The organism is Novosphingobium guangzhouense (assembly GCF_002896965.1).
GTDB classification, from domain to species: Bacteria; Pseudomonadota; Alphaproteobacteria; order Sphingomonadales; family Sphingomonadaceae; genus Novosphingobium; species Novosphingobium guangzhouense.
In genome coordinates this window covers 55,787-109,287 of record NZ_LYMM01000028.1, presented here as the reverse complement: position 1 = coordinate 109,287, position 53,501 = coordinate 55,787, and the positions used below count along the sequence as shown (strand labels likewise).

General features: G+C 62.5%; 43 protein-coding genes and 1 pseudogene (1 of these 44 cut by a window edge). 19 read left to right on the top strand and 25 right to left on the bottom strand.

Translation table 11 applies throughout. The annotated features are described in order from the left end of the window. A pseudogene (locus A8V01_RS09205) lies at positions 1–91 on the top strand (IS5/IS1182 family transposase); the annotation flags it as partial. 132 nt (positions 92–223) lie between these two features. On the opposite strand, the gene A8V01_RS09200 reads toward A8V01_RS09205, so the two are convergent. The 11 genes from A8V01_RS09200 to A8V01_RS09150 all read right to left on the bottom strand — a co-directional run bounded on the left by A8V01_RS09200 (position 224) and on the right by A8V01_RS09150 (position 14,917). Beyond that, complete coding sequence (locus tag A8V01_RS09200; protein WP_025290620.1) at positions 224–1,168, bottom strand: sensor domain-containing diguanylate cyclase; 945 nt, start codon at positions 1,166–1,168, stop codon at positions 224–226. Between the two features lie 236 nt (positions 1,169–1,404). Then, positions 1,405–2,811, bottom strand: coding sequence for an efflux transporter outer membrane subunit (locus A8V01_RS09195; protein WP_039996367.1), 1,407 nt, complete (start codon positions 2,809–2,811; stop codon positions 1,405–1,407). Between the two features lie 33 nt (positions 2,812–2,844). After that, positions 2,845–3,972: an ABC transporter permease gene (locus tag A8V01_RS09190; protein ID WP_025290622.1), complete on the bottom strand. Its 1,128-nt coding sequence runs from the start codon at positions 3,970–3,972 to the stop codon at positions 2,845–2,847. Next, positions 3,969–6,758, bottom strand: a complete 2,790-nt coding sequence (rbbA, locus tag A8V01_RS09185; RefSeq protein WP_103095555.1) for a ribosome-associated ATPase/putative transporter RbbA — start codon at positions 6,756–6,758, stop codon at positions 3,969–3,971. The genes A8V01_RS09190 and rbbA overlap by 4 nt, the downstream gene beginning before the upstream one ends. Next, positions 6,755–7,732 (bottom strand): HlyD family secretion protein, encoded by a 978-nt coding sequence (locus tag A8V01_RS09180; RefSeq protein WP_025290624.1) that lies wholly within the window; start codon positions 7,730–7,732, stop codon positions 6,755–6,757. Before A8V01_RS09180 ends, rbbA begins: the two co-directional genes overlap by 4 nt. A gap of 19 nt (positions 7,733–7,751) precedes the next feature. After that, positions 7,752–8,987 (bottom strand): phospholipase A, encoded by a 1,236-nt coding sequence (locus A8V01_RS09175; protein ID WP_103095554.1) that lies wholly within the window; start codon positions 8,985–8,987, stop codon positions 7,752–7,754. Beyond that, positions 8,984–9,757: an enoyl-ACP reductase FabI gene (gene fabI / locus A8V01_RS09170; protein WP_004207059.1), complete on the bottom strand. Its 774-nt coding sequence runs from the start codon at positions 9,755–9,757 to the stop codon at positions 8,984–8,986. Before fabI ends, A8V01_RS09175 begins: the two co-directional genes overlap by 4 nt. Beyond that, complete coding sequence (locus A8V01_RS09165; RefSeq protein ID WP_103095553.1) at positions 9,754–10,947, bottom strand: acetate/propionate family kinase; 1,194 nt, start codon at positions 10,945–10,947, stop codon at positions 9,754–9,756. The genes fabI and A8V01_RS09165 overlap by 4 nt, the downstream gene beginning before the upstream one ends. After that, positions 10,944–12,368, bottom strand: a complete 1,425-nt coding sequence (locus tag A8V01_RS09160; RefSeq protein ID WP_103095552.1) for a bifunctional enoyl-CoA hydratase/phosphate acetyltransferase — start codon at positions 12,366–12,368, stop codon at positions 10,944–10,946. Before A8V01_RS09160 ends, A8V01_RS09165 begins: the two co-directional genes overlap by 4 nt. A gap of 3 nt (positions 12,369–12,371) precedes the next feature. Next, on the bottom strand, positions 12,372–14,123 hold the full coding sequence (locus tag A8V01_RS09155; RefSeq protein ID WP_103095551.1) for a PHA/PHB synthase family protein: 1,752 nt from the start codon (positions 14,121–14,123) through the stop codon (positions 12,372–12,374). 119 nt (positions 14,124–14,242) lie between these two features. After that, positions 14,243–14,917, bottom strand: a complete 675-nt coding sequence (locus tag A8V01_RS09150; RefSeq protein ID WP_017503672.1) for a TetR/AcrR family transcriptional regulator — start codon at positions 14,915–14,917, stop codon at positions 14,243–14,245. 531 nt (positions 14,918–15,448) lie between these two features. Between A8V01_RS09150 and A8V01_RS09145 the strand changes: the two genes are divergently transcribed. The 4 genes from A8V01_RS09145 (at position 15,449) to A8V01_RS09130 (ending at position 19,316) form a co-directional block, all read left to right on the top strand. Next, positions 15,449–16,015, top strand: coding sequence for a TetR/AcrR family transcriptional regulator (locus A8V01_RS09145; protein ID WP_004207065.1), 567 nt, complete (start codon positions 15,449–15,451; stop codon positions 16,013–16,015). 49 nt (positions 16,016–16,064) lie between these two features. Further along, positions 16,065–17,033, top strand: a complete 969-nt coding sequence (locus tag A8V01_RS09140) for a quinone oxidoreductase family protein (RefSeq protein WP_004207066.1) — start codon at positions 16,065–16,067, stop codon at positions 17,031–17,033. After that, positions 17,030–17,752, top strand: a complete 723-nt coding sequence (locus A8V01_RS09135; protein ID WP_232016162.1) for an SDR family oxidoreductase — start codon at positions 17,030–17,032, stop codon at positions 17,750–17,752. Before A8V01_RS09140 ends, A8V01_RS09135 begins: the two co-directional genes overlap by 4 nt. A 151-nt stretch (positions 17,753–17,903) precedes the next feature. Beyond that, a complete protein-coding gene (locus A8V01_RS09130; protein ID WP_036526763.1) occupies positions 17,904–19,316 on the top strand; it encodes a diguanylate cyclase in 1,413 nt (470 codons plus the stop codon). Positions 19,317–19,647: 331 nt separating this feature from the next. On the opposite strand, the gene A8V01_RS09125 is transcribed toward A8V01_RS09130, so the two are convergent. From A8V01_RS09125 to A8V01_RS09085, 9 genes are all read right to left on the bottom strand, one after another. Next, positions 19,648–21,654 (bottom strand): FUSC family protein, encoded by a 2,007-nt coding sequence (locus A8V01_RS09125; protein ID WP_103095550.1) that lies wholly within the window; start codon positions 21,652–21,654, stop codon positions 19,648–19,650. Between the two features lie 201 nt (positions 21,655–21,855). Continuing rightward, the gene (locus A8V01_RS29860; protein WP_107917683.1) at positions 21,856–21,921 is read right to left on the bottom strand and encodes a hypothetical protein; all 66 of its coding nucleotides are present in this window, start codon (positions 21,919–21,921) and stop codon (positions 21,856–21,858) included. 377 nt (positions 21,922–22,298) lie between these two features. Continuing rightward, complete coding sequence (locus A8V01_RS09120; RefSeq protein ID WP_036526759.1) at positions 22,299–23,240, bottom strand: L-lactate dehydrogenase; 942 nt, start codon at positions 23,238–23,240, stop codon at positions 22,299–22,301. A 234-nt stretch (positions 23,241–23,474) separates the two neighbouring features. Next, the gene (lldD, locus tag A8V01_RS09110; protein WP_017503108.1) at positions 23,475–24,608 is read right to left on the bottom strand and encodes an FMN-dependent L-lactate dehydrogenase LldD; all 1,134 of its coding nucleotides are present in this window, start codon (positions 24,606–24,608) and stop codon (positions 23,475–23,477) included. Beyond that, positions 24,605–25,429, bottom strand: coding sequence for an FCD domain-containing protein (locus A8V01_RS09105; protein ID WP_048939162.1), 825 nt, complete (start codon positions 25,427–25,429; stop codon positions 24,605–24,607). The genes lldD and A8V01_RS09105 overlap by 4 nt, the downstream gene beginning before the upstream one ends. Beyond that, positions 25,426–27,093: a lactate permease LctP family transporter gene (locus A8V01_RS09100; protein ID WP_036526799.1), complete on the bottom strand. Its 1,668-nt coding sequence runs from the start codon at positions 27,091–27,093 to the stop codon at positions 25,426–25,428. Before A8V01_RS09100 ends, A8V01_RS09105 begins: the two co-directional genes overlap by 4 nt. A 108-nt stretch (positions 27,094–27,201) precedes the next feature. Beyond that, positions 27,202–29,073, bottom strand: a complete 1,872-nt coding sequence (locus tag A8V01_RS09095) for an FUSC family protein (protein WP_017503111.1) — start codon at positions 29,071–29,073, stop codon at positions 27,202–27,204. A gap of 196 nt (positions 29,074–29,269) precedes the next feature. After that, positions 29,270–30,982 carry a carbohydrate porin gene (locus tag A8V01_RS09090; protein WP_036526757.1) on the bottom strand — a complete coding sequence of 571 codons (1,713 nt, stop codon included), beginning with the start codon at positions 30,980–30,982 and terminating at the stop codon, positions 29,270–29,272. A gap of 140 nt (positions 30,983–31,122) precedes the next feature. Then, positions 31,123–33,561 (bottom strand): membrane-bound PQQ-dependent dehydrogenase, glucose/quinate/shikimate family, encoded by a 2,439-nt coding sequence (locus A8V01_RS09085; RefSeq protein WP_036526756.1) that lies wholly within the window; start codon positions 33,559–33,561, stop codon positions 31,123–31,125. A 315-nt stretch (positions 33,562–33,876) separates the two neighbouring features. Between A8V01_RS09085 and A8V01_RS09080 the strand changes: the two genes are divergently transcribed. Beyond that, positions 33,877–34,779: a LysR family transcriptional regulator gene (locus A8V01_RS09080; protein ID WP_026109721.1), complete on the top strand. Its 903-nt coding sequence runs from the start codon at positions 33,877–33,879 to the stop codon at positions 34,777–34,779. Between the two features lie 230 nt (positions 34,780–35,009). On the opposite strand, the gene A8V01_RS09075 is transcribed toward A8V01_RS09080, so the two are convergent. From A8V01_RS09075 to A8V01_RS09060, 4 genes are all read right to left on the bottom strand, one after another. Continuing rightward, positions 35,010–37,979 carry a Tn3 family transposase gene (locus A8V01_RS09075; protein ID WP_014072601.1) on the bottom strand — a complete coding sequence of 990 codons (2,970 nt, stop codon included), beginning with the start codon at positions 37,977–37,979 and terminating at the stop codon, positions 35,010–35,012. Positions 37,980–38,070: 91 nt separating this feature from the next. Further along, the gene (gene merA, locus A8V01_RS09070; RefSeq protein WP_021222959.1) at positions 38,071–39,447 is read right to left on the bottom strand and encodes a mercury(II) reductase; all 1,377 of its coding nucleotides are present in this window, start codon (positions 39,445–39,447) and stop codon (positions 38,071–38,073) included. 79 nt (positions 39,448–39,526) lie between these two features. Continuing rightward, entirely contained in the window at positions 39,527–39,856 is a 330-nt protein-coding gene (locus A8V01_RS09065) for a heavy-metal-associated domain-containing protein (RefSeq protein ID WP_004213249.1), read from the bottom strand. A gap of 12 nt (positions 39,857–39,868) precedes the next feature. Then, complete coding sequence (locus A8V01_RS09060) at positions 39,869–40,264, bottom strand: mercuric transporter MerT family protein (protein WP_004213251.1); 396 nt, start codon at positions 40,262–40,264, stop codon at positions 39,869–39,871. A gap of 76 nt (positions 40,265–40,340) precedes the next feature. Between A8V01_RS09060 and A8V01_RS09055 the strand changes: the two genes are divergently transcribed. From A8V01_RS09055 to A8V01_RS09040, 3 genes are all read left to right on the top strand, one after another. Next, positions 40,341–40,763 carry a MerR family transcriptional regulator gene (locus A8V01_RS09055; protein WP_014072603.1) on the top strand — a complete coding sequence of 141 codons (423 nt, stop codon included), beginning with the start codon at positions 40,341–40,343 and terminating at the stop codon, positions 40,761–40,763. 170 nt (positions 40,764–40,933) lie between these two features. Beyond that, positions 40,934–41,494, top strand: a complete 561-nt coding sequence (locus A8V01_RS09050; RefSeq protein ID WP_004213255.1) for a recombinase family protein — start codon at positions 40,934–40,936, stop codon at positions 41,492–41,494. Between the two features lie 142 nt (positions 41,495–41,636). Further along, positions 41,637–42,440 carry a PDZ domain-containing protein gene (locus A8V01_RS09040; protein WP_017503485.1) on the top strand — a complete coding sequence of 268 codons (804 nt, stop codon included), beginning with the start codon at positions 41,637–41,639 and terminating at the stop codon, positions 42,438–42,440. On the opposite strand, the gene A8V01_RS09035 is transcribed toward A8V01_RS09040, so the two are convergent. Beyond that, on the bottom strand, positions 42,434–42,850 hold the full coding sequence (locus A8V01_RS09035; protein WP_004212867.1) for a MerR family transcriptional regulator: 417 nt from the start codon (positions 42,848–42,850) through the stop codon (positions 42,434–42,436). The two genes, A8V01_RS09040 and A8V01_RS09035, sit on opposite strands and share 7 nt — an antisense overlap. A 78-nt stretch (positions 42,851–42,928) precedes the next feature. Between A8V01_RS09035 and A8V01_RS09030 the strand changes: the two genes are divergently transcribed. The 10 genes from A8V01_RS09030 to A8V01_RS08985 form a co-directional block, all read left to right on the top strand. Beyond that, complete coding sequence (locus tag A8V01_RS09030) at positions 42,929–43,555, top strand: cation efflux transmembrane domain-containing protein (RefSeq protein WP_004212870.1); 627 nt, start codon at positions 42,929–42,931, stop codon at positions 43,553–43,555. Then, positions 43,555–45,522: a cytochrome c/FTR1 family iron permease gene (locus tag A8V01_RS09025; protein ID WP_103095547.1), complete on the top strand. Its 1,968-nt coding sequence runs from the start codon at positions 43,555–43,557 to the stop codon at positions 45,520–45,522. Before A8V01_RS09030 ends, A8V01_RS09025 begins: the two co-directional genes overlap by 1 nt. A gap of 73 nt (positions 45,523–45,595) precedes the next feature. After that, positions 45,596–45,892: a hypothetical protein gene (locus tag A8V01_RS09020; protein WP_007406840.1), complete on the top strand. Its 297-nt coding sequence runs from the start codon at positions 45,596–45,598 to the stop codon at positions 45,890–45,892. 60 nt (positions 45,893–45,952) lie between these two features. Then, the gene (locus tag A8V01_RS09015) at positions 45,953–47,230 is read left to right on the top strand and encodes a TolC family protein (protein WP_004212875.1); all 1,278 of its coding nucleotides are present in this window, start codon (positions 45,953–45,955) and stop codon (positions 47,228–47,230) included. Continuing rightward, on the top strand, positions 47,230–48,408 hold the full coding sequence (locus A8V01_RS09010) for an efflux RND transporter periplasmic adaptor subunit (protein ID WP_004212877.1): 1,179 nt from the start codon (positions 47,230–47,232) through the stop codon (positions 48,406–48,408). The genes A8V01_RS09015 and A8V01_RS09010 overlap by 1 nt, the downstream gene beginning before the upstream one ends. Before the next feature lie 3 nt (positions 48,409–48,411). Beyond that, positions 48,412–51,657 carry an efflux RND transporter permease subunit gene (locus tag A8V01_RS09005; protein ID WP_004212878.1) on the top strand — a complete coding sequence of 1,082 codons (3,246 nt, stop codon included), beginning with the start codon at positions 48,412–48,414 and terminating at the stop codon, positions 51,655–51,657. A gap of 53 nt (positions 51,658–51,710) precedes the next feature. Beyond that, positions 51,711–52,199, top strand: coding sequence for an SRPBCC domain-containing protein (locus A8V01_RS09000; RefSeq protein ID WP_004212879.1), 489 nt, complete (start codon positions 51,711–51,713; stop codon positions 52,197–52,199). Continuing rightward, on the top strand, positions 52,196–52,573 hold the full coding sequence (locus tag A8V01_RS08995; RefSeq protein WP_103095546.1) for a hypothetical protein: 378 nt from the start codon (positions 52,196–52,198) through the stop codon (positions 52,571–52,573). Before A8V01_RS09000 ends, A8V01_RS08995 begins: the two co-directional genes overlap by 4 nt. A gap of 47 nt (positions 52,574–52,620) precedes the next feature. Further along, a complete protein-coding gene (locus A8V01_RS08990; protein ID WP_004212881.1) occupies positions 52,621–53,034 on the top strand; it encodes a hypothetical protein in 414 nt (137 codons plus the stop codon). 3 nt (positions 53,035–53,037) lie between these two features. Then, on the top strand, positions 53,038–53,501 hold the 5' portion of the coding sequence (locus A8V01_RS08985) for a ZIP family metal transporter (protein WP_004212882.1). It continues 223 nt past the right edge of the window; the window shows 464 of its 687 coding nt (coding positions 1–464); its start codon is at positions 53,038–53,040; the stop codon falls past the right edge of the window.

The window sequence follows — 53,501 nt, the reverse complement described above, 5'->3', positions numbered from 1 at the left end:
CAAGGACTTCGAACAAACCATTGCGTCGGCAGCCGCATGGCTCTTCATCGCATCGATCCAGCTCTTTGCCCGACGCATCGCAAGATCATGAAATCCGCGACGATAATTTTGAATCAGACACTAAGGGACGCATTCTGGGACTGGTTATATCAATCGTAATTCTGAGAGCAGCGATCAATGCTCAGCCCTGTTTGTTGGGCGCCTCATATCAGATGGCGATCGTTCAGGCCGCAATCGGCGCCTGGAACCATTCCCAACCACCCATGCGCTGCGATTTTCGACGGTAAAGCGCCTCATCAGCGCGCTTCACCAGAAGTTGCAGTTCATCGCCGTCCTGGGGGTACAGGCTTGCACCGACACTGGCGCCGACCGCGGCTATGCTTCCATCGATTATGACCGGCTGGCGCAGGGCCGCGTCAATCCGCTGGCAAATTGGTTCGACGGGCCATGGGCTTCGCAGGCCGGGTAGCAGTACAGCAAATTCATCGCCTCCTATGCGGCAAACGAGATCGCCTTCCCGAACGCATTCCTTGAGCCGCTGAGCCACAGTTCTCAGCATTTCGTCGCCTGCATCATGGCCCAAACGATCATTGATCGCCTTGAAGCCGTCCAGATCGATCACAAGTACAGCCATCATATTGTCTGCGATCGCGCCCCGTGTTGCGTGCTCTGCCCATAGATCTTGCAGCACCCGACGATTGGCAAGACCGGTTAGCGGGTCCTCAAACGCAATGCGACGTAATGCGTTCTCGGCCTCACGTCTGCTCGAAATGTCATCGAATAGCGCGATGCCGATGCCCATCTCGTGAAGGAGAATTCCGCGATGCTGAGCCGTTCTGATCCTGTTGTCAGCGCATAAAATTTCGACCTCGCAAACATCTATTTCCGAAATACCATCCGACTGCGCGAGCCAAAGATCGTGCCAAAGCCGACGGGTTTCCCGGCGGTGATGCTCATGCGGATAGGCCTTATCGATCCAGTCACTGACGTTTGTGAAAGTCCCTTCGGCGTAGCCGAACGTCTTTGTAAAAGCCCGGTTGACGAACTGAATCTCTCCTTGCGGTAAGGTGGCCCAGGACAGAGGAATCGGGAGCGCATCCAGAATGACGTGCAAGTCACGGAACGACAGGGCGCCGGCATTCGCCGCGCGTTCAAGAAATTCCTTCATGGTATACCTACTTCGCTAGGCTCGCTGAGGCCTTCATGGCTCCCATGCATACGCAATAGCATGCTTAACCGTTAAATCTTAACCCCGCATCTATGATCCGGGGTCGTGATCGGAAAAATAGACAAAATCGGTCCGGGGCGGCTTCGAAATTGCCTACAGGGGCGTAGGCCTCACCTGCAATCAGATGGACAGTGCGGCCTGCCCAAAAAACGGCGGTTGGCGTTGCTGTCCAGTTTTTACCAGCCACCTCCCAACGCCCGATAGAGCTGAACGGTCGCCGTTCCTTGCGCGATGCGGGTTTGCTCCATCTTGTCCTCGTCCGAGAGGGCATCCAGTCGGGCCTGCAACACATCGCCCAATTGGGTGCGTCCGGCATCGTACAATATCGCCAGTTGGTCGGCGCGTCGGCGCGCCATGTCGGATGTACGGATAAGCCCGGCCAGGCGTTCGTCCAGCCCCGTCCGAAAGCCATAAGCGGATTCAACTTCCTCGAGCGCCGACAGCATGGCCTGGTCATAATTGGCGAGAGCAGCCTCAAGTTCGGCATCGCCCGCCTTCACTCTGGCCTGCAACCTTCCGGCATTGAAAAGCGGCATCGATGCGGAAAGGCCGACCAGACCTCCGGTTCCGCCATAACCTGGCAGGCCGCCCAGTTCGATATGCCCGTTCTGCCCAAGGAAATGGATGGCGAAACGCGGAAGCAGATCGGCCTTCAGGCTCTTGAGGCGCGCCGCGCGCGCGTTCACCAGCCAAGATCGCGCCGCGACATCAGGCCTGCGAGCAAGAATGTCGGAAGGTAGCTGCCCCGTGGGCGCGCCCGGCGTCTCAAAAGTGGCGGAGGCGATCATGGCCGGCGCCTGTTCGGGCAGGTCGCCCGCCAGCACGGCCAGTCGCCGCCGGCGCGCATCGATGAGGGATGTGAGAGCCGGGCGGGAGGCGCGCAGCGCCTCAAGGCCATTGCGAGCGCGGGTGACATCGGCCGCTGTCGCAGCGCCCGTCCGCTGTCGGGCGGCTGCATAATCGACAAGGCGGCCCGCCGTCGCCTCGCTGCGATCAAGGACGGCGAGGCGACGTCTCAGCCCCTGCAACTGCTGATAATTCTCGACGACATCGGCGGCGACCATGAGCCTGACGGCATCAGCCGTTCGTGCGGCACTTTCGGAAAGCGCGCGCGCCATTTCGGCGTCTGCGTGACTTCCACCGAACAGGTCAGCCTCCCAGGTGGCTCCAAGACCTACCAGATATCCACTGCCGCTGTTTCCGGACAGCGATGGCAGCATGGCCTGCCACTTGTCATCGAGCCCGGCATCGCTCTGACTGGCCCAGGCTGTGCCATTTGCGGCAACGGTAGGATAAAGTGCGGATTCCGCGACAGTGACCAGCGCTCGCGCGGCGGCGACATGGGCCTTTGCAGCGCGGATATCGGCGTTTACTTCGAGCGATTTCTCGATCAGCGCATCAAGAGCGGGATCGCCCCACGCCGTCCACCAGCGGTCTGTCCCGGTTATTGCCGCGTCGTTCGCCGCCGCTGCGTCGAGGCGAGCGGGCGGAGTGACGCGTGGCGCGTGAGAAGACGTGTTAGGAACGCTGGCACAGGCGGTGAGCAGCAGCGCGAGCGAGGGGGGAAGCAATCGGCTATGCATTCTGATTTTCCTGGGTGATGTCATCCATGACCTTTAGCCCTGCCTTGAGAGCATCGAACGGAAGCGGCTGACGGCCATCGCCACGAAGAACACGCCCGAGCCGCAGATGATCGCGAGTTCCGGCAGGATCGTTCGCACGCCCGCGCCGCGATAGAGGATCGCCTGGGAGAGGCTGACGAACTGGGTGGTCGGCAGACACAGTGCAATCGTGCGGATCGCCGAGGGCATGCTCTCGAGCGGCGTCGCCGCCCCCGAGAGCAGATAGGCGATGGCATAGACGGGCACCGCGAAGAGCCCGAACTGCGGCATGGATGGCGCGAGCGTCGCCATCCACATGCCGAGCGAGGTGACCGAGAAGAGATAGAGGAACATTGCCGCTGTAAAGAGCAGGAGAGATCCGGTCAGCGGCACGCCCACAGCGCCATGAACGACGAACCAGAGGGACGCGATCGAGGCCAGCAGGATGACGAGGCCGTTGGCAAGGATCTTGGCGAAGGCGATCTCGCTGGCGCGCACGGGCATCACCAGCAGATGCTCGATCGTGCCATGCTCACGCTCACGGATCACCGCCGCGCCGACGAGGATGATCGAGAGCACCGTCACATTGGTGACGATCTGCATGACCGAGGTATACCAGGCCGACTGGGCGTTGGGATTGAAATGCATCCGGCTTTCGACCTGGACCGGCAGCGCCTCCAGGAGGCCCCGGGCATGGAGGAAGTCGAGCGTTTCCTGAGCGAATATCTGCTGGAAATAGGCAGCGCCCAGACCTGCCTGCGTCATGGCAGTCGCGTCGACGAGAATCTGGACGGAGGGCGACCGGCCCGCGAGCGTATCGGCTTCGAAGCGGGGCGGGATCTCGATCACGAAGATATATTGGCCGCTGTCCATCGCAGGGCCGATCGCGGATCGCTCGATGTCCTCGGGTGGTTTGAAATAGGGCTGCTGGATGGCATCGCGCAGCCGCCGCGACAGTTCGGAATGATCCTCGTCCATGATCGCGACCGAAGCGTTCATGACCTCTGCGCGTACCCCGTTCGCAACGAGCTGGATCGCCACGGTGAAAGCGAAGAGGATAAGCGCCATCAGCGTCACATCCTTCATGACACTGCGCAGTTCCTTGCCGCTCAGAAGCGCAACGTTGAGAATCCAGCGCGTCATTTCTCCTGCTTTCCCAGCATCAGGCGTGCGCCGCCCACGAAGAGGAATGCGAGCGCCATCAGGGCCAGATAGTCCTGGCCGAAACTGGCCATGCCCAGACCCTTGGTGAATGTGCCGAGACTGACGATCTGGAACCAGGAGGAGGGGAAGGTCAGCCCGATGATATGGCTCGGGCCTGTCAGGGTGGAAACGGGGTAAAGGAGCCCGGAGAAGTTCACCGACGGAATAAGACAGATGAGGGATGTCGCGAAGATGGCGGCGACCTGCGAGCGCACAAAGGCCGAGATCATCAGCCCCAGCCCGGTGACAGACAGAATGAAGAGGAACCCGCCGATCAGAAGGGCCGGCAAGGACCCCTTGAGCGGTACTCCCAAAATGAAGACAGTCACCAGGATCAGCGTCACGAAACTGATCATCGCAAGAAGGGCATAGGGCATCTGCTTGCCGACCAGGAATGCGCCCAGGCTCGCCGGCGAAGCGTAGAGATTGGTGATCGAGCCGATTTCCTTTTCGCGCACGACCCCAAGGGCCGTCAGCATCGCGGGAATGAGGATCATGCAGAGCATCAGGACGCCCGGCGCCATGGCGTAGATGCTGCGAAACTCCTGATTGTAGATGAAGCGCGGTTCGATTGTGGACGAGAGATCAGGCACAGCGAAGGGCTGCGCGGACCGCAACTGGTCCATTGCGTAGCGAAGGAGAACAGCCTCGGCATAAGCGCGGGCGTTCGACGCGGGGAAAGGACTCGCGCCGTCGATCCGCACGTCGACCGCGGGCCGCCGCCCCGCAGCCAGGTCGCGTCCGAAGCCGGGGGGTATGTCGAGCACCATCTTGGCCGATGCCTCACGTAACGCCTGATCGGCGGCGGCGTCGCTTTGAAGTTCGGGCTCAACCCGGAAATAGCGTGACCCTTCAAAATAGCGTTGCAGGTCACGGCTGGCGGCACTGCGGTCATGATCGAGAACAGCAAGGCGGATATTCTGGACGTCGAAGGAAATGCTGTAGGCTGCAATGCACAGCAGGATGATCGGGCCGATCAGCGCGAAGGCGAGCCGGATGCGATCGCGCATGAGTTCGGTCGCTTCGCGCCGGGCAAAGGCCCAGGCGAAGCCCGGCCAGCTGCCGGCAGCGGTTGGTAATCGCGACCGGCCGGGAGCCGTCGATCGCGCACCGGCGGCAGGAGTGGACGAAGCGACCGAAGCATCGACCGGCAGATGGGCGGAAGCAGTCGGCGCTTCGTCATTATCCTTCTCGAGGACAGCGATGAACGCATCCTCGAGCCGCTCCGCATCATAACGCTGCGTGAGTTCCGCCGGCGCGCCGACGGCCAGAACCCGACCACGATGCATCAGCGATATGCGGTCGCACCGTTCCGCCTCGTTCATGAAGTGGGTCGAGACGAATATCGTCACCCCTTCGTCGCGCGAGAGCCGGATCAGGTGACGCCAGAACATGTCGCGCGCGGCCGGATCGACGCCGGATGTCGGCTCGTCCAGGATGAGGATCTCGGGTCGATGGAGGCAGGCGGCAGCGAGTTGCAGGCGTTGCCGTATGCCGAGCGGAAGCGCCGAGGGAACGGCGTCGGCATGGGCCTCGAGCTCGAACTGGGCAAGCGCGGCCGAAACCAGTTCGCCTGCCTGCGCGCGTGGCACGCGATAGAGCCGCGCATGAAGGACCAAGTTCTGGCGAACCGAAAGCTCTTCATAGAGGGAGAAGGCCTGCGACATATAGCCCACGCGCATGCGCGTCTCCATGTCTCCGGGGGCGATCGGCCGCCCAAAAAGGCTGGCCGTCCCGTCCGTTGCATCGAGCAGGCCGGTCAGCATTTTCATGGTCGTGGTCTTGCCGCAGCCGTTCGAGCCCAGAAAACCGAATATCTCGCCGCGTCCGATGCGAAAGTTCACATGATCGACCGCTACGAAATCGCCAAAGCGCCGGGTAAGGTCATGCGCCTCGATTGCCGGCGCCTCGCCCTTGTCCTGCCAGGCCGGCACGACCAGCGCGTCGCCCGACGGCCGCTTGTCTTGCGGGAGCAGGCGTACATAGGCGGCTTCCAGCGTATCCGCGCCCGCTTCACGCATGATCTCGCCTGTATCCCCTTGCGCGATCACCTTGCCATCATCCATCGCCACGAGGTGGCCGAAGCGCTCTGCTTCTTCCATGTAAGCCGTGGAGACGAGCACGGTCATGTCCGGCCGCTCCGCGCACATCGCATCCACCAGTTCCCAGAACTGCCGTCGCGACAGGGGATCGACACCCGTGGTGGGCTCATCGAGGATGAGCAGGTCGGGATCGTGGACCAGCGAGCAACACAGGCCCAGCTTCTGCTTCATGCCGCCCGAAAGCTTGCCGGCGGGCCGGTCCGGAAAGGGAGCGAGTCCCGTCGCGTCCAGCAGGCGCCGCAGATGCGCTTCCCGCTCGGCTGCGGACAGTCCGAAGAGGCGCCCGAAGAAGTCGATATTCTCGCGGACGGAAAGCGTCGGGTAGAGATTGCGACCAAGCCCCTGGGGCATGTAGGCGACGCGGGCAAGGAAATCCTCCCGCTTGCGACGCTCGGCAAGATCGAAGCCGAGAACCGAAAGACGTCCCGTCTGCAGCTTTTTCACGCCGGATATGAGGCCGAGCAGCGTCGACTTGCCGACACCGTCGGGCCCGACCAGCGCGGTGGTCTTCCCCTTGGGCAGGGAGAGCGAAACCTCGTTCAGGGCGACGATACCACCGTATCGATGCGAAAGGCTTTCGATCCGTATCGCCTCTTCGGGGAGGATCTGAGCGGGCGGGATCATTTGTCGATCTTGGTGAGGTCGGGCCAGGGCTGGTGCGTATCGGTGCGCACGAACCCGTCCGCCGTCATGCCGGCCTTCAGCCTTCCGTCCAGGCGACGGGCGAGATCGGGCGCGATCTGCAGCTTCACCCGGTAGGACAGGTTCTCGCGTTCGCTGGCCGTCTCGACGAATTTGGGCGTGAACTGCGCATCGGGCGCCACAAAGCTGACGCGCGCGGGAATGGCGTCGCCAAAACCCTGCGGAAGAATGCGTGCCTCGTCGCCGATCCTGATCTTGCCGGCGACCGAGGCGGGCAGGAAGATGGTGAGCCAGGCATCCTCGGCATTGACCAGCGACACGATCTTGCCGCCCGGCGGCAACATGGTTCCAGGCTCGACGATCCGATATTCGACGCGCCCGGGCGTCGGTGCGATGATCCGCAGGTCGGCAAGGCCGGCTCTGGTTTGCGCGATCAGGGCGTCGGCCTGGGCAATGGCCGAGCGTGCCTCGCCGACACCGCCGCCCGCCGCCTGCGCGCCACCTTGCGCAGCGCCCAATGCCAGGCGACGCTGCTCCAGCTCGACGTTCGAGACCATGTCGCGATCACGAAGCTTGGCTGTCTCGACCCAGTCGATGCGGGCGAGCTGGGCCTGGCTGTCCCGCGCGGCGAGCTCCCCTTGCGCGCGCATGAGGGCGGACACTGCCTGTTCGCGCTTGGCAAGCGCTCCGGCGAGTTGTGCCTTGAGGTCTACGTCATCCTGCCGGGCGATGACCTGACCCGCCCGGACGAGATCACCTTCATGGACGTCAAGCGACATCAGGCGGCCGGGATATTTGGCGGCGATATCGGTGCGCGTCATCTCGAGACGGCCGTTGCCGCGCACGATGGTTTCGGGGAGCTTGTCGGTGCGTCCAAACATCCACCACAGCCCGAAAGCCAGGGCGATGAGGACGACGGCCAGAATGGGAATGACGATACAGGCCCGCAGCTTCACGCTATGCCTCCTTGAGCGTTCATCGCACAAGCGCCACGCCGATCCGCAGGCGCGTCACGTGCTTGTTATAGTCGAGCAGATTTTCGCCGTAGCCGGTGAAGCCCTGGCCGAAGAGATAGAAGTCCGGGCCTCCGCCCAGGATACGCCGGAACGGGTAGGAGAGATCGGCGGTCAGAGCTCCCTTGCCGCTACCCAGGTTCAGACGGGTAGAAGCCGAGACGCGCAGCCCATCATCCTCGCCGGCCTCAATGAAAAGCCCGCTATTGCCGCGATATCGGCGAATGTCAGGATTGTCCGAAAGGTCTCCGAGATAGAGCCACAGCCGCGGCGCGATCGTCAGCCTTCGGTCCTCGCCGAGCGAGAAGACGGCCATCGGGGCCACATAGAGCATGTTGAGGCTGCGCGAGGCCGCGCCATCGCGTCCATTGGACTCATGGCGAAGGCCGATCTGGCCGCTGATCGTGGCCTTTTCTGACACGGGCAGGGCAGGCGAGAGATAGAAGAGCTCGGGTTGATAATCGATATTGCGGAAGGGCGAGGATTTCGCCGCCACGTCCCAGAACATGCGCTGGGTATAGGCGAAATAGAGGCCGTCGATCAGCGAGGGAGAGCGGTCCATCCGCGCTCGACTTCCGAACAGCTGATATTTGAAACTGATCTGGATGCGTGCGTCGGTGTTGGTGCCGGGGCCATAGACCGCATAGATCGGTTCGTAGACCGAGAGATTGGGGATGAAAGCATTGCCCCGGGTTCGGTCTGTCGGCGATGGTGTGACGGAGTCTGGCGATATCTGCGGAGAGGTCGGAGGCGTGAGCGAGGGCGCGGCAGTCAGGGCGACCGGGGCAGAGCGGTCGGCCTCAGGATCGACGCCGATCGTCAGGAGGATTTGCTGCGTTGACCAGGAGGGAATGGACAAGGCCGCGCCGTCCATGACGTCCTGAAAGTCGATCCGGTAGCGCGCCGCCGCAAAGCCATTGGCCGGGATCGTCAGAACCGCAGCCTGTTTTTCGCCTCGTTGCAGCCAGACCTTTCGATACGTGCCGTTGCTGACCAGATCGGCCGCAACCTCGTCGGGAAGGCGAACCTCCTGCGCGGCCGCCCCGGCATTGAGAACGCGCACATCGACAAGGATATGTCCGCTCTGATCGCGGTTGCCTGCGCGCTGGACGACATACTCCAGAGCAGCTTGCGCGTGCGCCTGCGACGCCAGTACGGCGCTGGCTGCGAGGGCAAGAGGGGCAGCCCGAACGATCACGCGAAAAGATGCTGCCCGTTATCGACCGGAATGATCGTGCCGGTGATCCGCTTCGCGGCATCGCTGACGAGGAAGGCGGCCAGCGCGCCGACGTCGCTTACGTCAACCAATTTTCCTGCGGGAACCTGCGCGGCAGCCCGATCGAGCAACTCGTCGAACCGGTCGATTCCGCTTGCGGCGCGGGTGGCAATCGGCCCTGGTGAAATAGCGTGTGCCCGAATGGCTTTGGCGCCCAGTTCCGCGGCGACATAGCGCGTTGCGCTTTCCAGGGCCGCCTTGACGGGACCCATCAGGTTATAGTGTTCGACCACCCGCTCCGAACCATAGAAGGTCACGCAAAGCAGGCATCCGCCCGTTGCCATCAGCGGTTCGGCGAGCTTCGCCATGCGAAGGAAACTGTGGCAGGACACGTCCATCGCCGTCGAGAAGCCTTGCGCACTGCTGTCGACCACCCGACCGTGGAGATCCTCCTTTGGCGCGAAGGCGATCGAGTGCAGCAGGAAATCGAGGCCACCCCAGCGTTCTTGCACCTGGCCGAAAAGCGCCTCGAGTTCGCCGGGGATGCGTACATCGCACGGCGCAGTCCATTCGACGCCGAGCTGGTCGACGACAGGCTGAACCCAGTCCTTTGCCTTTTCGTTGAGATAGGTGGCGGCAAGCCGGGCGCCGCACCGGGCAAATGCCTCCGCGCATCCTGCCGCGATGCTATGTTCGTTTGCGATCCCGATGACGAGGCCGCGCTTGCCGGTCAGATCTACAAGCGGTGTCATTGGGCGGTCTCCTGCAGCAGGCTGAGCGTGTGAATTGCGATCATGCGTTCCTCGTCGGTGGGGATGACGAGGGCCTTGATCCGGCTCTCGGGGGCGCTGATCAGCGTCTCACCTGCAGCATTGGCGCGATCATCGATCTCAAGGCCCAGCCATTGGAGCCGGCGACCAATAAGACTGCGCATGCCCGCGTCATTTTCGCCGATGCCAGCAGTAAAGATGATCCCGTCCACACCCTCCAGCGAAGCGGCAAGGGCGCCGGTGTCACGGGCTACCCGCCAGGCGAAGAGATCAATCGCTTCTTTCGCTTCGGGTGCGTCGCTCGCGGCAAGCGTGCGCATGTCGCTGGAAATGCCCGACACGCCCAGAAGGCCCGATTGCCTGTAAAGCATATCCTCTATCGTCTTGGCGCCCATGCCCATCTGCGTCATGAGATGCAGCACGACACCGGGGTCGAGACTGCCCGAGCGGGAGCCCATCATCAAACCGTCGAGCGCGGTGAACCCCATGGTCGTGTCGACGCTTTGCCCCGCCGCCATGGCGCAAAGGCTCGCGCCATTGCCCAGATGTGCGGCGATGACCTTGCCCGAGGCCAGCGCCGGGTCGATCGCGGCGAGGCGCCGGGCGATATATTCATAGGAAAGGCCGTGAAAACCGTAGCGACGGATGCCCTGGTCGTGAAGCGCACGGGGGATTGCGAAACGAGAGGCGAGGGCTGGCTTGTCATGATGGAAAGCGGTGTCGAAGCAGGCGACCTGAGGCAGGTCGGGATCAAGCTTGGTGATCGCCCGGACGGCAGCCAGGTTATGGGGCTGATGCAGGGGCGCCAGCGGACAAAGTGCTTCCAGCTTGTCGATCAATTCAGAATCGATGCGCCGCGGGACGGAAAATTCTGTGCCGCCATGGACGATGCGGTGTCCGATGGCGGCGATCTCATAGCCTTCAAGTGGATGCTGCATCGCCCAGGAAAAAAGATCGGCCAGCAAGTCGGCGTGGGTAAGGCCTGCGCCATCCGGCCAGGTGCGATCGAGCAGGATCGTACCGTCCGTCCTTCGGGCCTTCAGCGCTGGCGCTATCCCGATTTTCTCGATCTTTCCGCCGGCCGCGAGTTGGAGGCTGCCTCCCGGCTCCATGGCGAAGAGAGAGAATTTGATGCTCGACGAGCCGGAATTGAGGCTGACGACCGCCTTCATGCACTCTTGCCCCCGGGCAATCCAGGGGCTGCCGGCGTCACGGCGCGCGCCATCAGCACCGCCACTGCGCAGGACGCGAGACGCGTGCGCAGGCTGTCGGCACGGCTCGTCAGGATGATCGGCACGCGCGCGCCAAGCACGATACCGGCCGCGTCGGCGCCGCCCAGGAATGTGAGCTGCTTGGCCAGCATGTTCCCGGCTTCGAGGTTGGGCACGACCAGAATTTCCGCATGGCCCGCAACTTCGGAAACGATACCCTTTTCCCTGGCCGCGGCCTCGCTGACCGCATTGTCGAAGGCGAGGGGTCCATCGAGAATGCCGCCGCTGATCTGCCCGCGATCCGCCATCTTGCAGAGCGCCGCCGCATCCAGCGTCGAAGGCATTGCCGGGTTGACGGTTTCGACCGCAGCGAGGATCGCGACTTTGGGCGCCTCCATGCCGATCACATGCGCGAGATCGATGGCGTTGCGGATGATGTCGGCCTTTTCCTCGAGGGAGGGGGCGATGTTGATAGCGGCATCGGTAATGATGAGCGGTGTCGGCCGGCCAGGCACGTCCATGACATAGGCATGGCTGATCCGTCGTTCGGTGCGAAGGCCTGTAGCGGAAGAGACTACCGCGCCCATCAGTTCATCCGTGTGCAGTGATCCCTTCATGACGAGCTGCGCTTCGCCCGTGCGCACCAGTTCCACCGCCTTGGCCGCTGCGGCATGACTGTGCGCCACCGGCACGATCCGGAAACCCTCGATCGCGCGCGAGGCCGCAGTGGCTGCGGCCTTGATCTTCGCATCGGGCCCGATGAGGATCGGGGCGATCAATCCGGCTTGCGCCGCATCGAGCGCCGCAGTGATGGCGGCTTCGCTGCAAGGATGCACGATCGCCGTCGGGACCGGATCGCTACCACCGGCAAGCTCCATCAGCCGGCGATATTTGTCATGATCGTTGAGGCGAACGTCCGGCAGCTCCGCGCGCGGGCGCAGCACCTTTTCGCCGGGCGCGATCACCTGGGCCTGGCCAGTGATGACATCCTCGCCATGCTGGTTGGCGCAGCGGCAGTCGAGGATCAGGATTTTCTTCTCCGCACGCTTCTCGACGACGGTGACCGAGGCGGTGATCGTGTCGCCCGGTGCGACGGGGCGGCGGAAGCGCAACGACTGGTCCAGATAGATGGTGCCAGGACCGGGTAGTTGCGTTCCGAGGACGGCGGAGATGAGGCCGCCGCCCCACATGCCGTGGGCAATGACGTGGCGGAACATGTCGGTCGCGGCATATTGCGCGTCGAGGTGAGCCGGATTGACGTCGCCAGACACCAGGGCGAAAAGCTGAATGTCTTCCGGCTCGAGCGTTCGTGTGACCGATGCGGTGTCGCCAACTTCGATTTCATCGAAGGTGCGGTTTTCGATCATCGCTGGACCGGCCATCGCTCAACGCTCCTTCACATAGTGGCCAGGTGCCGGATAGAGCGCGGGATATCCCTTGTCGGGCGATCCCATCGGGGGAGGCGGGACGGGCTCGCTCGAATGGTCGACCAGCCATTCGCCCCAGGCGGTCCACCAGCTTCCCTCATGCGGCTCGGCGCGCGTAAGCCATTCCTCCGCGTCGAGCACGAGGCCGTCTTCCACACGATCGAGCACGCTGTAGCGACGCCCCCTGTGGCCCGGCTCCGATACAATGCCGGCATTGTGGCCGCCGCTTGTCAGCACGAAGCGGATGGAGGCCGGGGAGAGCATGTGGATCTTGTGGACCGACTTCCACGGCGCGACATGGTCGCGTTCGGTTCCTACGATGAACATCGGTTTGCGCAGCGCCGACAGGGAAATAGCCCGGCCGTCGACCTTGTATTTGCCTTCGGCCAGATCATCATCGAGAAACAGACGGCGCAGATACTGGCTGTGCATGGCATAAGGCATGCGCGTGCCGTCGGCGTTCCACGCCATGAGATCGTTCATGGGCGCACGCTCGCCCATCAGATATTCGGTGAGGATCCGCGACCAGACGAGATCGTTCGAACGCAGAATCTCGAACGCACCGCCCATCTGGCTGCTGTCGAGATAGCCCCGGCTCCACATCATGTTCTCGAGCAGATTGAGCTGGGACTCATCGATGAAAAGGCCAAGTTCTCCGGGTTCGCTGAACTCGGTCTGGGCCGCGAGCAGGGTGACGCTCGCCAGCCTGTCGTCGCCATCGCGCGCCATTGCGGCTGCGGCGATGGACAGCAATGTGCCCCCGAGACAATAACCCAGCGCGTGGATATGCGCGTCGCCGCAGATCGCGTGGATGGCATCGATCGCTGCCATCGCGCCCAGCCGTCGATAGGCGTCCATGTCGAGGTTGCGGTCGGCGCTGCCCGGATTGTGCCAGGAGATGGCGAAGACCGTGTAACCCTGGCCCACCAGCCAGCGGACCAGCGAATTGTCCGGCGAAAGATCGAGAATATAATATTTCATGATCCAGGCGGGCACGATCAGCACCGGCTCCGGATGGACCATCCCGCTCGTCGGTTCATACTGGATCAGTTCGATCAGTTCGTTGCGATAGACGACCTTTCCTGGCGTCGCGGCAACAGTCTCGCCAACCGGGAACGCCTCAACTCCCGCCGGTGATTCCCCTCGTGCAAGGCGGCTCATGTCCTCGAAAAGATGCTCGATGCCGTCGATGAGGCAGCGCCCGCCTGTTTCGACGATCCGCTTCTGGAGCACGGGATTCGCCGCGATAATGTTCGTCGGCGCGACGATGTCGAGGATTTGGCGGGCCGCGAACGCAACCATGTCTTCATGATGACGGTCCACGCCCTTTATGCCCGTCGTGGCGGCGTGCCACCATTGCTGGGTCAGCAGAAATGCCTGCACGAGAAGATCATAGGGCTGTTCCCGCCAGGCAGGGTCGTCGAAGCGGCGGTCCTGGGGCAGCGGCTCGATTGCGGGAAGGGTGTCGGGATCGCCGGCGCGCCGGGCTGCATAATCAGCCAGTCGCATATATTTGCGACCCAGCTTGGTAGCCAGTTGCAACTGCCTGCCCGGAGAGATGGCGAGATGGAGCGCCCAGTCCGACCATGCCTGAACAAGCGTTGCGGGAGACAGGCCATGCGTTGCCTGAGCCACCATGGCAGCCGCTGCGTGATCGAGCGTCTCGGCGAGGCCGTCGAGGGGGTCGGTTTGGTGTTCATCGATCGACATGCTCAATCTCCTGCGGCGGCAGAGCGGCAATGCCTGCGAGCAGGCGAGTCCCTCTGCTGTGTTTCTTTGCGCAGGCGCTCGGCAGCCTGCAGAAAGGTTAAGTACCTCCCCTTTGAGGTTCACCGCGGCGGAGCGCATGGCTCGCCGTGGAGCAAAGTCTCGACGATGGTCTCTGCGATGAGAATTCGGGCGGCGTCCTCAGGGATCTCGGGAGCAAGCGATCGCAGGACAGTAGGAAAGCTGGCGGGTTGATTGGCAGCGGCGCTCAGCAACGCGAAAAAGAGCGCAGGGTGACTGGCCCTGATTATGCCCTGAGCGATTCCGGCCTCGTAAAGCGTCCGACAACTTTCATAGGCAGGATGGATCAGTTGTTCCGTAACCAATGTCGACCGCTCAGACCTATCCGCTGCGTGCCGAACGACAAAATCCCTCACATAGGGATGGTCCGAATAAAAATAGATTATGCGCGTAATCGCGTCGCAAAGTCGGTCATGAACCGAACGGCTATCGTCTGAGGCAATCTTGGAAATTTCCGCGATTATTCCGGTCGTGCTCTGTGTTATCGCTTCCAGGCAGGCTTTCCAGAGTTGAGCTTTGCTTCCGAAATGCACGCGGATGAGGTTTTGACTGACGCCAGCGGCCGATGCGATTCCTCTCAGATCTGCGCGCTCGAACCCGTCATGCGAAAATGCGCAGATGGCAGCCGCCAGCAATTCCTGTCTGCCACCAACCATATCCTTCTGCCTGCGGCCTCGGGGCGACGGGAGAGGATGAATGGCGACCTCTGTCGGCATGTAGACTCCATGATATGTTCAATTGAACATATATTATGGGTTGCACTTGCACAATGCCTGTTCGGCCGAAAAATCGAACGATCAGCAGAGGATGGGCGAAGCGCCTCTGAAAATACGGCAGTCCCGCTGGTGAGTGATCGCGACGCCTGGCGTCGATCAGACACCTTTAACACGCAGTGCTCGCTCCCATCACAACCGGGCCGCCGGGGCGACGAGTTCATAACCGAACTGCAGCGCCTCGCGGCTCCGCATTGAGCGCGATCTCAAGAATATGGAACAGAGTGGAGAGGCTGCGGAAGCTGAAGCCCGCACGCCCCGAGCTTCGCCTCGCTCGAAGAGGTAACGCAGCGGCCGAGGTCATCGGGCTATCCGTTCATCCTCGCGGCGACCGGGCGAACCCAAGCCCAGCGAAACTAGCCGACTCTCGTCCGTCTCGGGAGGCGCCACGGTCGCTGCTTCCCGCTGAGGGTGTCGCACGGAAACCGAGTATCCATACTTGAACGATCGTTCCCGAATCGCTATACATGACCTATGGCAAGACCTCGGGAATTCGACACGGATGCTGCCCTGGACGGTGCGATCACCGTGTTCAGCGAGCATGGATATGAGGGCAGTTCGGCGCAGATGCTCGTGGACGCCATGGGCATTGGGCGGCAGAGCCTCTACGCGGCCTTCGGCGACAAGTGGCAGCTCTATTGCGCGGCGGTGCGGCGCTACGGCATGGGCGAATGCGCGGCGCATTTCGAGGCGCTTCGCAGCGGCGCGCGCGCCATTGACGGGATCGGGGCCATGCTGCGGCGCGTCGTGGAGACAGCAGCCACGCCCTGTCTCGGCGTCGGCTCGACCTGCGAGTTCGGCGCATCGCGGCCGGACCTTGTCGATATCCATGCAGCACTGGGCAGGACGTTGCACATGGCCATCGCCTCGCGCATGCGCGACGCGCAGCGTGAGGGCGATGTTGCAGCCAGCCTCGATCCCGAGGCTCTCGCGCAATTCCTGATCGCCAATATCGCCGGGATCCGCGTCGCCGGGCGTGGCGGCGCCGACCGATCAACCCTGGCTGCCCTGCAGGAGATGGTCATGCGCGCGCTGCGCTGACCCCTTTTTTGAACAATTATTGAACGATCATTCAAGATAGGAGAAAGACATGCGAGCAGTGGTGATGACCGCGACCGGTGGCCGCGAGGTGCTGGAGCAGATCGAGCGACCGGAGCCTGTCGCCGGGCCGGGCGAGGCGCTGGTCGAGATCGCGGTTGCCGGGGTCAACTTCATGGATATCGGCGTGCGTCAGGGGATTGCCTGGACTGACATGCCCAATCCCAAGATCCTGGGCGTCGAAGGCGTCGGTCGAGTTCTGGCAGTCGGCGAAGGCGTCGAGGCTGTTCAGCCCGGCCAGCGTGTCGCCTGGGTCTATGCGCCCGGCAGTTATGCTGAGCGGGTCGCGATCCCGGCAACGTCGCTGGTGCCGGTTCCCGATGCGGTCGACGATCGAACGGCGGCCTCGATCATGATGCAGGGGCTGACCGCCAGCCATTTCGCGACCGACTTCTATCCGGTCCTGCCCGGTGATATCGCCTTCGTTCACGCTGCGGCAGGAGGTCTTGGCCTGCTCCTGACCCAGATCATCAAGTTGCGCGGCGGCCAGGTGATCGGTCGGGTCTCATCTGAAGAAAAGGTCGCCACCGCCCGGGAGGCGGGCGCCGACCACGTCATTGTCGATACGGAAGGGCGATTTGCCGAAGAGGCCCTGCGCCTGACCGATGGAGAGGGCGTCCATGTCGTCTATGATGGATCGGGACCGACAACGTTTCAGGGTTCACTCGACGTCCTGCGCCGGTCGGGCACCTTCTGCTGGTATGGCCCGGTGCTGGGTGGGCCAGGGCCACTCGATATCATGAGCCTGCCCAGGAGCATCAAGATCGGCTACGCCGTCTTCTTCGACCATATCCATACCCCGGAACTGCTTCGCAAGCATGCCGCGCAGCTCTTCCAGTGGGTCGCGGACGGCAGGCTCAAGGTCCGGATCGGCGGCGAATATGCCCTTGCGGATGCGGCGAAGGCCCACGCGGATATGGAGAGCCGCAGGACCACCGGAAAGTTGGTGCTGATCCCGTGAGCGCTCGGGTCGCCATGGTGTTCGGGGGATCGCGTGGCATTGGCGCCGCCATCGCAAACCGGCTCGCCGGAGATGGTTTCGATCTGGCGCTGACCTATGTCTCGCAACCTGATCGCGCCGCTGAGGTTGTCCAAGCGATCAACGGCCTGGGACGCAGCGCCATCGCGATTCAGGCTGATAGCGCCGATGCCGATGCTATCACCGCATCAGTGGCGCATGCGGTCGATCGGTTGGGCATGCTCGACGTCGTGGTTGTCAATGCCGGCGTCCTTCGCCGCGCGACAATCGAGGCGTTCACGCTCGAGGATCTCGACCTGATGCTCGACGTCAACGTGCGCGGCGTCTTCCTCGCCATCCAGGCTTCGACCGCGCGGATGCGCGATGGCGGGCGCGTGATCACGATCGGCAGCAACACCGCTATTCGAACTGGCTCGCAGGGCAGCAGCGTCTACGCCATGACCAAGGCCGCCGTCGCGACCATGGTCAAGGGCGTCGCTCTCGACCTCGCGCCCCGGCGTATCACGGTCAACAACATCCAGCCGGGACCGATCGAAACCGATCTGACGGCTGCGATGGTTCCGCGCCTGCGCGACCTCATTCCACTTGGGCGGGTCGGCAAAGCGGAGGAGGTCGCGTCGCTCGTTTCCTATCTGATTAGCCCGGCGGCTGGTTACATGACGGGTGCCAGTCTGACGATCGATGGCGGGTATGTGCTCTAGCGATCGCCACGAAATACTGCAGTTCGGTCGATGACGACGAGAATTGCCGGGCGCCCTTCTCATGATTGACGTTCTGCGCATTCTCTCAATTCTATTGGACGTCGACTGGGTAAGGCATCGCCCTTAAAGGGGCGCGGAAGGGATCACATTGATGTTTACGGACGAAGAGCGGATCAAAGGGTCGGCGAAGCTGCCCGCCCATAGCCGGCACTCCCATGCGCCGCTCAAACTTCTCGCGGAGATGGCTGCCGAACATGGCCGTGAACTCGTCGCTTTGTTCTACGATACGCTGCTTCGTGACCAGGAGGCTGCCCAGTTCCTGAACCACGCTGTGGTGCAGGAGAGGCTCAGCTCTTCCCTCATTGAGTGGCTCACGCAGTTGTTTTCCGGACAGGACATTCGCGACTCCCCCGAAAAGCAGGCCCGCCAGAAGATCATTGGCGAAGTCCACGCTCGCATCAAGATTCCGGTCCATCTCGTAATGACAGGCGCGCTGGTGATCAAGACACGGCTCGCTGAATTGCTGCAGGGTCAGGCAGTCGATCCGTTGGTAGGCATTCGCGCGCTTCAACTTGCTGATGCGCGAATGGACACGGCCGTCATGCTCATCAGCCAGTCCTATGTAAAGGACACCACGGCAAGAGCGAGACTAGATGAAGCCTATCGGCTCTTCTCTCTGGATCAGGACGCTGCAGTCGACAAAGAGACGCAACGCGCCAGCCTGATGGAGTGGAGCCAGAACACACTGTTCGCGCTTCTGCAAGCTGGCCCTGGTGGCGGGTTGCTCCGCTTGGGCGATTCCGCCTTCGGACTTTGGCTTCGGCATCGGGCACAGTTCATGTTTGAGCAATCGGCGCAGTTCAGCACTGTGGTCCGACTTGTCGAGCGCATCGATGAGATGCTCCTGCCAGAGCTGGATGCTCCCCGTAAGCGTCAGGATGGCTCATCCGCCTTGGCGGATTTGCGCGCCGCAGTTGACGAAATTTCCTTCCTGGTCGCTGATCTCTTCCAGACATTAAGCACCATGGAAGGAGGACGCGATCCGCTGACCCGTGCCCTTAACCGCCGTTTCCTGCCTGCCATACTTGGCCGCGAGGTCACATTCGCGAAGGAGAACGGGACAGCGCTCAGCGTCATGCTGGTCGATATCGACCACTTCAAGGCGATCAATGATCGGCACGGCCATCAGGTCGGTGATGAAGTCCTCCGGCAGGTGGCACAAGTGATCGTCGGGAATGTCCGGGCGACGGACTTCGTTTTCCGGTACGGGGGCGAGGAGTTCCTGATCGTCCTAGTCGAGACAGGCATCGAGGCTGCGGCCAACATAGCGGAGCGCATTCGGGCAGATATGGAGGGCCATATTTTCGAAACGGGAAGCTCGGGCGGCCTCAGTGTCACCGCGTCGATCGGCATTGCCCTGCATTCCGGCCATCCCGATCAGAAATTCCTGATCAAGGCCGCGGATGAGGCACTCTATCGGGCCAAGGCCGCAGGTCGCAACACGGTGGAACTCGCCCCGATTTATGGAGAAGGCGGGAAGGGGATTTGGCCGCTTGCCACATGACGTTCTTTACACCCAGATGTTTACGGGCATCAGGCTCCAAGTTTCCTGGATTTATCGGTGGCGGTATCGCTCGAGACCGCCACTTGCGTGGCTTGCATAACCAATCTCCCATGCTGCCCGAACATGGGAGGCACGGTAGGGATTGGCGTGACGCGGCAAGCCGGCCTGTGCGGCCTTCAGACCCCATCGATATGCATGGTCGAATTGCACTGATGGGCTCCTTCCCGATGAACCGATTGCCCGGCGACGGCGGCGGAGCATAATCGCGCCGACTGCCAGAACGAACAGGCCAAGCGCTCCTTTGCATTCCAGTTCCGTGTTTTCGCTGAAATCAGGAGACGACATTGCGACGCAAGCTCGTCAATGCGAGTGTGGCGAGCCTCTTTTCGCCTACGCCATTGCCGGAAAACTTGCTCATGGCCAAATCTATGGTGCGGACAAGCGCGTCGTCAGTGCGATCTGCCGCTGTCGATTTGCGCGCGTAGTGCTGCCTTACTCGCCCCAAAACAAGCGAAAGGAGACGGGCATCTTTAGGGCTCGCGATACGCCGTAGTCTTTGCAGTTCGTCGAGAGAAATTCCGGCGCGTGTGTCGCGCAAAATCTCAAGCAAAGGAGTTGACGTATCGCCGCCGATCTCTATTAGCCTGGGTGTCAGCAGGCCGATACGATCCAGCATCGTGTTGATCCATTTGGCGGTGTCGGGCATGTGGCGCAAACCTGCTCGCCCGGCAAGATCGCGCCAACCGGCGCGCATCAAACGCAAGCTTGCCTTTTCAGCTCCAATCGTGCGGACGGCCTCCAGAACCAGCACCGCTAGCAGCGCACCGACCACTTGCGCGATTGCGGCGTTGGCGAAAAATGTAAAGCTTGACGAGTAAACAGCATCCAAGCCCATCAAGCCGGGCAGGGCCAGGATCATGCCGATTGCGATGGCTGCTGTGCGGCGATTGACCATCATGGTGCCTATCGTCAGAAAAGCCGGAGCCATGACGGCAATCAGGACGGCAAAATCGGTCACGCGTGGCAGGATCGCGAAGGCATAAACAGCGGCGACGACCACCGCGGCGCATGTACCTTGCCAGACCTTCCAGGCCGTTGGTGCCGGGTCATCCATATTGCTGAAAAGAGCGCAAATGATGCTGGCAATGACGACAGCGCCGGCGCCAGCAGGCCAAGCCGCAATGATCCAGAAGGCGCAGCCGATCAGAACCGTCATAGTTGTGGTCAAAGCCCCGCGAAAGGCCAGCCCGTGATCACGGTGCAGCATGCGCTTGCCCGCATTTTGAACCGCTGCCTGGGTCCGCTTTGACACAATGATGCCTTTCTGCGCCATGGCATCGCGTAACTCGCGGCAAACCGCATGAACGGCGATCAATTCGGCCAATCGGTCGAGCAGGCTGAGTTCGAGAGCCGCCTTCCAAGGGACAAATTTCGCACAATCGGGCTCACACGCCCGTGCACGTCGACGCAGAATGTCAACCTCCGACATGGTGCAGCCCTGTTCCGCTCCGGCCAGCCAAAGAACCGCATCCTCCAGCAGCTCTTTCACTGGACTGGGAAGGCCGCCATTGACCTGAAGCTGCTGAACACGGTCCTCCACCGCGCTCGCCAGCGGCAAAAGCAGGCATAATTGTGTTTCCAGGGCGCGTAGCATGCCGGCCTTGAGGCGATGCCTGCTGCTTTCGAAAGGAAGATGGGCGGAAAGTTGGTGCAGTTCGTGAATATCGGTTGCGAGCTGGCGCCGATCCCGGGCGACGAGAACATCGCTTTGCTGATGCGTCAATGAATCGCGCGTCCACCGCTCGGCATCGGCTAGGATCACGTCAATCCGCGCCATCATCCGGGCTGATACCGTCCTTGGGAAGACGAGGCTATGGACCAGCGTCGCCGAGATAATCCCGATAGCAATCTCCTGGGTCCTCAGGCTCGCTACGGTGAAGATCGTCGCAGGAACGTCTACTGTCGGAAGGGCGATAATGCCGGCAGTGTACCCGGCCAGCAGGAAAGTATAGGCGCGCGGCGTTCGGTCGAGAAGAGCAACATAGGTGCATAGTCCCAACCAGGCGGCGAGCGCGAGACAGAGAAGTTCAGGGACATTGCCCAAGGTCGGCACTAAAACGATGGCCACAAGTGCTCCCACGACCGTACCGAACAGCCGGAAAATCGCTTTGGAGGAAACAGCGCCGGCCAAGGGCTGAGCGACGATATAGCTTGTTATGATGGCCCAGTAAGGACGCTCCAGTCCTATACGCAGGGCAATGTAGTACGCCATGATCGCAGAAAGGAACGCCTTGAGCGTGAACAGCGCATCATTACCGCCCAATTTAGTGAACGTCATGACCGAAACTGACTTAAGCGTTCTCACGCGAACAAACGGGTATCACCGCCCCCATGCAGCAAAGACCCAATTCTAACCGTTTTGATGTGCTCCGGTGGGAATAGCGCCGCTAGCGCCAACCGGGGACAGTAAGCGACAGCGGATTGGGCTCGCCAGTTCAGGCCGATCCGCGTGATTGCCGTATGCCTGGTCCCAATAGAGCTACTCGCGTCCATCCGCGCGCAGCACGTCGAGCTGGCGAGCGAGGTCCTGGTCGGCGGTGGACATGCGCGCATATCCGATCCGTCATGTGCCGGGCCCGACCGGACAGTAGCAGCTATGTTCAACATTCATGATTGGGCAGGAATTGTCCGATCGCGCCTTCCAGCGCAGGGTGTCGACAGTCGAATGGTGCAAAGGGCCGACTTTTGGATTGCTGCTGGCGGCGTTTATCGGAAAGCATTTTATGACCCATGCTGTTACCGAGGGAGTCTCCGGTCGCGCGTGTCCAGAACTGAAAGCGCAAGTAGCCGCCGCTGATTTACGCGACTAGCCATCTCGATACGATGGTACTCGGACTGCCATTCGGCCGGTGGGCTGCTGCTCTTGGACGAGAGGCTACGCCCAAGGAAGGAAGCTACGACCTTTGCTATTGCGGGAGCATCTCAAGCGATCGAGTCAAGGGTGCTGCGCAACACCTCTGCGGACGCGAGCAGCGCCAAGCGCTCATCAGGCCGGAGATCGGGTTCCAGCACGCGCAGCACACCTTGTGCGCCGATAAGGCATGGTAGGCTCAGGTAGAGGTCGTTCAGACCGAACGCTCCGGTTAGTCGTGCGGAGATGGGCAGCACCACACGTTCATCGCGGTGGACCGCCTCGCAGATGCGCACGATCGCAGTAGCTACGCCATAGGAGGTAAAGCCCTTGCCATGGTTGATTGTGTAACCGGCACGCATCACGTCGCGCGCTATTGCGGCTCGGTCGATCATACGCCCATCAAGAAAAGCATCGAGCGCTACCCCACCGATGCGCACGGTAGAAAAGGCGGCGACCTCGCTATCGCCATGCTCCCCTAAGACCAATGCTTCAACAGTAGCGGGAGCGATGCCGAGCTCTTCCGCGATTCGCTGCCGGAATCTATTGCTGTCAAGGAGGGTGCCGGTGCCGATCACACGTTCGGGTGGGAGACCGGACGCCTGCTGCGCTACTTGTGCCATCGCATCCGCCGGGTTGGAGGCGACGACGATCACTCCGTCGAACCCGACCGCTTTCACCTCATCGATGCAGGCACGCACAATCTCGGCGCTTTTGCCCGCGATGGACGTACGGGTTTCGTCGCCATGAGTCGCGGCTCCCGCTGTCAAGACCAGAATATCCGCCTTCGCTACATCGGCATATTCGCCTGCCCAAATGCGGGTCGGTCGTGCAATGGCATTGGCATCGCCAATGTCGGCTGCCTCTGCCATCGCTCGCTCTTTACTCGCGTCGATCAGCACGATCTCGGTGAACAAGCCACGCAGCATCAACGCGTACGCGGCGGTAGCGCCGACGTTTCCGCTACCGATAATCGCGACGCGGGATGACGTCGGACGAGAAGATTTGGACAAGATCGATCCCTTCGGTTCAAGCGATGTCTATGTGGCCGACGCTATTTTACGCCGCACCGCCAATACTACCAATCCACCGCAGTCGGTCGGCTCGCCCGCCGCGGCAATCGGACCGTTGCCAAGGCGCAATGCCGTCGCGGCGCCGCTGCGTTTCAAGGGGATCGATGAGAACGTACGCGCTACCGACGATCGTTTCGAGTGCCGCGACCAGCGCCGGGCTCTTGCCGTTTCCGCTCATGCGACCAGCGCCCCACGGTCGAGTTCGCCGACCGATCGCGCACCGGTCAGCGCCATGGCCACGCGCATCTCGCTGGCGAACAGGGCCAGGAGGTTGGCGACCCCTGCTTCCCCCGCCGCAGCCAGGGCATAAATGAAGGCCCGGCCGAGTAGCACCGCATCGGCGCCCAGTGCCAGCATCCGCACTACGTCCAAACCTGACCTGATGCCCGAATCGGCAAGCACCTTGATCTGGCCCCCCACGGCCTCGGCGATCTCGGGCAGCGCGCGGGTACTGGACAGCACGCCGTCCAACTGGCGTCCACCATGGTTGGACACGACGATCCCGTCCGCGCCGAACCGCACCGCGTCGCGCGCATCGTCGGGATCGAGGATGCCCTTGATGACCATCGACCCCTTCCAGAAATCACGGATCCATTGCAGGTCTTGCCACGCGATCGATGGATCGAAATTGTTTCCGAGCCAACCAATATAATCCTCCAGCTTGGTCGGCATCCCGCGATAAGTGGAGATGTTGCCCAGGTCGTGCGGCCGGCCGCGCAGCCCGACGTCCCACGCCCAATGGGGATGCGTGATCGCCTGTGCGACGCGGCGCAGGGGCGCGCCGGGTCCCGACATGCCTGAATGACGATCGCGATAGCGCGAGCCCGGCACCGGCATGTCGACGGTGAACACGAGCGTCGTCACCCCTGCGGCCTGCGCCCGTTCCAGCGCGTCGCGCATGAAGCCGCGATCTTTCAGCACGTAGAGCTGGAACCAGATGGGCGCGGAGGAGGCGCGCTGCACTTCGTCGATGGCGCAGACGGAGACGGTAGACAGAGTGAAGGGTACTCCCGCAGCGGCGGCCGCGCGCGCGGCCTGCACCTCGCCTCGCCGCGCGTACATGCCCGTCAGCCCTACCGGCGCCAGTGCGACAGGCATAGCGAGCCGGCTACCGAACAGTTCGGTTTCGAGGCTAAGGTCGGCCACGTCGCGCAGCACGCGCTGGCGCAGCGCAACATCGGCAAGGTCGGTGACGTTGCGCCGCAGCGTATGCTCCGCATTGGCGCCCCCGTCGATGTAATGGAACAGGAAGGGCGGCAGGCGGCGCCGCGCCGCCTCGCGATAGTCGGTGGGGGCGGAAATGATCACGATCTGCTCTTTTGCCTGTCTTGGGGAATAGAAGGGGCGTGGAGCGCGGCCGCGCGCACCTGGCGTGCACGTTCCTCGTCGATCCCACGGATGGTTGTCTCCACGAACTGGATATGCGCGTCGGAAGCATCGCGCGCCGCCTCCGCGTCGCCAGCGAGGATCGTCTCCATCAGCCGGCGATGCTGGTCTGATAGCTGCTCAAAGGTGCGAGGCACGGTGTAGAGCTTTTCCAGGCTATCCGAGATGCTCGATCGCAGCAGCCCAAACATGCTCGACATTACCGAATGGAGCACCGCATTGTGCGATGCGCGCGCTATGGCGAGGTGAAAGGCGGCGTCCGCCTGGGCCTCGTCGCCCGCATCGCCCGATCCATGGCTATCTATCATCGCGTCGAAGCAGCGGCGGATATGGTCGCGATCCGCAGGCAGCGCGCGCCGCGCGGCGTGAAAGGCGGCCTGCCGCTCCAGGCCCTGCCGCACCTCCAGCACATCGCGGCCATAGCCGGGATCGGCCGCGATCCGCGCGCCCAGCGGTGCGGCGATAGTGCCTTCCGCCCATCGCGCCGCCAGCGGAGCGGCGATGGTGGTGCCGCGCGGCCCGACCGATAGAAGACCCGCCGCGCTCAGCCGCCCGATCGCCTCGCGCAGGCTGCCGCGCGACGTGCCGATCATCGCCACCATGGCGCGTTCCGAGGGCAGGCGCGCGCCAGGGGTCAGGCCACGCTCCGCGATGATTGCCTCGATCGCCGCCACGGCGCGGTCGACTACGCGATTGGAGGAAGCGGGACCGGGGGCCGAGGAGGCAGGGGGCACCGTCGTCATGGGATCATCCAGGGCAGCATATAGGCCTGCACGGTGGTCAGGACGCCGATCAGCGCGGCGAACAACAGGCTGTGCTTTACTGTGAAGCGGAACAATGCCGATTCGCGTCCCACCAGCCCCACCGCGCCGCAGGCGATCGCAATCGACTGGGGCGAGATCATCTTGCCCGTGCCCCCGCCAGTGGTGTTGACTGAGACCAGCAGCACGTCGCTGACCCCGATCTGGCGCGCCGTGGTCGCCTGCAACGCGCCGAACAGCGCGTTGGCCGAGGTGTCCGAGCCGGTCAGGAAAACGCCAAGCCAGCCAAGGAACGGCGAAAAGAAGGTAAAGGCGCGGCCCGTCTGCGCCAGCGGCAGCGCCAGCGTCGCGGACAGCCCGGAATAGTTGGCGACAAAGGCGAAGGCCAGCACGGTGCCGATCGAGTAGATCGGGACCAGCAGGCCCCTGACGGTCGCGGCGAAGGTGACGAGAGCCCGGCGCGGGCGCAGGCCGAGCACCAGCAATGTGACAAGCGCGGCGATGAAGATCGCAGTGCCCGTCCCGGAGAACCAATCGAACTTGTAATCGGCCGGAAACGGCGTTGCCTGCGCGGCGATCGGCGGTCCTTTCAGCACCCGCCCGTCGAGCAGCGGGACGCTGACATGCGCCACCATCGAGGACAACGGGCCATCGGGCGCGAAGAGCCGCTTGAACGGTGCGACGCTCCACAGGGTCACAAAGGCGGTGAGGATCAGAAAGGGAGACCAGGCGCGCACCACCTGACCGCGCGTCACAGGCGCGGCGTCTTGGGCGGGCAGCGCCATTCCCGCTTCGCCGGCGTCCTCAAAGCGGAAGACGCGGGCGGGTTTCCAGAACCGCAGGAATAGCGGCAGACAGATCAGGGTCGCCAGGCCGGCGAGAATGTCGGGCAGTTCCGGTCCGACATGGTTGGCGGTCAGGGACTGGACGGTCGCGAACGATCCGCCTGCCACCAGCACGGCCGGCCATGTCTCCCGCACACCGCGCATGCCGTCCATGACGAAAACCAGCCAGAACGGGATCAGTAGCGCCAGCAGGGGCAGCTGACGGCCCGCCATCTGTCCGATCGCGAACGGCCCGATCCCCGTCACCTCGCCGGCGACGATGATCGGGATGCCCATCGCGCCATAGGCGACCGGCGCGGCATTGGCGATCAGGCACAGGCCCGCGGCGTGAAGCGGCTTGAACCCCAGGCCGACAAGCAGCGCTGCGGTGATCGCGATCGGGGCGCCGAATCCCGCCGCCCCTTCCAGGAAAGCGCCGAAGGCGAAGCCGACCAGCAGCAGCTGCAACCGCTGATCCTGGGTGATGGCCAGGATCGACCGCCGGATGATCGCGAACTGGCCCGTTTCCACGGACACCTTATAAAGAAAGACCGCGCCGACGATGATCCAGGCGATGGGCCACAGGCCATAGCAGAAGCCGTAGATCGCGGCCGCGAGCGCCATGCCGGCCGGCATCCCGAAAACCGTGACCGCCACTGCCATAGCCAGCAACAGGGTGATCGTGCCTGCGACGTGCCCCTTCAGCTTCAGCACGGTCAGCGCGGCGAAAAAGAAAAGGATCGGTATCGCCGCGACCAAGCCGGACAGCCAGAGGTTGCCCAAGGGATCATAAGTCTGGCTCCAAGTTGTGGCTGTCTGCACCAATGGTCCTACCAAGCTCCCGGTTTCTCTTCCTCTCCGTGGGTGAGTAGTCAGCGCGAGTCAAGGTGTCCGCGAGAATTTGCAATGACTTGGTCTGACCAAAGTGCTTTAGCAGGATTCCTCCGGTGGCGCCTTCGCTGCGGCGAGGCGCCGGTGCCAGGCGATCGCCGCGTCGCCTGCCAAGCGGCGCAGTGCAGCTATCGACGCGCGATCTTCCGACGACACGTGGAAGCGGCGTACCGTTGTGCCCAAGTCGTGCAGCGCGACCTCGGCCTCCGTGCTGGCCAGGCCGGCCGCGCGCCGCGCCGCCTCGATCTCTCCTATCGGGCGGGCGGCCTCGACCGCCGCGACATAGGCGTGGTTGGCCGCGATGCCGGACCGGATGCGCTCGGTGGGGGAGGCGCCAAAATCGGGCCAGAGCAGCAGCACGGCGAGCAGCGCGGCGATGCTGCCGATGACGTTATCGAGCATCCTGGCGGAGGCGATCCCGGCACCGGGCTGAAGCAGTTCGGTGACCAGAATGAACAGCATGGTGAGGAACGCCACGAACACGGTGTAGTTCACCGACCGCAGCGACACCGCCGTTCCCGCCAGCCCGATCGCCAAGCCGGCCAAAACTGCCGGCGCGGTGGCGACATGCAACACCAGTAGCGCGATGCACCCGCCCAGCAGACTTCCGAGAATGCGTTCCAGACAGCGCGTCCATGTCACGCGTGCGCCGCCCTGCAATACGACCACCACCGCCATCGCCGCCCAATAAGGATAGCCCAGCCGAAAGACGATCGCTGTGTAATAGACCGCCATCAGCCCGGCGGACTGGCGTAGCGCCTGCCGGCAAGCCTGCCGCCACCCGGTCGCCGGGGCCGTTGCCAGGTCGGCGGTCCTGGTGATGATGGGCAGGTCGGTAGGGTGGGCGTCGAAAGCGTCCAGCGCCTGCGCGATCGCGCGCACGCACCCGATGCACAGGTTGTCCGAGAGACGCCCTTCGGTTCGCCGCAACCGCTTGACGGCGCGGTGTCTCGTTTTCCGGCCGGCTTCCCCCGCGCGCATCGACGATCGCCAGGCGAGCAGCGCCACCCGTACCGCCCGCGCAGTTGCAACGCGCTGGGGGGCGGGGCCGATATGGTCGATGAACGCCTGGTCGAGCGCGATCAATGCCCCGAATATGGTTTCCGCCGTGTCAAGGAGGCGAAGAAGCGGCGCGGTTACACCAGGATCGCGGGCGTAAGGGGCGATCAACCCGCGCAGCCGCTCGATCGACAGGCGCACGGCGCGGCGATGTGCGGCATGCTCGCTGTGCCATTGCTCGTCGCGATGGCGGCTATCCCCGATCGTCGCCAGATCGCCGCTCATGTCCAGCAGCCGCGCGGTGACGGCATCGGCGAGCTGGCGCAGCGGAGCCGCAGGGTCGAGCCGCCACAGCGCATTTATCAGGAGATAGGCCCAGGCCGATCCCGCGCTGAAGGCGCCCGCCTGAAAAAGGGCATTATCCAAGGGGCGCGGAAAGCCGACGGCGACGACCCCCACAACCGCCAGCAGAGTGCCGAGCGGCCCGCTCCAGGCAACGCGTGATCCTCCGACAATCGACAGGAACACCAGCGCCGGCCCGATTATCATGCCGGCCATAGCACCTGCCGACGCCCCCCAGGCTCCGGCGAGCGTGACCAGCGTCCCACACACGACGAACAGCAGGAGCAGACGGCGTCGCAGCCGGTCCGGGCCAGGCGCGTCGCACAGGCAGGTCCAGAAGGCGGCGAACACCGCCCAGCCTAGCGCCGCCCGCCCGAAGGAAACCGCGATCGCCAGCGGTACGCCGACAGCCAGCGCGGCGCGGCACCCCTCCGCAAGGCTGAAATGTTCCGGCGCCAGCCCAATGGAGCGTAGTTCCAGCCATCGCGCAGCTAGTCTGACGGTGGTCGGTGCGGTGCGTCGGGATACCCACCCCATCGCCCATGATGCCATGGTCCTGTCCATCGTCATCGTTCTTCCTCGGCGCCTAGCGCCCGTCCAGAGACATTCTCCGCGTGGCACATGCAAATAGATCGTACATACCCAATAGGGTATGCTGGCATCCGGACTCGTTTCGACTCGCTGCATCCAACTGGCTTAAGGGCCAGATCATCGCCGCGATTGGGCGGGGCACCGAACGTTAGAAGCAAGCAGTTGATGGTAGTTTTCAGAAATTTGCGATGATCTTCATGCCTAGTAGCGTCGCGTCCGGGGTCTTGGTGGTTTCACCCGGACGGATCATATAGTCAAATTCGGGCTGAAGCTGAAGGCCGGGCATGACATCAATGCTATAATAAGCCTCGATCACGTGAGAGCTGGTCTGCGGTGCCAGCACCGAAGCCCCAAGCGACTGACCGCTATCGATCAAGTACATCTGGTTGAGGCGCAATCGGTCGCTGACATGATACCACGACCATAGCACGCCAAAACGATCGGTATCGCGATGCGGGACCACCCCGTTGAATGAAAAGCCCGCATAATATTGGTCTGACAACGCCGCCACGCGCGGGGTGTTGTGGACATAGCCGAACATCAGGTAACCACCCGACATCTGGTCCGATCCGCCCTTGCGGTAGATCATCTGATCACCTTCGAACCAGTACATATTCATCGGTGCGCTAGGCGGCGTACTATCCCGCTTAATCGCGTTGGCTGCGCCGGTTGTCATCAGGTCGGCATAACGTGAGGTGTCGCGGGCATAGCCGAACACATAATGGCCCGGTAGCTTTTTGTCGGTGAGAAACGGCTGCCACGTGAATTCAATCGGCAGCATGACCCCGGTGGTTCGCTCGCTGCCCCAGGCCCAGCCCGATGGATTGCTCGCCAGCGGCGTGACCTGATAAACACCCAACTGTACGCTGGTATCACGCGTGGGGCGCAAGCGTACACGCCCACCCATCGTAGCCTTGGGATAAACGGCGAACCCGGGTGCCCGCTTGAGTATAACCGGCGCCGAGCACGTCACCATGAACGAACATAGTAGCGGCGATGTCGCAAACACGTGGGTCAGCGACATGCGTCCCACCGCCACATCAAGGCGCCCGTCTAACATGGTTTTTTGTAGGTAGAAGTCGACAAGATGAGCGGCGACGCCTCCCGTTAGTCCATACACTTCCATCAAGTTGATATAACGCTCGCCCAGTCGATCGGTCGACACCTGGTGCCCCACTCGGTTCATTACCAAGGCGTGCAGCGTCCAGCCTCGCAGCCCGACCAGCTTGTCGAGATCGAAATGCATTTGCAGGGTGAGTTCGTGAACATAGTCTGCGCCGCGTTCCACGCCGCCATCAAGGTTGTCCATCGCTTCCGCCTTATAGGAGAGGGAGAATGTCAATCCCTTCTGCTTCAGGCTGGCACGGAACCGATCGAGCGGCGTGATCAGATGGCCGCCCACAGTGGTCGGCACATAATAGGCATCGGGAATGTCGGTACGGCGCAGCGAGTCGAGTTCGGATGGCAACATCCAGGATATAGCCTCACTGTCAGTCAGAGGACGCAGGCTGCTGCCGCCAATATTGCGGCGAAGGCCTTCTGCGGTGTCGGGCATGAGAGGGGCCGTATCGGTGGCAGGAGTGTCATGATCACCCTCAGCATCGTCATCATCTGATGGCGTGGGTGCTGCATTTGCCCCCACCGACACGGCGGTGACAACGGATGCCGTTTCATGGGGCGACGCTGCGGACAAAAACTTGGTCGACGTCAGCGGCGATACGATCTCCCGTTCAAGGGGGGCACCGTCCTGAGAACCGCTGGCTTGAAGAACGCTGTCTTCGGCATGGGCCATCACTGGGCTGGCGCAGGAGATCAAGGTTGCAGACAAAGTTGTTAGCATCGGCAAAGAAGCGCGACTGTGCGAAAACGGCCGGGGAAATTTTTGCATTATGAAGCCCTGACCAGCTAGGCGCGTTTCTCCAGGCCGGGTCGATCCATAGAAGCGCCAGGAATCCGCGATCAAATAAGAGGCCGGAGCGGCTGTTCGGGGTAAAGCCGAAAGGCCGCTCCGACGTGGCGATGTCATCCCTAGCGGGCAGCCAAGCCTTTTTGTGGGAGGGCGTAGGCAATGATATAGTCGCCTACGTCAGCCGCGTGGCTCATACCGCCTACCGAGATCACGACATACTGACGTCCGGTACGCGGCGAGCGGTAGATCAAAGGAGCGGCCGGGGCACCGGCGGGCAGCCGGGCCTTCCACACTTCTTTGCCCGTGAGCGAATCCAGCGCGCGCAGGTAATTGTCCTGGGTCCCGGCAAAGAAAACCAGACCAGAGGCTGTTGAGGTCGGTCCACCCAAAGTAGGCATGCCAAGCGGGATCGGCAGGTGGGTTTTGATACCCATCGGCCCAGTATCGCGCACCGTGCCAAGCGGTACCTGCCAGACGATTTTCTTGGTCTTGAGGTCGATCGCGGTCATCGTGCCGAAGGGAGGCGTATTGCAAGGTACGGCCAGCGGCGACTGGAGAACGTCGATCCGGACTCCGCGATAGGGTCCAGCGACCTGCGGACGAAGCGTGCCCATGAAGCCGGGAACTTCGTCCATCGAGATCTTGTACTTGCCGGCGTTTTTCTCGTTGACCAGCATCATGCGTAGCGGCACGCGCATGTCGTTCACAAACATCAGGTCCCGCGTTTCGTCGATCGAGACACCGCCCCAGTTCATACCGCCGAGCAGGCTCGGATATTCGATATAGGGTTTCTCACCCGGAGGCGTGAAGGCACCGGTATAAACCGAGTCCTTGAACATGATGCGGCAGTACAGCTGGTCGAAGGTGCTGACGCCCCACATCTTGCGTTCGCTCAGGCGATCATTGCCAATGATTGGCATGCCTACCGAAAATGGCTGTGTCGGCGATAGCCGATCGCCTTCGGCAGCCGGATTGTTGGTGACGGCCCGTTCGACGACGCGAGTAACCGGCTTGCCGGTCCGACGGTCGAGAACGAAGATATTGCCCGTCTTGGTGGTTTGGATGAGCGCGGGAACCTTCAGGCCCTTGTCGTTCGTCACATCATAGAGAACGGGTTGTGAGGGCACGTCATAGTCCCACACGTCGTGGTGTACGGTCTGATAGACCCACCGTGTCCGACCGGTCGAGGCGTCGACCGCGACAATGGCGGCGCCGAACTTTTCCTTGGCCTGGTTGCGGTCACCCCCCCAATAGTCGGGCGGACCAGCCCCGGTGGGGAGGTAGACGAGGTTGAGGTCACGGTCGTAAGTCGGGACCGTCCAGACATTGGGGGTTTCGAGAGAGAATTGCGGATTCTGCTGCGCGGCGACAGCATTGTCGGGACTACCCACGTCCCAGACCCAGGCCAGCTTGCCGGTCAGGGCATCATAGGCGCGCACCGCGCCCGAGGGTTCGCCGTGGACGATGTCACGGACCCAGCCACCGACAACGGCGACATGCCCCATCAGCACCGGAACCGATGTCGGATGATAGCGCTTGCCCTGCTCGACCGGGCCCATGCCTGGGGCCAGGTCGACTGTGCCCCCCTTGCCGAAATCGGCGCAAGGCTTGCCGGTGGCCGCATCGATGGCGATCAGACGTGCATCGACCGTGGAGATGAGCAGCCGCTGCCTGCATATACCGTCGGGGAGCGCAGCTTTCTGCGAGGGCGTCAAGCGGGTATCGGCGTCGACGTCGTAATAGCCAACACCCCGGCATGTGACGTGTTCGGCGGAATGAGCATGTGGATCGAATTTCCACAGCGCCTTGCCGGTGTCTGCATCGAGCGCCGTGACCATGTTTTCAGGCGTGCATGAGTAGAGTATGTTGCCGATCTGCAGCGGCGTGTTCTCGTCGACGCCAATCCCGGCCCCGGTCGTGCGGCGCCCGGTGCGATAGGTCCACGCAACCTGCAAATCGCTCACATTTTCGAGATTGATGTCGTTGAATGGCGCAAAGCGCGTCCCGTTGGCGTTGCGCCCGAACATCGCCCAGTTGCCCGGCGCGTCGATCTTGTCGAGCGCGAGGGGCGTTTGTGCGGACAGATTGCCCGGCTCGTAAATGGCGCCGTGCGGGAAGAAAGCCGAAATGAGCGTCAATATCAGCGCACCGGCGGTTGCTGCACCACCCCAGAAGCTGGCACTGCGCAGTTTCGCCGGCACGGCTTCCAGCGTCGCACTCGCCCAAAGCCCGAGACCAAACATCAGGGCGGGAACCACCAGACGTGGCAGCAGCGCCCAGAAGCCGAACTCGGGCGTGTCGAAAAGGGCCCAGATGACCGTCGCACCAAAAATGGCGATCGTCAGATGTAAAGCAGCGTGGTGCCTTTTAAGGTAAAGAAACGCGAGAATAACATATGCCACACCTGCCAGGGCATAATAGGATGACCCTCCAAGTGTGATCAGCCTCAACCCGCCTGCGGCAAGGACAAGGCCAACGGCGAGGGTTAGGGCGGAGAACAGAACGCGAAAAATGCTTCGGCCGTTCAAGCGATGCGGAAGTGAAGAGTAGTCATTCATGACGGTCGCTCAACGAATCTACATCAGCCAATCTGTCCAACGGCATTTGACGGTTGTTCACTTAGTTGCCTTTCCATATTTATACTGGAGTTTCACAAGAAATCCGGCGGCGCTGGTATATTATCCCATTTTATGTTTGGATTCTGCACGCGGTCTATATTGTGAAATACGCGCAAATGGCACTAATTCATATCTATCAATCGGAAGCGCGGTCGTTAGACCTGGGTGCCGCATTCATGCGCGGTCCTTTATTTCGCTTTTGTGTATGAAGGAAATGAATTTGCGGAATTGTGAATATTCCAGTAACGAATGGCCATGGAATTCCGGCTATTACGCTCGTTCACTGAAGTCGTGCGTTGCGGCGGTTTCTCGCAAGCAGCGCGTTCGCTCGCTTCCACGCAGTCCACGATCAGCAAAGCAGTCAAGCAACTCGAGAATGAGCTGGGAACAATATTGCTCGACCGTTCCGGGCACCGCTGCGTGATGACCCCTGCGGGAGAAGTGGTATATCGCCGCGGCATCAAGTTGCTGGCCGATCGCGACGACGTACTGGCCGAACTCGATGAAATACGAGGCTTGCAACGGGGCGTTTTACGACTTGGCATCCCCTCCGTTGGCAATATTAAATTATTCGCGCCCGTGGTATGCACCTACCGCGAGCGTTATCCACAAATCGAATTACGTCTGATCGAACATGGAAGCAACCAGCTCGAAAAGCACTTGCGGGCTGGTGACATCGATATCGCCGGCATTCTGGAGCCGCAGTCTCCTGACTTTGAATGGGAGCCGATACGGAGCAAACCGATCGTTGCCTTACTTTCGTCAGTCCATCCCCTCAGCCGCTGCGGCAGTCTCAAGTTGACGGATTTGCGCGATGTCCCTTTCGTCCTCTTCGACCTCGGCTTCCGTCTGCACGGCATGATCCTCAATGCCAGTCGTAAAGCAGGCTTCGAGCCGACCGTTGCCGTTACGAGCAGCCAGATCGATTTCATGATCGAACTGGTTTCAACCAATGTCGGAGTAGCGTTCCTGCCAAGCGAGATCGTCGATGAAAAACACCTACAAGGTATCGTTTCAGTACCCCTCGACGAAGCGGAGCTGGCCTGGGTGATGGGTCATGCATGGCGGCGTAATGCCTATCTTTCTGACGCGACAGTTGCATGGATGAAGCTGATGCGGGAAACTTCCCGCCCGAGTGAACTTTATACAGGCGTCTAGCGCTGCCAACCGCGTTTACGGCCAGTCTGACTATTTCGTGTTCAGGGGCGCAGTCCTGTCTCGCACGTCCGATGATTGTGGCGACGATTTTTTCCCAGGTCAAGGTTACGCGCGATTGAGGGCATAGCGTGGATGGTACGCCGTAAGCGAGGTCTGACGGCCGCCTTGCAGGCGTCACCTCAAGGTTTGTTCGCCAGACAACGATTTCTCGGACATAAGCGGAACATGGGCTACGCTACACGCTTCAACCGCGCCATTGGCTCGTTGAGTGGGTGGAATTCACCTGCTGGAAGTCGCCTGGCCTGCTCCCAGAGGTAATCGCCGGTCAGACTGATGTGCGCCCAGCCCATCGGAGAAAGGTGCGCAAGCAGTGCCGCATCGAACGTCGTGCCGACAGCGTTGAGGTGCTGGGCGGCCCGGTCGAGATAGACCGTGTTCCAGTAGGAAATCGCCGCAATCAGCAGGTTCAGCCCAGATGCGCGAAATTCCTGATTTTCCAGCGAGCGATCGGTGAACCGACCCTGCCGGTTGGTATAGATGGCGGCGGCAAGCGTGTGCCTCGCCTCGCCTTTGTTGAGACCGGCCTGACAGGCACGTCGCAGTTCCGGTTGTTCAAGCCAATCGAGCGTGAACAAAGTGCGCTCGATACGGCCCAGTTCAGCCAATGCAAAATCCAGCCTGTTCTGGCGTTTGTAGGCGGCAAGTTTTCGCAAGATTACTGACGGCGCCACCGTGCCATCCTTGATTGAGGCGACAATCCTGACGATGTCATCCCAATCGGCCTCGATCGCTGCCGTTTTGATGGTGCGGCCCATCAGATTTTCGATGCCCTTGTATGTCGATGGCGCAGCGATCGAACCCAGCTTGCGGTCGCCAATATCGCGCAGCCGTGGCGCGAAGCGGAACCCGAGTAGGTGGCAGAGTGCGAAAACATGATCGGTGGCGCCGCCGGTATCGGTATAGTGCTCATGCAACGGAAGGTTGCCGGCGCCCAGGACAAGCCCGTCGAGCACGTAAGGCGCTTCACCTGCCGTCGCGGACATGATCCGTGATCCGAATGATGCGAAGTGATCGGAAAGGTGAGAATAGATTTTCACGCCAGGTTCGGCGCCATATTTGGCATTGACGTCCGCCGCCCCTGAACGGCTCCGCCCCGACCGGAAGAACTGGCCATCGGACGACGAACTGGTGCCAGCGCCCCAATGCCGCGCGAAGGGTAATTCGTGATGGGCTGAGATGATCATGGCCAGCGCGGCCTGATAGTTCTCGGGTGAAAGATACCAGTTGTGGGTCCATGCGAGTTGGGCATAGCTGACGCCTTCGCTGGCATTGGCCATCCGCTCCAGCCCGAGGTTGGTGCCATCAGCCAGAATTGCGGCGAGTACCGTGCTGGGGTTGTCGTGCTCCTTGCCTGAGCGCAGGTCACGGAATGCGTTCAAAAAACCAGTGCGTTCGGCGACTTCAAGCAGCAGCTCGGTGATGCGCACGCGGGGAAGCAGGGTATCGAGCTTGCGATCGAGGGCTTCAGCTTCCGGTGGGGTGACAGGCGGCATTTGCTGAAGCTTGAGCCGGTCTCGTTCGAGCGACACTCCCTCAAGCTTGTTTGTTTTCAACTGCTTGGCAAATCGGCGCAGCCGCCAGTCAAGATTTCGTGCCCGGTCAGCGAGGTAGGATGCAGCATTTGAATCGAACGGAAGCACATCCGCCACTTTGGCGGCGTCGCGCCGACCCAGCAAATAGGCATCGAAGCGCTGATAGTTGCGGGTTCCCTCGATCCATACATCACCGGCGCGCAAACGATCACGCAAGGTTGCCATGATCGCAATTTCATAACGTCGGCGGTCGATACGGCCGCTTTCGGTGATGAGACGCTTCCACTGCCGATTGGGGAATGGCAGTGGAACGCCATCGGGAAGGTCGCGCGACTTTCGTGTGTTCGCATCGCGAATGACATCGATGGCTTTGATCAGTGCCGTCCCTGTTCCAGACGCCTTGAAGGTGAAGGCGTCCAGAAATGCCGGGCTGAAACGCCGTAGCGTGGCGTAACGCTCGGTTGCCGTTACCAGTGCGTCCTCGCCGGCAAGATCAGCAAGGGCATCTACTTGGGCCTTTGCCGCAACAAGCCGGTGCCAGCCCACCGCTTCGTCAATCAATTCGAGCGGATCGCCGCCATTCTGGACAGCCTCATCAAGTGCTGTAATCGTGGCGCCAAACAGCCGCATGAGTTGCCCCACCGACTGAATACTATCTTGGTAGCGACGCTCGCGCCCACGCCGCGCGCGCGTGAACATGCCGCCGATAAGTCGGTCAAACATTTGGATCGCGGCATCGGCAAGTCTGGCCTCAAGGTCGATCACTGCGGCCGTCAACGTCGCCCGCCTGCGATTGACGCTGTAATCCGAAAGCAGGAATGCCGGTGCCACGCCGCCCTCGCGGACAAATTGGGCAAAGCGGAATTCCGGAATGGCGCCCCCAACTACCGGGTGGATACCTATGCCGCGAACATAGCGCAGGCGCTCAAGCAAGCCATTGATATTGGCCGCAGTCGGGGCTTCTTCGAAATTACGCAACCACGCCAGCGGTGTCATGCCGAAATCCGGGTTGTTGATTACGAGTTCGTCTAGCCGTGTCAGTTCAGCAGAGCTGAGGCCTTCGACGATTGCGGCTGCGGCAGCTTTGCGTGCGCGTGCCCGGCCAGCAAGACCGGCGCGTTCCAGTGTGTCGCCTGACGGAAGAATGAACCGCTCACCCTTCAGGCCAACCATGAGGGCGCGAACAATCGGTTCACCTCTGTCTGTATACTCGGCGGCTTGCGCGGCAAGATTCAGGGCAAGTGCCAGGTCGCCGCGTCGAAACGGGCGTATGCCAAGATAACGCGCCACGAGATCGGCATGATCGGTACGGGTTTGCGCGCGCTGACCATATGCAGAGAAGGAGGAAGGATCGACGAATAACTGTGCCGCGAGGTACTGAAGAATGACGTCGGGAAGCCCGATCTCGGGTTGCAGACCAAAGCCGGGATGTCGCATCAAAGCGATTTGTGCAGCCAGACCGAGGCGATTTGCTGGACCATAGCGGCGCCCAACCAATTCAACATCTTCCGCAGAAAGGGTATAATGCCCAATGATCGCGGTTTCTTGGACAGGAGGATCGAACAGGCGCCGGCGCTCGTCTCCGGTCAGAAGTCGGCGTCGTGCCATTTTGCTCTCCCGCTGAGGCGAATAACAAAATTGACACCAAAGCGGCTTGCACTGGAGGGAGGCCATTCGTTGCCGGTTGATCCCCGAGCAATCACCCGGCGCAGCAAGACAGTTTGGCGACATCCTTATCAAACGTTTGGGCCGCCAGTTTGAGGCCTTCCACAGTGGTCAGGTAAGGAAATATCGTTGCACCCAATTCCAGGGTGGTCATGCCGTGTTTGATCGCCAGCACCAGTGTCTGGATCGAATCCGCGCCTTCGGGTGCCATGATCTGGCCGCCCAGCAAACGGTCGTTCGCCTTGTCGGCAATCAGTTTGATGAGACCCCGCGTATCGCGTGCTGCCAGTGCCCTTGGCACAGCATCGAGCGGGAGCAGCGAAACCTTGATGTCCAGGCCTTGCGCCCGTGCTGTCGTTTCAGTGAGGCCGGCGCTGGCGACTTGCGGGTCGGTGAAGACGACGGATGGCATGGAGGAATTGTCGTAGCGGTATTGGTTGCCCGTCACCGCGTTGCGCGCGGCCAGTTTTGCGCCATAGGCGGCCATGTAGACGAACTGGTCCCGTCCCGTTACATCGCCCGCCGCGTAAATGCCTGGAACCGACGTTTCGAGGTGGTCATCGACGACGATTCCACCATTACGGGCAAGCACTATGCCGCGCTCCTCCAGCCCAAGCCCGTCGCTATTGGGTCGGCGTCCGGTGGCGATGAGCACCTGTTCCGCCGCGACGGTGTCACAATGCCCCTCGCAGGTCAATTCGACCCCGCTCTGTGTTTGGGCGATACGCTGATAGCCGACACCTGCGCAAACCCGCACGCCCTCGGCTTCCAAATAGTTTTTCAGCGCGGCACTCACTTCCGGGTCCATTTCGGGGAGCAGGCGGCTTCGGCAGCAGATGGTGACATCAACGCCCAGACGCGAAAACATCTGTCCCAGTTCTACCCCGATCACCCCGCCACCGATCACCAGCAGCGATTTGGGCAAGCGATCCAGCGCCAGCGCCGATGTGCTGGTTAGGTAGGGCACGCTGTCCATCCCCGGAATCGGCGGCACGGCGGCGTGCGCACCCATCGCCAATATGACCTTGCCGACCTTCATGGGCGCATCGCCGACAATCAGCGCACCATCGGCAAAGCGTGCCTTGCCCTCGATATAGCTCACACCGTCATAGGCGGGCAGCAGATCGACATATTTTTTTTGGCGCAGCGTCGTGACAAGATCGTCCTTCGACGCCGCCAATACGGACCAGTCATCCATCTGGACAGCGCCCCCAAGGCCGGGAAAGCGCGCGGCGGCAAGCCCACCATGCACCGCTTCGGCGGCGCGGATCAGCGTCTTGGAAGGAACGCAGCCAACATTGACACAGGTGCCGCCAATCGTGCCGTGACCGACGAGCGCCACTTTCGCGCCCAGATCGGCAGCGGCGATCGCGGCGGAGAACCCGGCAGAACCCGCGCCGATGACGGCCACGTCAAATCCTTCCTGCCCGGGGCGGTTGCAACAGTCGTTCATTGCTTATCGCTTTCTTGAGGCGCTGGCGGCGCCCCGCTCAGTTTTGAATAGCGCGCGCCGGATAACCCGCGTTGGTTGATGCAGCGGCAATCGCAGCAGCATTGGTGCGGCGCGGGTTATAGGTTGCGCGCGCGGTCTTGGCTGCGAAATCGACCGTGACCGCCGTTACCCCGGCGACGCCTTCCATCGCCTTCTTCACGGTGATCGGGCAGGTGGCGCAGGTCATGTTCTCTATGGCAAAGGTGGTTTGCTTCTGAGCGGTTGCGGTAGCCGCGGGGCGATCTTGCGCCGTGCCACTAACTGCATAGGCGACCCCGCCGCCAGCCATAGCCAGCACGGCCATAGCGATACATACTGTCTTTTTCATGGGTATTTCCTTTCAATAGAACCAGGGTGCCCACCAGCCGATGGTGAGCGCCAGGATGGCGACGGCAAGGCCCAGCCACAGCACCGCCTTGGTGGTCCAAGCCGATTGTGGACGAGCGCAGTAGGAACCGTCTTCACAGGGCGGTTTCGGCTTGAAATAGACATGCCAGAAGCCGTAGCCGAGCAGCGCGAGCGTTACGCCTGCGACATAGGGCTTGTAAGGTTCGAGCGCCGTCAGGTTGGCGATCCACGCGCCGGAAATTCCGAGCATAACCAACAGTAGCGGGACGACGCAGCAAGCCGAGGCGAGCCCCGCGCCGATCAATGCGCCCGCCGCAACCCAGTTTGCCTGCTTCGGCTCGTGGTTTTCGGTGAGGGCTGGCTGTCCCGCTTCCGGCGTTGAGACCATGGCTTGAATCCCTTGTTCCAACTGAGTGATTCGCAGTGTAGGCTCTGTAGCCACTACAGACTCAAGAGGTATTTTCATGGAGCAACAGGTCGGCATCTTGCGTGCCCAGCTTGCCCGGAAAACAGGCTGCAATCTCGAAACCATCCGCTATTACGAGAAGGTGGGATTGCTGCCGGGGCCGCCTCGCAGTTCCAACGGCTACCGCGTCTATTCGCCGGAACTGGTGCAAAGGTTGCAGTTCATCCTGCGCGCGCGCGACCTTGGCTATGCAATGGATGAGATACGGTCATTGTTGTCGCTCACCGATACCGGTGCACAAACCTGCGCGGAGGTTATGGCGAGAACCGAACTCCACCTTGAAGATGTCCGCCGCCGCATTGCAGATTTGCAGAAGATAGAGGTGACGCTGGCGACCACGTTAGCCAGATGCACTGGAGATGACGTTGCCGAATGTCCCATCCTGGAAGCACTCCAGTTTTTACCCCATCAAGGCAATTGACGCCATCTTTGAGGGATTTGATTTTGTGATGTCAGCTTGGAGTATAGCCTAACTGGACGTCAGGGCGGTACTGCGGTTTCTGTCAGATTAGGGTGATAAACGGAATTTGTTGACGAATTTCGTTACGTATCATAGATTTCAACCTGACATTTTGATGGAGAGAGTGCGCAGTGAAGGGGCAACGGATCGGCTATGTCCGGGTCAGCACGTTCGATCAGAATGTGGATCGCCAATTGGAAGGTCAGTCGCTCGATCGGACCTTCACCGACAAGGCATCGGGCAAGGACGTCAACCGCCCCCAGCTTGAGGCTCTGCTCACTTTCGCCCGCGAAGGCGATACCGTCGTCGTCCACAGCATGGATCGGTTGGCCCGCAATCTGGATGACCTGCGCAAGCTGGTCCAGGGCCTCACCAAGCGAGGTATCCGGATCGAGTTTGAGAAGGAAAGCCTGTCCTTCTCGGGGGAGGACTCCCCGATGGCCAATCTGATGCTCTCGGTCATGGGTGCGTTTGCTGAGTTCGAGCGCGCTCTGATCCGCGAACGGCAACGCGAAGGCATTGCGATCGCTCGGCAGCGCGGCGCCTATCGGGGGCGGAAACGGTCGCTCTCGGATGAGATGATTGCCGATCTGCACCGCCGCGTTGCCGCCGGTGAACGCAAGGCGACCATAGCGCGCGACATGGGCATCAGCCGCGAAACCCTCTACCAGTACCTTCGCGCCGCTGCCTGACACCAATGTTCACATTATGTCCGGAAAATCGTTGTTCAGCGTACAAAGCTTGAGGTGACGCCTGCTGGTCCGCGACATCGACGTACAGCTCGCCCGCGAAACCCGTCGCTTACCCTTTGCCGTCGTTGGTGATCTGAGTTCAGTGTCGGCGGCCTTCGGACGACCGATCGATATCCTCCTCGGTGCCGATATGTTCACGGGTAGCTGCATCGCGCTCGATTTCGCGAAAAGGCGTATGGCGGTCGTCAAGTCAGGCACGTTTCTCGCCGGTCCCGACTGGCGCGCTGTCGCGCTCGGGCGCGGTGCCAAGCAGGAGCTGTTCATTCGAGCTTCCGTCTCGGGTTTGCCTCCCGTGCCCTTGATGATCGATCTTGGCAGCTCGGCCGCGCTGATGCTCTCGTCGGCCTATGCCCGCGATCAAGGGCTGTTGAACGGGAAGCTCGTCTCGACCGCGGCGATCGGCGGCGTCGATGGTGTGCGTATCAACGATGCTTTCACGATCCAGAACATCAACATCGAAGGGCTTGGCGTCTCGAACGTCCCCACACTCGGGATGAGAGCTTGGCTCTCCACCAGCACGGTTGGCAATGTCGGCCTACCGCTGATCGCTCAATTCGACGTGGTGTTCGACGTGACCGCCGGATTCGTGTGGCTCCGGCCACTCGGTCCTCGTCGTCGCCTGCCGATGCTGAAGGACCGTAGCGGCCTTGGCCTCGCAGCCTCACCAACGGCGCTCACCGTTGTTCATGTGGCGGCGAACAGTCCCGCGGAAAAGGCTGGCTGGGCGGTCGGCGACCGGATCGTGGCGGTGAACGGCCATTCGATCGATGCGAACTATACGCGTGGGGAGCTCTGGCAAGTGCGCTCCCGGCCTGCTGGCACCCTCGTAAAGCTGACGATGGCCTCGGGTGATGTGCGCGAGCTCAGGCTGGCCGATTATTATTGATCGGCTTGAGGGTGGCCTTTGCCGATCGCCTTCATGATCCGACAATCGGCCATGCGCGCCTTGGTGCAGCTCTGGCTGAGCATTGCCAACTCATCCCGCAACACCGCGAGTTGCGCCAGTCTCTCCTCCACATCCTTGAGGTGCTGAGCAGCGATAGCTGAGGCGGCACCACAATCCTGGTCCGGGTTCTGCGCCAGCCCCATCAACGAACGGATCTCGTCGACGGAGAAGCCAAGCCGGCGACCGTTGCGGATGAAGTGCAAACGCTCAATGTCACTGGCATCGTAGGTTCTGCGACCCGACGCCGTGCGAGGGGCGGATCGGAGCAACCCGATCGACTCATAAAAGCGGATCGTCGTCACCTTCGTCGAGGTCTCGCTGGCGAGCTGCCCAATCATCACCGGCTTCATCATGCCATCCTTGCTTATGCGAACGTGTCGCACATTTCGCTTGCTTCTACAGCGACTGGAGGTGGTAAGGAAGGCCGCATGAATGCTTCTACCGAAAGCTGCGGGTGCCACGGGGAGCCCGCGCGCGCGCAAACCGATCCGGCCTATCGCCGTGCGCTGCTGACCGTCGTGGTGCTCAACCTCGGCTTCGGAGTCGCCGAGCTGTTCGGCGGGTTCATCGCCGATAGCCAAGCGCTGAAAGCGGATTCCCTCGATTTTCTCGGGGACGGGTCGATCAGCCTTATCGGTCTTCTCGCGCTTGCCTGGTCCGCACGGGCGAGGGCAAAGGTCGCGCTGACGCAGGGGTTGTTTCTCGGTGCGCTTGGCGTGGGCGTAATCGGTTTCGCGATTTGGCGCGCCCTGAACGCAACCGCGCCCGATGCCGAACTGATGGGCACAATCGGCGTTGTCGCGCTCGCGATCAATGTCGTGTCCGCCTTGGTGCTTGCGCGTTTCCGGGAAGGGGACGCCAATGTTCGCGCGATCTGGCTGTTCAGCCGCAACGACGCGCTCGCCAACGTGGCGGTGATCGCCGCGGCCGGTCTGGTGGCGTGGACAGGAAGCGCCTGGCCGGACCTCGCCGTCGCCGGCCTCATCGCCCTCCTGTTCCTCCACTCCGCTTATGAAATCGTCACTGGCGCTCGGCGCGAATTGGGAGAGCGGTAGTGCGTCTGCTCGCGTTGATCCGGGCAATGCTCTCGTTGCGGCTGCTCTCCGCGCTCGCGGCGCTGCTGATCCCTGCTGCGGCAATCGCCGAACCCGGCGACGTGCAAACCGCATGGCGGCTGCTCGACTATATGGCCGTCGATTATGGCGGCGCGGTCGCCAACGGTCGGATCAAGAGCACGTCGGAATATGCCGAGATGACGGAGTTCGCCGCGTCGGTCTCGACACGGCTTCAGGGCCTGCCGGCGAAGCCGGAGCGTCAAGCCCTCATCCAGCGGGCTGCCAACCTCCAGGCGGTGATCGCGGAAAAGGGACCGACTGAACAGGTGGCAACATTGGCGCACGGGCTCGCGGCCGATCTGTTGCGCGCCTACCCGGTGCCGCTCGCGCCCGATAAGGCTCCGAACCTCGTCTCCAGCGATGCACTGTTCCGACAATCCTGCGCGTCCTGCCACGGGATGACGGGCAACGGCCGTGGCCCTGACGCCGCCAAGCTCGCTACGCCCCCGATTGCTTTCACCGATGCCGAGCGCGCGCGCCAGCGCAGCGTGTTCGCGCTCTATCAGGTGGTGACGCAAGGCATCGACGGGACCGCGATGCAGAGCTTCGCCGATCTGCCCAACGATCAGCGCTGGGCGTTAGCATTCCGAGCCGGGAGCTTCGCCTTCACGGATGCGCAGGCGCGCGAAGGCGAGCGGCTTTGGAAATCCGACCCGACCCTTCGCCGGCGCATTCCGGACCTGAAAACCCTGGTCGCGCTCACCCCGGCCGCGCTCGGCGCGGCGATCGGCGACGCCAAGGCTGACCCAGTGCTCGCGTTCCTGCGTCGTCATCCCGAACAGGTGATACAACAGGCTCCCGGCTCGCTCGCGGTCGCCCGCGCCAAACTCGCCGAAAGCGTGGCGGCTGCGCGGCGCGGCGATGCGCGCATGGCGAAAGAGCTGGCGCTGTCGGCCTATCTCGATGGGTTCGAGCCGATCGAGCCAACACTCACCGCGCGCGACGCGACGCTGATGGGTCGAATCGAGGGCGCGATGGGGGAGTTCCGCGCCTCGATCGACCGGGGCGCGTCGCCCGATGATCTCGCGGAGAAGGTCGCAGTACTGGGCGGCCTTTTCGACGATGCGGAAGCGGCGCTCGCGCCTGATGCCGCCACCGAAGCGTCCACGTTCCTGGGCGCGTTCACGATCCTGCTGCGTGAAGGGCTCGAAGCCCTGCTCATCGTTGTCGCCATGATCGCGTTCCTGCGTAAAGCCGAGCGCGGCGAGGCGCTGCGGTACGTGCATGGCGGCTGGGTCAGCGCGATCATCGCGGGCGGGATCACCTGGGCGGTCGCCACCTATGCGATCGGGATCAGCGGTGCGAGCCGGGAGCTGACGGAAGGGTTTGGCTCGCTGTTCGCCGCGGTCGTGCTGCTCTCGGTCGGGATTTGGATGCACGGCAAGGCGCAGGCCGATCAGTGGCAGCGCTATATTCGCGAGAAGATGTCGCGGGCGCTCTCGGGCGGGTCGGTCTGGTTCCTGTTCGGGCTGGCGTTCGTCGTAGTTTATCGCGAGGTCTTCGAGACGATCCTGTTCTATGCCGCGCTTTCGGCGCAAGGTGACAACGGGATGCTTCTCGCGGGGGCCGGGTCGGCGATTGGACTGCTCAGCCTGATCGCTTGGGCCATGCTTCGCTACAGTCGCAAGCTGCCGATCGCGCAGTTCTTCCGCTATAGCTCCTGGCTCATGGCGGTCCTGACCGTCGTGCTGGCGGGTAAAGGCGTCGCCGCGCTCCAGGAAGCCGGCCTTATCAACATCGCACCGCTCGCGGACGTGCCACGGCTGTCGATGCTCGGCGTGTTTCCCACTTGGCAATCGGTGCTGGCGCAACTCCTGATGGCGGTCGCCATTGCGGTCGGGTTCGCCTGGAACGGGCGCGACCGATCCCGCTCGGGTTCCGGCTCAGTGACCCTTGGTTCGAATTAGTGCAATGACATGAAAACCCTTCCGTGATAGAGGCAAGCTAGTGCGAGCCTTTTTGCCTTTCCTGACATGCCTGATGCTGGTCCTGACCAGCTTCTCCGGCATGGCCCATGCCGCCGATCTGGCGGGGGGAAGCATCGCGGGCGTTGAGTTCACGGTCCATACCGCCGGTGACATCGATCAGGTGCCATCGGACTCGGACAAGAATGTCCCGCATCATCACAATTATTGTCACGGACACGACGTCGGCGCGCCTGCGCGCACGACGATGGAATATACCCCCGTCCTCACAGTGCCCAAGCCGACAATCTCCGCCTCTGCGTCGCTCGACGGCCGCACCGGCATGGTCCATTTGAGGCCCCCCCAAGCCTGACGTCCGATTTGGGCGTGCGTTGGCGCGCCCCTGTCGATCATCGTCAGGAGTCCTATTTTCATGAATCGTATCCTCGCGGCCATGCTGGCCGCAGCGTCTTGCGCCACGATGGCGCAGGCGCAGGTCGGACCGTCCGCGCCTGTTGCGCAGGATGCGCCGGTCTACACGCTTGACCAAGCGGTCAGTGCAGCGGGCGGTTCGGCCCCTGCTGCGGAAGCGGCGACAGCTGGAATCGACGCGGCCCGTGCAGGTCGCACAGTCGCCGGCTTGCGGCCCAATCCGGTGGTTCAAGGCCAAGTCGAGAATGTCATCGGCTCCGGGCCGTATCGGGGGGTCCGCAGCGCGGAAACCACGGTCGGCTTTGCGATCCCGATCGAGCTAGGCGGCAAGCGCGGCGCCCGCGTCGCGGTCGCCAATGCGCAATTGTCCCGGGCCGAGATCCAGGCCGCGATCATCGCGGCGGATGTCCGGCTTCAGGTAACGCAGCTCTATGTCGAAGCGGTCGCGGCCGATCGCCGGGTAATGACAGCCCGCGATCAGGCCCGGATCGCCAGCGATGCGCTGCGGGCCGCGAGCGTTCGCGTGCAGGCAGGGCGGGCATCGCCACTCGAGCAACAGCGCGCGGATGTCGCGCGTATCAATGCCGACGCCAATGTGGAGCGGCAGCTTCGCTTGGCCGAGGCGGCCCGCGCCAATCTGGCGCGTCGGATCGGACGGCCGATCGACGGCCTGCTCGATGACACGCTGCTCGATCGCCTTCCCGGTGTGAACGTCTATGGGCCGTTGGCACCGGTCAACACGACCGGCACACTCGCGCTGGCGGCAGCCAACGCGGATTTCTCCATTGCCGAAGCCGGCGTGCGGCTCGCGCGCGCCAATCGCGTGCCTGACCTGAACGTCGGGCCGTCGATCCGCCGCCTGGAAGCGACCAACGACATGGCGGCGGTGTTCAGCGTGTCGATCCCGATCCCGGTGTTCAACAATGGTCGCGCCGCGATTGCGCAGGCGACCGCGCAGCGGACCCAGGCGGATGCGCAGCGCCGCGTGACCGCGCTCGACATCGAACAGGCGATCACGGACGCGCAGGCGCAGGCGGCCAATGCCGCAACGACGGCTCGTGCGGCGTCGGGGCCGGCGCTGGCGGCTGCACAGGAGGCCGCCCGCATCGCGCGGATCGGCTATCGCGAGGGCAAGTTCGGCCAGCTCGAATTGCTCGATGCTGAACGCACGCTCGCCGAAACGCGGGTCGCCGCGATCGACGCGCTTGCCAATTACCAGAATGCCCGCGCGCAAGTGGAGCGACTGACCGCTCGTGCGCCCAATGGGGGGAATCAGTGATGAAGAGCTTTTATCTCGCGGGCGCGGCGTCGCTCGCCCTGCTCTTGGCTGCCTGCGGCGGCAAGGATGGCGGAAACGAGGCAACTGCCGAAGGCGCAGCTGCCAATGAGACGGCAGCGGGCACGGAAAAGGGCGGTGCTGAAGGCGGTCATGCCGGTGAAGGCGTCGTCACATTGGGTGCCGACCAGATCGCCACAGCGGGCGTCCAGGTCGGACGGCCGATCATCGGCGGGGCCGGGACGATCGAGCTGCCCGCGATCATCGAGGGCGACCCACAGGGAACGCAGGTCGTCTCGGCCGCAATTGCGGGACGCGTGGTCGCGCTCACCCGTAACCTCGGCCAATCGGTCGGACGCGGCCAGACCATTGCGGTCATCGAAAGCCGCGAGGCGGCGCAGATCAAGGGCGAGGTCGAGGCGGCGCGGGCGCGGCTTCAGCTCGCTAATTCGAACCTCGCGCGCGAACAGCGGCTGTTCGCGCAGAGAGTCTCCCCTGAACAGGATCTGATCGCCGCCCGCACAGCGGCGACGGAGGCGCGGATCGCCCTGACGCAGGCGCAGAGCATGGTTTCGGCGGCGGGTGTCGGCGGCGGCGGGCTCAACCGGCTCGGCATTGCCGCGCCGATCTCGGGCCAGATCATTGCGCGCCCCGTGACGCTGGGACAAACGGTCGCGGCGGATGCCGAACTCTATCGCATCGCCAACCTGAGCCAGGTGTCGATCGCGCTTAATCTCAAGCCCGAGGATGCGGGCCGGGTGCGTCCCGGCAATACGGTGCTGGTGAAGGCGGCAGGCCGTCAGGCGACCGCCCGCGTGACCTTCGTGTCGCCGGCGCTTGATCCGCAGACGCGGCTCGTGCCTGCGCTCGCCACCCTCGACAATCGCGGTGGCGAATGGCGGGTCGGCGAGCCTGTGACGGCAGCCGTGCAGCTCACGGGCAGCGGCGGGAGCGGGGCGGTCCGCGTGCCGACGACGGCGGTCCAGAGTTTCGAGGGCAAGTCGGTCGTGTTCGTGCGCACGCCCACCGGCTTCAAGGCGACCCCGGTCCAGCTCGGCGATGCGTCGGGCGACACGGTGATCGTCCGGTCGGGCCTGACCGGCAACGAACAGATCGCCACCACCGGAAGTTTCACGCTCAAGGCCGAGATCGGCAAGGGCGAAGCGAGCCACGAGGATTAAGCCATGATCGCCCGTATCGTAACCTGGGCGGTCGAGAAGCGCTGGCTAGTCCTGCTCCTCACCGTCATCGTCGCCGCCATCGGCGCCTTTTCCCTCTACCGGCTACCGATCGACGCGGTGCCGGACATCACCAACAATCAGGTCCAGATCAACGTCCGCGCGCCTGCCCTCTCGCCCGAGCTGGTCGAGAAGCAGGTGTCGTTTCCAATCGAAACCGCGCTCGCCGGCACCCCCGGCCTGGAATATACGCGCTCGTTGAGCCGCAACGGCTTCGCGCAGATCACGGCGGTCTTTTCGGACGCGACGGACATCTATTTCGCCCGCCAGCAGGTGGGCGAGCGTCTGCGGGGCGTGCAAGAGAATCTGCCCGACGGCGTGAACCCTGAAATGGGTCCGATCGCGACAGGCCTGGGCGAGGTGTACATGTACACCGTTCGTCTCGATCATCGCGAGGACGACAAGCACAAGCCCGGTGAACCGGGCCAACAGCCCGATGGCAGCTACATCACGCCAGAGGGCGAGCGACTGACGACCGAAGAGGACAAGGCGACCTACCTGCGCACCGCGCAGGACTGGATCGTGACGCCGCTTCTGAAGACCACACCGGGCCTCGCCGGTGTCGACTCGATTGGCGGTTACGCCAAGCAGTTCCTCGTCGTGCCCGACGTGCAGAAGCTGGCCTCGCTCGGCATCACGCTGACGGACCTGGGAAATGCGCTGGAGCGCAATAACACCAGCGTCGGCGGTGGCTTCGTCAATCGCAATGGCGAAGGTCTGGCTGTTCGCTCGGATGCGCTCGTTCGCAATGCCAGCGAGTTGGCCAGGACCGTGATCGCGACACGTAACGGCGTGCCGATCACGGTCGAACAAGTTGCGACTGTGAAGACGGGTCAGGCGATCCGCATGGGTTCGGCATCGGAGAACGGTACCGAAGTCGTCGTCGGCACGGCGATCATGCGGATCGGCGAGAACAGCCGCATCGTGTCGACCGCGGTCGCTGAGAAACTGAAGACGATCAACGCTTCGCTGCCTCCTGACGTCGTAATTCAGCCGGTGCTGAACCGCACCGAGCTGGTCAATTCGACGATCAAGACGGTCGCGAAAAACCTGTCCGAAGGCGCGGTGCTGGTCATCGTCGTGCTCTTCCTGCTGCTCGGCAACTTCCGTGCGGCCCTGATCGCGGCGTTGGTCATCCCGATCACCATGATGCTGACAGGCTTTGGTATGCTGCGCGCTGGGGTCTCGGCCAATCTGATGAGCCTTGGGGCTTTGGACTTCGGTCTGATCGTCGACGGCGCCGTCATCATTGTCGAAAACGCGCTGCGCCGGCTTGCCGAGCAACAGCATCATGAAGGCCGATTGCTCAGCGTCAAGGAACGGCTCGCGACCGTGGCAGCCGCTGCGCGTGAGATGATCCGTCCCTCTGTGTACGGGCAGGCAATCATCATCCTCGTCTACGTACCGCTGCTCACGCTGACCGGCGTGGAGGGTAAAACGTTCGGACCGATGGCGCTGACCGTCATCATCGCGCTCGCCTTCGCCTTCATCCTCTCTCTCACCTTCGTGCCGGCGATGATTGCGATCTGGCTGTCGAAGAAGGTCGAGGAGAAGGACGGCCGCATCATCACGTGGCTGAAGAAGCGCTACGAACCCGGTCTCGACCGGGCCATGAAGCGCCCGACGCTGACGATCGGTGCGGGTGTGGGAAGCCTTGTGGTGGCGGCGCTTGCTTTCACTACGCTCGGCTCGGTGTTCCTGCCGCAGCTCGACGAAGGCGATTTGCTGATCCAGTCGCTCCGCATTCCGGCAACGTCGGTCCAGCAGAGCCAGGCGATGCAGGTGCCGATCGAGCGGATGATGTCGAAGCAGCCGGAGGTGCAATTCGTCTATTCCAAGACGGGCACCGCCGAGCTGGCGGCCGACCCGATGCCGCCGAACGCGACCGACATGTTCGTCATCCTGAAGCCGCGCAAGGATTGGCCGGATCCTGAGCTTCCCAAGGAGGAGCTGGTCAGCCGGATCGAGGGTAATCTCGCGAAGATTCCGGGAAATGCCTACGAGATCACCCAGCCCATCCAGATGCGCTTCAACGAGCTGATCGCCGGCGTGCGCGGCGACATCGCGGTGAAGGTGTTCGGGGACGACTTCAACCAGATGAACCGGACGGCCGAGCAAATCGCGGCGGTGCTGCGCAGAACGCAAGGCGCAGCGGACGTGAAGGTGGAGCAGACGACCGGTCTTCCCATGCTCGACATTCGCGTCAACCGCGACGCGATGGCGCGGTTGGGCGTTACGGCTCAGGATGTGCAGGACACCGTGACTGCGACGATCGGCGGGCGAACATCGGGCCAGATCTTCGAGGGCGACCGTCGCTTCCCCGTGGTGATCCGCCTGTCGGAGGCGCAGCGTGCCGACATCGGCCTGCTCCAACAGGTGCAGGTGCCGGTGGCAGGCGGCGGCTATGTACCGCTGTCCAGCGTCGCCGAGATCAAGGTGGTCGATGGTCCGAACCAGATCAGCCGCGAGAACGGCAAGCGGCGCGTGGTGGTGCAAGCCAACGTGCGTGGCCGCGACGTCGGATCCGTCGTGGCGGATGCGCAGGCGGCGATCGGCAGCCAACTCCGGCTGCCTGCCGGCACCTATCTCGAATGGGGCGGCCAGTTCGAGAACCTCCAATCGGCAAGCGAACGGCTGAAGCTGGTCATTCCGGCTTGCTTCATCTTGATCCTGCTGCTCCTCTACGGGGCGTTGGGATCGGTCCGCGACGCCGCGATCGTGTTCACCGGCGTGCCTTTCGCGCTGGTGGGCGGCGTCCTGTTGCTGTTCCTGCGGGGCATGGACTTCTCGATCTCGGCGGCAGTGGGCTTCATCGCCCTCTCGGGCATCGCGGTCCTCAACGGCCTCGTCATGGTCAGCTCGATCCAAGATCTGATCCGATCAGGGATGAGCCGCGAGGAAGCCGCGCATGTTGGCGCGATGCAGCGTCTGCGACCCGTCATCATGACCGCGCTAGTCGCCAGCCTCGGCTTCGTGCCGATGGCGCTGGGCGAAGGCGCCGGCGCAGAGGTTCAAAAGCCTTTGGCGACGGTCGTCATCGGCGGTCTGATCTCGGCGACGCTTCTTACGCTGTTCGTGCTGCCGACACTCTATGCCCGGTTCGGGCAGAAAGTGATCGAGAAACCCGAGCACTACAATGAGGAGCATGAAGGGGACGACCACGGTCAGACCTTCGTGAACAACTTGGCCTGATGGATGGGCGGGGCGATCCGCGATCGCCCCGCCCATCTCTGGGAGATGGGGATATGCCTCGCACCATAACCAGCTCGATGCTTCACGGCGGGCCACTGCGCATCTGGTCGGCACTCACCGATCCGGATCATCGCCGGGCGTGGAGTCCGCTCGTATTTCTCGATGATCCGTCCCGGCTCGGCGACACAGAATGCACCTTTGCGATCCAGGGCATCACCCGGCCAATTCGGACGCCAGCACGGATTGATCGATTCGATAAACCGCACGCCTTCGCTTGGTCCTGCGGCATCCCCTATCTGTTCACGCTCGAAGAGCGGTACGAGCTGGCGGGGGACGATGGCGGCACCAGGCTAACGCATAGCTGCACGCTGCGCGGGGCGCTCTCCCTGCCGTTCGCGGCGATGATGTTGCGCCGCCTGCGATCCCTGATGGTCGAATCTGACGATCGCCTCGCAACCTATCTCCGCTGGCGGGTAGGTCAGCCTGCCCGGGCTATCAATCGTCAGCGCGTCCCCTTCCGCTACAGGAGGAAGGCGCGATGATGATGCACTGTAAGCGGGTGCTGCCCGCCGTCATCCTCGTTGTCGGGCTCGCGGCGTGCTCGGAAAGAAAGCCGCCAGCCCCGCCAACGGAGCAGCAGATCCATTCGCCCGACAGCGCCGTGGCGACCGGGGAAATGGGGCGGCATAGATATCGCTGTTCCGACGGGGAACCGCTGTTCGTCGATTACAAGGACAACGGCCTGCAGATCGATTTGCGGCGCTCCAACGGGGGACCGCCGATGATGCTGACCGCGCCAGCGCAGGGCCTGCAATATGTCGGCGAAACAGCCACCGCGACCTTCAAGGGGTCGCAGCTCACCATCGTGGAAGGCGATGGCCGTACCCGGATCTGCGAGCAGGAAGGCACGCGATGAACTGCCCTGCCTTCGAACGCCACAGGGCGCTTCGTCGGAAGAGACCGATGTCTGACACGTCGATTTCAAATGTGACAACCTTGTGCGGCCTGAATCGGGCCGGTCTGGCGATCGCGCGCCTCGGCGTCGTTCTCGTCTCCGGGGCGGTTATAGGGGCGTGTAATCCAGCGCCGACCCAGCCTACCGAGCCGGCGCATGAAAAGCATCTGACGTCGAAACTAATCGCGCAGCGCATCATGTACTGCGACGACGGCACACGCGCCGATGTCGACTTCATCGATGACGGCTTGAAAATGGCCGTCACCTGGCTGCCGAAGGGCAGGACCGAGATCCTGCGCGCGCAGCGAACCGGTGACGAGTTTCGCGGCGACCATTCGCGGGCTGTCGTGGCGGGCGGATCGATCGCGTTCACGCGACGCGGGAAGATCCGCGTCTGCCACCGAACCCCGGAGGAGTCCTAGGAAATGCAGGCACTGCTCTATACGCTTGCGCCTGTGCTGGCGGTCGTGCTCGGCGCGATTGTCGCGAGCCGCACCAAGTTGAAACCTGGCCTCGTGGCGGGCCTACAGCATCTCGCTGCCGGCGTCGTGTTCGCGGCGGCAGCGACCGAAATCCTGCCGCAGGTCAAGCATGAGGCATCGCCCAGCGCGACGTTGATCGGCGGGGCGGCGGGCGTCGCGACCATGCTGGGGCTCAAGGCTCTTGAGGCCCGCTTCAAGGGGCCGATGGCGCTACTCGCCGCGATCGGCATCGACATTCTGGTCGACGGCCTGGTGCTCGGCCTCGCTTTCGTGGCGGGCGAGAAGGCAGGTCTCCTGCTGACGATCGCGCTCACTCTGGAAGTGTTATTTCTGGGACTGACGCTGACCGACGAGCTGGCGGAAACCTATCGCTCGCGCTTGCGCATCATCGTGATCGTCTCGGCATT

Excerpts from the sequence above, each read along its gene's own strand:
- A8V01_RS08995 (WP_103095546.1), top strand. The coding sequence starts at position 52,196 with ATGATGATGCACTGTAAGCGGGTGCTGCCCGCCGTCATCCTCGTTGTC.
- A8V01_RS09035 (WP_004212867.1), bottom strand. The coding sequence starts at position 42,850 with ATGAAGCCGGTGATGATTGGGCAGCTCGCCAGCGAGACCTCGACGAAG.
- A8V01_RS09105 (WP_048939162.1), bottom strand. The coding sequence starts at position 25,429 with ATGACGACGGTGCCCCCTGCCTCCTCGGCCCCCGGTCCCGCTTCCTCC.
- A8V01_RS09160 (WP_103095552.1), bottom strand. The coding sequence starts at position 12,368 with ATGGCCGGTCCAGCGATGATCGAAAACCGCACCTTCGATGAAATCGAA.
- fabI (WP_004207059.1), bottom strand. The coding sequence starts at position 9,757 with ATGACACCGCTTGTAGATCTGACCGGCAAGCGCGGCCTCGTCATCGGG.
- A8V01_RS09065 (WP_004213249.1), bottom strand. The coding sequence starts at position 39,856 with ATGAAAAAGACAGTATGTATCGCTATGGCCGTGCTGGCTATGGCTGGC.
- A8V01_RS09190 (WP_025290622.1), bottom strand. The coding sequence starts at position 3,972 with ATGACGCGCTGGATTCTCAACGTTGCGCTTCTGAGCGGCAAGGAACTG.
- A8V01_RS08990 (WP_004212881.1), top strand. The coding sequence starts at position 52,621 with ATGTCTGACACGTCGATTTCAAATGTGACAACCTTGTGCGGCCTGAAT.
- A8V01_RS09005 (WP_004212878.1), top strand. The coding sequence starts at position 48,412 with ATGATCGCCCGTATCGTAACCTGGGCGGTCGAGAAGCGCTGGCTAGTC.
- A8V01_RS09140 (WP_004207066.1), top strand. The coding sequence starts at position 16,065 with ATGCGAGCAGTGGTGATGACCGCGACCGGTGGCCGCGAGGTGCTGGAG.
- A8V01_RS09145 (WP_004207065.1), top strand. The coding sequence starts at position 15,449 with ATGGCAAGACCTCGGGAATTCGACACGGATGCTGCCCTGGACGGTGCG.
- A8V01_RS09015 (WP_004212875.1), top strand. The coding sequence starts at position 45,953 with ATGAATCGTATCCTCGCGGCCATGCTGGCCGCAGCGTCTTGCGCCACG.
- A8V01_RS09090 (WP_036526757.1), bottom strand. The coding sequence starts at position 30,982 with ATGCAAAAATTTCCCCGGCCGTTTTCGCACAGTCGCGCTTCTTTGCCG.
- rbbA (WP_103095555.1), bottom strand. The coding sequence starts at position 6,758 with ATGATCCCGCCCGCTCAGATCCTCCCCGAAGAGGCGATACGGATCGAA.
- A8V01_RS09055 (WP_014072603.1), top strand. The coding sequence starts at position 40,341 with ATGGAGCAACAGGTCGGCATCTTGCGTGCCCAGCTTGCCCGGAAAACA.
- A8V01_RS09155 (WP_103095551.1), bottom strand. The coding sequence starts at position 14,123 with ATGTCGATCGATGAACACCAAACCGACCCCCTCGACGGCCTCGCCGAG.
- A8V01_RS09165 (WP_103095553.1), bottom strand. The coding sequence starts at position 10,947 with ATGAAGGCGGTCGTCAGCCTCAATTCCGGCTCGTCGAGCATCAAATTC.
- A8V01_RS09020 (WP_007406840.1), top strand. The coding sequence starts at position 45,596 with ATGCTGGTCCTGACCAGCTTCTCCGGCATGGCCCATGCCGCCGATCTG.
- A8V01_RS09195 (WP_039996367.1), bottom strand. The coding sequence starts at position 2,811 with ATGCATAGCCGATTGCTTCCCCCCTCGCTCGCGCTGCTGCTCACCGCC.
- A8V01_RS09085 (WP_036526756.1), bottom strand. The coding sequence starts at position 33,561 with ATGAATGACTACTCTTCACTTCCGCATCGCTTGAACGGCCGAAGCATT.
- A8V01_RS09060 (WP_004213251.1), bottom strand. The coding sequence starts at position 40,264 with ATGGTCTCAACGCCGGAAGCGGGACAGCCAGCCCTCACCGAAAACCAC.
- A8V01_RS09075 (WP_014072601.1), bottom strand. The coding sequence starts at position 37,979 with ATGGCACGACGCCGACTTCTGACCGGAGACGAGCGCCGGCGCCTGTTC.
- A8V01_RS09010 (WP_004212877.1), top strand. The coding sequence starts at position 47,230 with ATGAAGAGCTTTTATCTCGCGGGCGCGGCGTCGCTCGCCCTGCTCTTG.
- A8V01_RS09125 (WP_103095550.1), bottom strand. The coding sequence starts at position 21,654 with ATGACGTTCACTAAATTGGGCGGTAATGATGCGCTGTTCACGCTCAAG.
- A8V01_RS09080 (WP_026109721.1), top strand. The coding sequence starts at position 33,877 with ATGGAATTCCGGCTATTACGCTCGTTCACTGAAGTCGTGCGTTGCGGC.
- A8V01_RS09000 (WP_004212879.1), top strand. The coding sequence starts at position 51,711 with ATGCCTCGCACCATAACCAGCTCGATGCTTCACGGCGGGCCACTGCGC.
- A8V01_RS09130 (WP_036526763.1), top strand. The coding sequence starts at position 17,904 with ATGTTTACGGACGAAGAGCGGATCAAAGGGTCGGCGAAGCTGCCCGCC.
- A8V01_RS09095 (WP_017503111.1), bottom strand. The coding sequence starts at position 29,073 with ATGACGATGGACAGGACCATGGCATCATGGGCGATGGGGTGGGTATCC.
- A8V01_RS09030 (WP_004212870.1), top strand. The coding sequence starts at position 42,929 with ATGAATGCTTCTACCGAAAGCTGCGGGTGCCACGGGGAGCCCGCGCGC.
- A8V01_RS09200 (WP_025290620.1), bottom strand. The coding sequence starts at position 1,168 with ATGAAGGAATTTCTTGAACGCGCGGCGAATGCCGGCGCCCTGTCGTTC.
- A8V01_RS09150 (WP_017503672.1), bottom strand. The coding sequence starts at position 14,917 with ATGCCGACAGAGGTCGCCATTCATCCTCTCCCGTCGCCCCGAGGCCGC.